Genomic DNA, 53,513 nt, shown 5'->3' with positions numbered 1-53,513 from the left:
CGCTCCGCGCCGATCTCGGCCTCCGCCTTGTCCCTGTTGGCGTTGAGCCTTTCCCACCACAGCCGCGTCGTGCGCTGATAGTGCTCGCGCCAGCCCTCGACATCGTGCACCTCGAAGCCGTGGCGCTCGAGATTGGCGATCGACATGCCGAGATGGTCGAGCTCGCCGCCCGGAAAGATGTAGCGCACCAGCGCGCGGTACTCCGCCGGCATCTTGTTGAAGGCCTTCTCGGTCTTCTTGGCGCGGCGCGAGATGGTGTGGTGCAGGTAGAGGCCCCGCGGCCGGAGCAGCCGGTTCACCGTCGAGAAATAGGCGGGATAGTTGCGGATGCCGACCTGCTCGAACATGCCGATCGAGGAGATCTTGTCGAATTCGCCTTCCATCTGCGTGTAGTCGCGCAGGTGCAGCGTGACCTTGTCTTGGAGGCCCCAGCGCTCGACCTTCTCCTGCGCGTATTTGAGCTGCTCTTCGGCCAGCGTCACGCCATGGGCCTCGACGCCGTAATAGCGGGCGGCATGGCAGACCAGCGCGCCCCAGCCGCAGCCGATATCGAGGAAGCGGTCGCCCGGCTTCAGGCGCAGCTTCCTGCAGATCATGTCCAGCTTGTCCTGCTGGGCGCGGCCGATATCGCCGTGATCCTCGGTGAAATAGGCGCAGGTATAGACCATCTCCTCGTCGAGGAAGAGCCGGTAGAAATCGTTCGAGACGTCGTAGTGATAGGCGACGTTGGCCTTGTTGGTGGCCGGGTCGCCGTCGCGGGCGATCTCGTCGCCGCGCCGGTGCTGCACCGCGTCCGGAGCCTTGCCCGGCGCGAGGATGAAGCGGCGCACCACGTCGAACACCGCGCTTTTCGGGATGCCGCGCGCCAGCTTGCCGATCTTGCCCTCCGGCCGGGCGGCGGCGAGGTCGAAGATCGAGCCGTTGATGATCGCGAGGCGGTCGGAGATGTGCAGGTTGAGCAGCGTGTCGAGCTTGGGCCGGCGCAGCAGCGCCGCCAGCACGCCGGGATCGGCGATGGCGATGCCGAGCCCGTCCTGCGGCCACGCCTCCGGGACCATGCTGCCGTCCCAGAGCCGGAAGCCGAGCTTCAGGCCGAGCTTCTCATGCGCCTCCGCCAGAAGCCGGCGCAGCGCCGCCAGGCGCTTGTCGTTGCTGTCCATGACCCAAGATCCGAAATTGGCTGGCTGCTCTTTGGACGCAACGCCGCCCGTTGGCAATGATTCGGGCGGCTTTGCCCGTCATGGCGAGCGCAGCTTCGCCGCATCGCTCCTGGCGATGAGGCAGAGCCTTGAGCGCAGGGCGATCTAGAAATCGCTGGCGATGCCCTTCACTTCCCAGTCGTCATAGCGCACCGGCTCGAGCCCGCCGCGCCCGTTGACCTCGGGCTGGCCGGCGACCTCCGCGGCATGGGCGTCGATCGCGGCCCGGCGCGCCTCGGCCTCCGCCAGAGCGCGCCTGGCGGCCGGGGAGAGAACCTTCCGCGTTTCGGCTGGTGCGGGCGGGGTATCCCTGGTTTCGTCCGGCATCGCGACCTGTCTCTGTTGCGGGCCGGCCTTGCAGGACCGGGCTCCCATCCACCACATAAGGCAGGAAACCGGCCTTCGCGAGGGCAAGCTGCTCAATTTCCGGCCGGTCCGAGAAGGAGACAGGATGAACTACGTCAGGACCGGCATGCTGATGGCGGGTCTGACCGCGCTGTTTCTCGCGGTCGGCTACCTGCTCGGCGGCAGCAGCGGCATGCTGATCGCGCTGATCTTCGCCGCCGGCACCAATCTCTTCAGCTACTGGAATTCCGACCGGCTCGCCCTCGCCGCCCACAACGCGCAGGAGGTCGACGAACGCACGGCGCCGGAGCTCTACGGCATGGTGCGCGAGCTCGCCGCCCGCGCCAACATCCCGATGCCGCGCGTCTATCTGATCCATGACGACCAGCCCAACGCCTTCGCCACCGGCCGCAACCCGCAGAACGCCGCCGTCGCCGCGACGACGGGCATCCTGCGCACCCTGACCTATGAGGAACTGGCCGGGGTGATGGCGCATGAGCTCGCGCACATCAAGAACCACGACACGCTGACCATGACGATCACCGCGACCTTCGCCGGCGCGATCTCCTCGCTGGTCACCTTCGGCATGTTCTTCGGCTCGCGCGACAACCGTCCGAACCTGATCGTCCAGCTCCTGCTCTCGATCCTCGCGCCGATGGCGGCGGCGCTGATCCAGATGGCGATCTCGCGCTCGCGCGAATACGAGGCCGACCGGCTCGGCGGCCGGATCTGCGGCAATCCGGTCTGGCTCGCCGATGCGCTCGCCAAGATCGCCGCCGGCGTGCAGCACAATCCCAGCGAGACAGCCGAGGCGCATCCTGCTACGGCGCATCTGTTCATCATCAATCCCTTGACCGGCGGCGGCATGGATAACCTGTTCTCGACCCATCCCGACACCGGCAACCGCATCGCGGCGCTGATGGAGCAGGCGCGCGCCATGGGCCTCGGCCGTGCCCCGGCCGCGCCGGGCTTCACGCAGCAGGCTCCCGGCAGCCCCTGGGGCAAGACCGGCTTCGGCGGCGAGCCGCCCCGCCAGCCCGGCCCCTGGGGCTGAGATGACCGACCGCGCCCCTTCCCGCCGCGGGCCGCAGCCGCCCGCGGCCGCCCCGCAATCCGACGCTCCCGGCCTGCCGGCCCGCCGGCTCGCCGCCACCGTGATCGACGAGGTGCTGCGCGCCCGCGTCGCGCTCGACGAGACGCTCGACCGCCTCATCCCGCCCTCCGGCCTCGACGCCGCCGATGCCGGGCTCGCCCGCGCCATCGCTGTCACCGCCTTCCGCCGGCTCGGCACCATCCGCCAGGCGCTCGACGAACGGCTCGACCGCGGCAGCCCGCGCCATTCCGGCCTGCTCGAGCCGATCCTCACGGCTGCGGCGGCCCAGATCCTGTTTCTCGACGTGCCGGACCATGCCGCCGTCGACCTCGCCATCCGCCATCTGCACGAGGATCCGCGCTCGGCCCGCTACGCCGCGCTCGGCAATGCGCTGCTGCGCCGCGTCGTGCGCGAGCGGGACGCCATCCTCGCCGAGGCGGAAGCGGACCCCTTCCGCGACACGCCCGACTGGCTCGCCGAAAGCTGGCGCGCCGCCTATGGCGAGGAAGCCGCCACCGCGATCGCGCTGAGCCATCGCGAGGAGCCGCCGCTCGACATCACCGCCAAGGCCGATCCCGCCCTATGGGCCGAACGGCTCGGCGGCATCCTGCTGCCGACGGGCTCGATCCGCCTGCGCGAAAGGCAGGCCATCGCGACGCTGCCCGGCTTCGCGGACGGCGCCTGGTGGGTGCAGGACGCAGCCGCCGCGCTGCCGGTCAGGCTGATCTCGCCGGCGCCGGGCGAGCGCGTCGCCGATCTCTGCGCCGCGCCGGGCGGCAAGACCGCCCAGATCGCGGCGGCCGGCGCCAGCGTCACCGCGCTCGACCGCTCGGCACCGCGCCTGCGCCGCCTCAAGGCCAATCTCCAGCGTCTCGGCCTCGCGGCGGAGGTGGTCACGGCCGATGCCGCGAGCTGGCAGGCCGAGCCCTTCGATGCCGTGCTGCTCGACGCGCCGTGCAGCGCCACCGGCACGATCCGCCGCCATCCCGATGTCGCCTGGACCAAGACGGAGGAAGATCGCGACCGCCTCGCCGCCCTGCAGGCGAAGCTGCTCGACGCCGCGGCCGGGCTGACGAAACCCGGCGGCCGGCTCGTCTACTGCACCTGCTCGCTGGAGCCGCAGGAGGGCGAGGCGCAGATCGAGGCTTTCCTCGCCCGCCATCCCCAGTTTCGTCGCGCCGGGGCGAGCGCCGCCGAAATCGGCGGTTTGGGCGCCGCCATCGACGCGAAGGGCGATATCCGCACCCTGCCGCAGCATTTGCCCGGCGGAACCCCGCGCCTCTCGGGATGGGCGGGATTTTACGCAAGTCGCCTGATCAGGCTATGACGGATAAGGGATTCGCGCGGCGCCGGAACGCCGCGCCGCTTCCCGACAGGGTCCGCGCGGGCCGATACCGCGCCCAAGACGGAGCTTTCAGGGATTTGAGCGCCTGGTCTGAGCGTCGGGGACTGGCCCAGGCCGCGATCGGACGGGCGGCGCGGCGCAGCCGTGGCCAACTGGTCGGCGCAGCCCGCAGCCTCTGGCCCTTCGGCCGCCGCTCCGCCTCGCGCCTGCTCTTCGCCCCGCACGACCTGCGCACCGCCGACCCGACCACGGCCGGCGATTTCTACGCCGGCTACTACGCTTTCGCCGGCCGCACCGTCCGCACCCATGGCGAATCGCCCTTCGATGTCGCGCCGCCGAGCGAAGCCTGGGCCGAGGCGCTCTACGGCTTCGGCTGGCTGCGCCATATGCGCGCCGCCGACACCGCCATCGCGCGCGCCAATGCCCGCAGCCTGGTCGAGGACTTCATCGCCAAGCGCCGCGACCGCCACGAGATCGCCCGGCGGCCGGCCGTCGCGGCGCGGCGGCTGATCTCCTTGCTCTCCCATTCGCCGCTGCTGCTGGAGGGCGCCGACCACGCCTTCTACGAGCGCTTCCTGCGCCATGTCTCGCGCCTGGCCGACCGGGTCGGGCTGGGGCTCGCCGGCGCGGTGGAGGGGGCCGACCGGATCAACGGCCTGATCGCCATCGCCCTCGCCGCGATCTGCCTGGACGGGCAGGATGCGCGCCGCAAGCGGGCGGAGATCCTGCTCTCCGACGAGCTCGACGACCAGATCCTGCCCGATGGCGGGCATCTTTCCCGCAATCCGCGCCTGCTGATCGACTTCCTGCTCGATCTCCTGCCGCTGCGCGAGACCTTCGCCGCCCGCGGGCTCGAGCCGCCGCGCGGCGTGCTGACCGCGATCGAGCGGATGATGCCGCATCTGCGCCTGTTCCGGCACGGCGACGGCGCGCTCGCCCTGTTCAACGGCATGGGCACGACCCCGCCGGACCTGATGGCGACGCTCGCGGCCTATGACGACGCGCGCGGCCGCCCGACCGAACATGCCGCCTATTCCGGCTACAGCCGGCTCGCCGCCGAGCGCAGCGTCGTCGTCATCGATGCCGGCGCGCCGCCGCGCGGCGCCTATTCCACCGAGGCCCATGCCGGCTGCCTCGCCTTCGAATTCTCCAGCGGCCCGCAGCGCATCGTCGTCAATTGCGGCGCCAGCCGCTTCGGCCCGCCCGATCTCCAGCTCGCGGCGCGCAGCACCGCCGCCCATTCCACCCTGGTGCTCGACGACCGCTCGAGCGCCAATTTCGGCATGGTTCTCGGCGAGATGCGGCTGGTCTCGGGCCCCGTCGATGTCCGCGTCGCGCGGCGGGACGGCGAGGACGGTCCGGAATGGGTCGCCAGCCATGACGGCTATCGCCGCCTCGGCGCGACCCATACCCGCCGGCTGCTGCTCGCCCGCGACGGCTCCTGGCTGGCCGGCGAGGACGAGGTGACCCTGACCGGCGGGCAGGCGCGCCTGGACGCCGCGGCCCGCTTCCACCTGCATCCGCATGTCCGCGTCAGTCTGGTGCGCGAGAATACCGGCGCCCTGCTCGCGCTCGCGTCGGGCGAGGTCTGGAGCTTCGAGGCCGGCGGCCTGCCCCTGGCGATCGAGGAAAGCCTTTTTCTCGCCGCCGCCGATGGCCGCCGCAAGACCGAGCAGCTCGTGATCGCCTTCGATGCCGTCGCGACGCCGCGCATCGCCTGGCGGTTCAGCCGGATCAGCGCCGCCAATCCCCGCGCCGGGCAGACGCTCGCCGCCGCGCTGGCCGAGCGGCAGGCCCCTCCGACGGAGCCCGACCCCACGCCTTCGGATTGAACCGTCCGCGCGAGAAGCGAAGCGACGAAGCGCTCCGGGAAGGCCGGGTGAGAGGCGCCGGCAACTCCCCCTGGATTGCCGCGCTGCGCTCGCAACGACGCGCGAACGCGTGACGGTTCTGCGACGGCGGCTTTTGCCTTTCGCGCCGCAGCATGATAGCTCGCGCGCGACTGCCTGCTCCCGCAATCGCAAGCCGGATCCGATCCCGATGCCGAATGAGCTTCGCCGCGTCGAACGCGCGCTTCTTTCCGTTTCCGACAAGACGGGCCTGATCGATTTCGCGCGCGCCCTGCACAAGCTCGGCATCGCGCTCGTCTCGACCGGCGGCACCGCCAGGGCGATCGCCGAGGCCGGCCTGCCGGTCAGCGACGTCTCCGACCTCACCGGCTTCCCCGAGATGATGGACGGCCGGGTCAAGACGCTGCATCCGAAGGTCCATGGCGGGCTGCTCGCCATCCGCTCGCATCCCGAGCACCAGGCCTCGATGATCGGCCACGGCATCCAGCCGATCGACCTGCTCGTCGTGAACCTCTACCCCTTCGAGGCGACGGTCGCCGCCGGCAAGGCCTATGACGACTGCATCGAGAACATCGATATCGGCGGCCCGGCGATGATCCGCGCCGCCGCCAAGAACCACCACGACGTCGCCGTCGTGGTCGAGCCGGCTGACTACCCCTCGGTCCTCGCCGATCTCGAGGCCCAGAAGGGCGCGACCACGCTGACTTTGCGCCGCAAGCTCGCCCAGAAGGCCTATGCCCGCACCGCGGCTTACGACGCCGCGATCTCGAACTGGTTCGCCAACGAGCTCGGCGACACCGCCCCGGCCTTCCGGGCGCTGGGCGGCGCGCTCGCCGAGACGATGCGTTATGGCGAGAACCCGCATCAATGGGCCGCCTTCTACCGCACGCCGGAAAACCGCCCGGGCGTCTCGACCGCAAGGCAGGTCCAGGGCAAGCAGCTCTCCTACAACAACATCAACGACACCGACGCGGCCTTCGAATGCGTCGCGGAGTTCGCGCCCGAAGCCTCGGCCGCCTGCGTCATCGTCAAGCATGCCAACCCTTGCGGCGTCGCCGCCGGCGGCTCGCTGCTGGAAGCCTATGAGCTCGCCCTGCGCTGCGACCCGGTCTCGGCCTTCGGCGGCATCGTCGCGCTGAACCGCAGGCTCGACGCCGCCGCCGCGAAGAAGATCGTCGAGGTCTTCACCGAGGTCATCATCGCCCCCGACGCCGAGGAGGAGGCGATCGCCCTGATCGCCGCCAAGAAGAATTTGCGCCTGCTGCTCACCGGCGGCCTGCCGGACGTTCGCGCGCCGGGGCTTGTCCTGCGCACCGTCGCCGGCGGCTTCCTCGCCCAGTCGCGCGACAATGCCGTCGTCGACGAGATGGAGCTCAAGGTCGTGACGAAGCGCCAGCCGAGCGCGCGCGAGCTCGCCGATCTGCGCTTCGCCTTCCGCGTCGCCAAGCACGTCAAGTCGAACGCGATCGTCTACGCCCGGGACCTCGCCACGGTCGGCATCGGCGCCGGCCAGATGAGCCGGGTCGATTCCTCGCGCATCGCCGCCTGGAAGGCGGCCGAGGCCGCCAGGGCCGCGGGCCTGGCCGAAAGCCTCGCCAAGGGCTCGGTCGTCGCCTCAGACGCCTTCTTCCCCTTCGCCGACGGGCTGCTCGCCGCGGCCGAGGCCGGCGCGACCGCCGTGATCCAGCCCGGCGGCTCGATGCGCGACGACGAGGTGATCAAGGCCGCCGACGAAGCCGGCCTCGCCATGGTCTTCACCGGCCACCGCCATTTCCGCCATTGACGGCGGCGCGGGCGGCAGGACAGGCTGATCCGGGCCGCTTCCCCGGCGGCCTCGTTCCGTCGTTCGGATGAGCGGGGGCGTGCGCTGAAGCCCATGCCTGAGCCGCCAGCCGGCACGCTCCGGCACCGCTTCCGGACCGGCTGAAGGGCAGGGTCCCGCATCCAACCGCAGGAGGCCTGTGGCGATGCATACGATCAAGGTCATCGGGCTGGGCTTCGCCCTGCTCGGCCTGCTGCTCTTCCTGGCACCGCGGCTGTCGGCCGCGGCCGGGCGGCCGATCCCCTTCGCGATCAGGCTCTTCCTGCCGCTCTGGTTCATGGGCGCGCTCGTCAACCTCTGGATCGGCGTCGCCCGAGCAGGCTATACGGTGAGGGAGGAAGCGCCGATCTTCCTCCTCGTCTTCGGCATCCCGGCCGCGGCCGGCCTGCTGATCCTGTGGCTGACTTCACGAATCGTCCGATGAGCCTCGAATCCGTCCGCAATTTCTTCGCAGAACACGCTCCCGACATCGCCGTCATCGTCACCGAGCAGAGCAGCGCCACCGTACCGCTCGCGGCGGCGGCGCATGGCGTCGAGCCCGGCCAGATCGCGAAGACCCTGTCCTTGCGGATCGGCGAGGAGGTGGTGCTCGTCGTCGCCCGCGGCGATGCCCGGCTCGACAACAGGAAGGCCAAGGCGGCGCTGGGCGGCAAGCCGCGCATGCTCGGCCCCGAGGAGGTCGAGGCGCTGACCGGCCATCCGGTCGGCGGCGTCTGCCCGTTCGGGCTCGCCACGCCGCTGAAGGTCTATTGCGATGTCTCGCTGAAAGCCTTCGACATCGTGGTGCCGGCGGCAGGCTCGACCCATAGCGCGCTGCGCATCGCTCCCGACCGCATGGCCGAGCTGACCCGCGCCGCATGGGTCGACGTCTGTCAGGAAACGGCGCAGGAGGCCGTTCCGGCCGATTGAAGCTCAAGCCTCCGTCAGCGCGATCAGTTCCATCGCGGCCGCCGGATTGCGGAGCTTGGCGCCGCTGATGACATAGAGAAAGACGTCGCGCGGCTCGACTTTGGCCGGCGGCCCCACCGTCTCCAGCCCTTCCGGCACATGTCCTTCCGCCCAGCGCCGCGCGGCCGTGGCCCAGCGCTCGAGCCCGGATTCGGGATAACCCTTCGGCTCGGCCTCCTGGGTTCCCATGATCCGCGCATAGACGAAGGGCGCCGTCACATTGGCGATCTGCGTGTAGTCCGAATCGGCGGAGGTGATCGCCGCGACGCCGTATTCCCGCAGCAGAGCGACGAAATCCGGCGAGCGGAAGCTGCCATGCCGGACCTCGACGGCATGGCGCAGCCTGACGCCGTCCAACTCCTTGGGCAGCAGCTTGAGGAAGGCCTCGAAATCCGCGGGATCGAATGGCTTGGTCGGCATGAACTGCCAGTTGATCGGCCCGAGCTTGTGCCCGAGTTCGGTCAGCCCGCTGGTCAGGAACTTCTCGACCGAGGGCCCGGCCTCCGCCAGGACGCGCCGGTTGGTGCAGAAACGCGAGCCTTTCAGCGCGAAGACGAAATCCTCCGGCGTCTCCTCGCGCCAGCGGGCGAAGCTTTCGGGTTTCTGCGAACCGTAATAGGTGCCGTTGATTTCGATCGAGGTCAGCTTGCTCGCGGCATATTCGAGCTCGCGCTTCTGCGGCAGGCCGTCGGGGTAGAACACACCGCGCCAGGGTTCGAAGACCCAGCCGCCGATGCCGATATGGATCTTGCCTGTGGTAGCCACCGTACGCCTCCCGGCTCGAAGTGATGCAACGCTGTTGGATAAACGCTTGTGATGCTGACGACGCCCGTCAGCATCGCCCTTTCCATCCACTTGCTGAGCAACCGAAATCTGTTCGCTGCGTTTCCTATCCGGATGACGTGCAATAGCCGCATCATACAATCACAGATGCGTTGTAGCCCAGCGTGCCTCGCCACCTTCCTTCCCCTCGAAGAAGGAGCGCAGCGTGGCGAGAGGGGCACCAGGGAAACTGGACATCACGATCGGCGCGCATCTGCGCCGCTTGCGCGAAAGCGCGAGGATACGGCAAAACGACGCTCTGCGCCGTCCTGCGCTCCCTGCAAACTGGCGATCCGGCCCATGTACTCGGGCGCAAGACCCTTGGTGCGACCGACGCGCCGACGATCGAGGTGCTGCTGGACGGCGGGCAAGTCCGCTTCGATGGCACGGCATGGAGTGCGACCAAGCCGGAAATCGCCATCTTCGACGGCGTGTTCGTCGCGGAGAACGTGCATTCCGGCGAAGTCGTGGACATCGAGCACAAGCGCAACCTTTATCGCGTCATTGTAGGCGATACCGGCGTAAAGCTAGCAGCGCAGGATGCAGATTTGGCCGCTGAAAGCCGCGCCAAGACTGGCGAGATCAGCACGGCCAGCAAGGCGGTTCAGCCGCATGTACCGGTTGGCATGAAGCTGGACGCCTTCATTGCTCTTCCGGAGACAGCCGACATTGCCGCGCAAATTGAGGCGCAGGCGCGCAACGTGGACGCGCTGCGGCAGGCCGGGGCGCTACGCGCCCGCCCTGTCCTGTCAGAGTTTACCATTCCGGCGCTTCCAGAGAATTTCGCCGACCTGTTGGCCCGCACCATCGACGACGTTGCACAGGACGCGGAGCACCGATTGTCGGAACACCTGGCCGCGCATGGCATGACGGCCAGCGGCGGCAACTGGATCGCGGATGGCCTTGGCCATGCTGGCGATACCTGTCCTTTCTGCGGGCAAGACATTCGGGAGCTTCCGCTGATCGCTGCGTTCCGGGCCGTGTTCAGCGAGCGCTACAAGGCGCTGGTCGAAGAGATCGCCGCCATGAAAGCGGTTGTCATGCGGGACATGGGCGATGCCGCCTTGGCCCGGCTTGGCACCGTCGAGGAGCGGAACAAGGGCGGCGTCGAGTTTTGGCAGAAATACTGCGCGATTGAGGCCCCTGCCCTCACATTGCCGACCGAGGCCGTTGAGGCGATCCGCGCGCTGGCCGTCGCAGCGATCGGACTTCTTGACCGCAAGGCGACCGCGCCGCTTGAACCGATCATGCCGGATGAAGGTTTCAACGCCGTGTGCGCCGTCTATGACAGTGCAGTCGCTGCCGTTGCGGAGGCGAATACCGCGATCCGCGCGGCGAATGTCGCCATAGCCGAAAAGAAGGCGGCCGCCGATGGTGGCGACCTTAAGGTAGCCGAGGCCGAGCTGGCCCGCCTAACGGCGATCCAGACTCGTCACCGTGCTGACGTGTCCGACCTTTGCGCCACCTATACGAAGCTCTCCGACGAAAAGGACGCCATCGAGGCGCGAAAGGAGGCGGTCCGGAAGCAGCTCGACGCGCACACAAAGACTGTGGTGAAGCCCTACGAGCGGCGCATCAATGAATATCTGGTCGCTTTCAACGCCGGCTTTACTATCACCGAGACCAAACACGCCTATCCCGGGGGCGTTGCGACATCGAGCTACCAGCTCGTTATCAACGACACGGCCGTTGACCTTGGCGACAGCAAGACGCCTGGAGATCGACCGAGCTTCAAGAACACCCTTAGCGCCGGCGACCGCACCACCCTCGCCCTTGCGTTCTTCCTCGCGCACCTGGAGCGTGATCCGGCGGCGGCCGGAAAGTTGGTCGTGTTCGACGATCCCTTTAATAGTCAGGACGCTTTCCGCCGCCGGCAAACCGTCCATGAGATTATGAAGGTTGCCGGTAAGTGCGCCCAGGTCATCGTGCTGTCGCACGATGCCACTTTTCTCAAGCAAGTTTGGGATAAATCGCCTGCGGCCGAGCGTGTCGCGCTAACTATTGCCGATCACCGTGCACAAGGCTCGAAGATCATGCCGGTGGACTTGGATCAGGCCTGTCGGGGCCGGACAGCCACTGACATTGACGACCTGCAAACCTATTTGACGACCGGTGCAGGCGGCTTGCTCGACATCATCCGCAAGATGCGCGTCGTTCTCGAAACCCATTGCCGCACGACCTATCCTGGCAGCTTCTTAGCCGATGACTGGTTGGGCGAAATGGTACGGAAGATTCGCGAAGGCGGTGATACCCACCCCGCACAGGCTCTCTATGACGAGTTGGATCAGATAAACGACTATACGAGCCAATATCACCACGGTGAGAACATAGCCGACGCCACGCCGGATCAGATTGATCCGAGCGAGCTAACGGGCTTCACTCGGCGCACATTAAAAATCGTTAATGCTCTTCAAGCGTGAGCTACCTCAAGCAACTATGACACCCCTGTACTAGCCATGGCGACCTGAGGCGTTTCGTGCTTTGGCAAACCCTCTGTCCGTTGCGATGAACCGCTCCAGCATGGGCACGATGAGCCTGAGGGGATCGCTGACCGGCTGGCCGGTTTCGCGGGCCAGCACCTCGGCATAGGTGACCAGATTGCGGTGAAGCGATCCCGGCAGTTCCACTGTCACTTTTACGGGCTTGTCTTCGATGATAGGACCGAGTTTTAGTTTCGTCATGGTCAACCTCCGGCATTCTGGAATATGAGGTCGCGAGTGACGATGATCCTGACCGGGAAACCGGGACGAATGGTCAGCGTCGGCGCAACCTGTAACTGGCGCTGGATGATCTGCTGACCCGCCTGATTGATGGTGTCCTGCGCGCCGTCGCGGATGGCGCGGATCAGGCGGTCCTCGTCGTCGGTCGCCAGTTCCGCGCCGACCGCGAGCAACGTGGACAGGCCGGCGGCCTTCATCAGATCCCACCAGTGGTAGTCCACCCCGTCCTCAAGTCCGGCATAGCCGGAAGCGTCCGCTCCGGGCAGACGTTCGAGGACGATGGAACGGCCGCCAGGCAGGATCAGGCGATTCCACACCAGGAGTACGCGGCGCTGACCGAAAATCACGCTGTCGTCATATTGGCCGATGATCCGGGTGCCCTGCGGGATCAGGAGAAGCGAACCCGTCGGACTGTCATAAACGTTCTCGGTGACTTGCGCGGTGATCTGGCCGGGCAGATCGGAACGGATGCCGGTGATGAGCGCCGCCGGGATGACAGACCCTGCCTGTAGGATCCAAGGCGATGCCGGCGGCGTGACGCGATCCGGAGCGACGGTCTGGCGGTCCACCGGACCGCCCAGGAAAGCGGCATGCCGGTTCTGTCCGGTCCCGCTGACTTGCGCACCAGGACCGCCAGGGACGGGAATGGTCGCATCGGCTGATGCACCTGTGCGCAGCCCTGACTGGAAGAACACATTGCTCAGGCGCGCCGCTTCCTCCTCGGCGCGGCGGCGTTCTTCCTCGGGGTCGACGGCAGGTGTCGTGATGACAGGCGGCGCAACCGGCTGGCCGCTGTTCTGCGCGTCAAGGATCGGACGGCCGAGGTCGCCGGGCAGTGGCGGCCCGAGGACCGGGCCGGTGTAGTCGGAAGGCAATTCTCTCAGGCCATCGGCTGTCGGTCGGTTCTCGGTCGAATAGAGTTCTTCGCCGCTCGGACCTGTATCGCGGGTCTGGAGGGCGTAAATGAGCGCGCCGCCAATGCCGAGCAGCGCGACGGCTCCGACACCTGCCAGCATCTTGCGGGACAGGCGGGTCACGCGGGGCGGATCGGCGCGCAACCGCATGGGTTTGGTGGTGTCCGCGATGGTGGTATCGGTCATGATTGGGAATCTCCGATGGCAGCAGCGCGGGCGGCGGCCTGTCTTTGCTCGACGCGGACAATCCTGACGACCTGCTGGCGATTGCCGCTGCCGAGGCGCAACTCGGCGGCGCCGAACAGGCGGTCCACGATCAGGACATTCTGATGGACGCGGCTGTTGACGATCTGCGGTTCGCCATCGTTACCGAGTACGAAGATCGGCGGCATTTCGCCCTGGACGATCCCGCGCGGGAACACCACGTAAACACGCCTTCCATCGTCAAAGACCGAGACGGGCCGCCACGGCGGATTGTCGCCGGCGAGGCCATAGCGATAGTTGCGTGCAGCCTCCGCCGGAATGATCGGTGCAGCCGGAACGGTCTGGCGCTGGCCTGCCGGTGGCGCAGGATAGGCCCATGCCACCGCCGGCATGTAGAGCGATTCTTGTGCGCGCAGTTCAATCAGGTATATGCGCCGGTCAGTGGTGATGACGAGGTTGGTGGAAATGTCCGGGCGCGTCGGCTTCACGAGGATATGGACACGGCGGTTTGCACCGCTGCCGCTCTCGGTGTCGCCGATGATCCAGCGGGCGGTGTCGCCCGCCGCAATCGGCCCTGCGCCTGTCAGGCTCTCGCCCGGCTCCAACGCAATGGTGGTGATCTGTCCGACTGCGGCATAGACCTGATAGAGCGCGCCTTCGCTCCACGGATAGATCTGGATGGCGTTGTAGTAGCCTTCGCGGCGCGGCTCGACGCGGGCGGCTGCATTGGCGTTCTCGACACGGCCGGCCGGCGTGGCGGCAGCCTGTCCGCCTCGCGCCACAGTCCAGGCCGGCGGCACATGCAGCGGCCGGGGTGTGTCGTCGGTCGCGGCCTCCTGCGCCACGGGTAACGGCGGCACCTCGGCGTCGTAGCTCCATTGCGGCGTCCGGTTGGTGGCGCAGCCGGCCAGCATGGTGGCGGACAGGAGCAATGCGGAAACGGCCGGTTTGCTGATGACGCGCGTCATTGGCTCATCTCCCGCGACCAGTTGATTGCGTTGACATAGATGCCGAGCGGGTTTGCGCGCAGGCGCTCGGCGTCGCGCGGCGTCTGGATGACGATGGTCAGGATCGCGGTCCATCGCTCGGTGGTGGAAAGCTGGCCGTTCTCGTAGTGCCGTTCGGTCCAGGCGACGCGGAAGCTGTTCGGGGACGCCCGGATGACGCTCGACACCTCGACGGCGACCTGGCTCCGGCCGACGCGGGTGAAGGGGTCGTTGGCCCGCGCATAATCGTTCAAGGCCGCCGCGCCCCGGTCGGTGGTGAACTCATAGGCGCGAAGCCAGTTCTGGCGGACGATGATGGCGTCGGCCGGAATCGACCGGACCTGCTCGATGAAGCGGCCGAGATGCCATGCGATCTGCGGATCGGTGGGGCGGTAGTCGGCGACGGCCGGTGCGACGGTCTGCGCCTGCCCGAGATTATCGACCTGCACCACCCAGGGCACCACGGTCCCGCGTGCGGACTGCCACACCAGCGCCGAGGCGAAACCCGCCGAAAGAATCAGAGAGCCGAAGGCCATGAGACGCCAGTTCCTCGCCTGCACGCGGGCCGAGCCCATGCGCTCGTCCCAGACTTGAGCGGCCTTCTGATAGGGCGTCTCGGGTTCCGGCGATTTGCCGTAGTGGGTTGCTGGTCGTTTGAAGATGTTCATGAGCGGTCGCTTTCGGAAAGGTTGATGGAGGAACCGCCGCCATGGCTGTCGCCGGAACGCACTGCATGGGCGGCCATGGTGGCGCCGTGGTTGAGGGCCTGCCGGCGCTGCATCCGCTGCGCCCAGGCGGGAGGACCGCCGGCCGGGCCGGACGGCGCGGCGGGGGGATCGGCGCTTACGCCGCCCACCGTTCCCATGGACGATGTGCCGCCACCGGCGGCAAAGCCCGCGCGTGCGCCAGCGGTGAAGCTGGATTTGATGCTTTCGCTGGCGCGCGCGGCGGCGCGTTTCAGGGGCGAGATGGCCGCCGATCCTGCGGCGCGCGCAACGCCGCCGAGGCCGGAGGCGACGCCTGCCGCGCCGGACTGGCCGAGCGAGCCGACGCTGTAGGCTGCGCTCGCCGCGCCTGCGGCGGTCGCGCCGCCCCGAACGGCGGCGGCTCCACCGGACATGGCGGCAGCGCCGCTCTTGATGGCGAGACCGGCCGCACCGCCTGCGGCAAGGGCGCCCCCCCCTACGGCAAGCCCGGTACCGACGGCTGATCCCGCGCCGAGTTGCGGACCGCCGCTCAAGAGACCGGAGGCGATACCGGGACCGAAGATGCCGAGGCCGAGCAGCGAGAGGGCGGCGAGCACGATCGCCATGGCATCGTCGATGGTCGGGGTCTGCCCGCCGAAGCCGGCCGTGAATTGCGAAAACAGCGTCGAGCCGATGCCGATGATGACGGCAAGGACCATCACCTTGATGCCGGACGAGACGACATTGCCAAGCACGCGCTCGGCCATGAAGGCGGTCTTGCCGAACAGGCCGAAGGGGATCAGCACGAAGCCGGCGAGCGTGGTCAGTTTGAACTCGATGAGCGTCACAAAAAGCTGGACGGCAAGAATGAAGAAGGCAAGCAGCACGAGCGCCCATGCGAAGAGAAGGCAGGCGATCTGGATGAAGTTCTCGAAGAAGGACCAATAGCCCATGAGGTCGGAAATCGATTCGAGCAGCGGCCTGCCGGCGTCGAGACCGGTCTGCGCGACGCGGCCGGGGCGCATGAAATCTGCGGCCGAAAAGCCGGTTCCCGAGGCTTGCAGCCCGAGACCGGCGAAGCTCTCGAAGACGATCCTCGCTAGACTGTTCCAGTTACCGATGAGATAGGCGAAGACGGCGACGAACAGGGTCTTCCTGACGAGGCGCGCAACAATATCGTCGTCCGCCCCCCAGCTCCAGAATAGGGCGGCGAGCGTCACGTCGATGACGATGAGCGTCGTGGCGATGAAGGCGACTTCGCCTCCGAGCAGACCGAAGCCGGAATCTATGTAGCTGGTGAAGACCCCGAGAAAGGAATTTATGACGCCGGTTCCGCCCATGGGCTACGGTCCTTCGTTTTGCCGGGCAGCGACTGATGCGGGTGTGCGGCCCAGGAAGCGGTCGCGGGACTGAGCCCAGGTGGCGAGGCATTCGGGATCGCTCACGGCCGCCTCACCAAGTCGCTGGCACCGGCGCAGGCTCTGGCGCAGCGGATCGTCCGGGGGCTGGAGCGCCGGAGCCAAACGGGATGGCGCGGAATCGTCCCTGCGCGTCATCTCGACCACCGTTGCGGTGATGGCGACGGCAACGAATATGACCGCGCCGAGCCGGACGAGCATCCCGGTGTCCATAAGCGCTCCCCCGTCGCTCAGTTGTTGCCGTTGTTGAACATCCGGGCATTACCGGGCTGGTAGCCGCTGCCTGGTGTCAGAAACCGCTCGCGCTGGATGCGGCCCTGTTCGGCAGCCGTCGCGCGCTCGGCCCCGATCAGCGCTTCCGCCCGACCGTTGGCGGACATCAGCGCGATCAGGTCGGAAAGCTGCTGCGACTGGAGGGCGAGAAGCTGGTTGCCGGCCTGCGTGGCTTGCAGCGCCCCGGCAGCATTCTGGCTTTGGCCGATGAGCGCAGCCATTTCCGCGCGGTTGGTGTCGATGTTGCCAACAACGCCGGCCTGTACGCGCAAGGCGTCTTGCAAGCCGCCCACGGTGTTTTGCCAGCGGGCGCGTGCATCGGCGACGAGTTGCTGGTCGGTGGCCGACAGCGAAACGTTGCCATATTGGCTCTGGAACGCCTGATCGATGCCCTGCACCTCGAAGGCGATGTTCTGCGCCTGATTGAGAAGCTGCTGGGTGCGGCTGACGTTCTGCTGAATCTGCTGAAGGGCGCTGTAGGGCAGGCTCGCCAGGTTGCGGGCCTGATTGATGAGCATCTGCGCCTCGTTCTGGAGGCTGCGGATCTGATTGTTGATCTGCTCCAGAGTGCGTGCGGCTGTGAGAACGTTCTGCGCGTAGTTGGACGGGTCATAAACAATGCGGCCTAAGCCAAAGAGCGCCAGCGCTGGACTTGCCAGCATGGGCGACAGGGCTACCGGCATGGCAAGCGCCAGCGCGATCATGGATACCCCGGCGATACGGGGAACGGGAACACGGATCATAAAAGAGGCTCCTTTCCTGCGGTGGTCTCTGGCGCGGCCGGTGCGGTGATTTCCGGCCGGCCGCCAAGGTTGGTGAGGCTGGGAATGAGGTCGGCCGCCCAGTCGACGCCGCGATGGCGCAGCCAGGCGTCAAGGAACCCGTCACGTCCGTGCTCCTTGAAGATGCGCGCGATCTCGGACTGATCGGATTTGGTGGAGGCGGCACAGAGCGCGAGGCCGACTTCGGACAGGCCCAGCTCGAACAGCCGGTTGCCGCGGCGGCTCTGGCAGTAGTAGTCCCGCTTCGGGATTGCCCGCGCCAGAATCTCGATCTGGCGGTCATTGAGGCCGAACCGCCTGTAGATGGCCGTGATCTGCGGCTCGATGGCGCGCTCGTTGGGCAGCATGATCCGCGTTGGGCAGCTCTCGATGATGGCGGGGGCGATGGTGCTCTGTTCGAGCTGCGCCAGCGATTGGGTGGCGAAGATGACGCTGGCGTTCTTCTTTCTGAGCGTAACCAGCCATTCGCCCAATTGCCTTGAGAAGGCCGGATCGCCGAGCGCCAGCCAACCCTCGTCCACCACGATCATCGTGGGGCGGCCGTCGAGGCGGTCGGCGATCCTGTGGAACAGGTAGGCGAGGACGGCGGGCGCCGCGCCAGTCTCAAGCAAACCTTCGGTCTCGAAGGCGGCAACCGGAGCATCGCCGAGATTTTCGGTCTCCGCGTCGAGCAGCCGCCCGTAGGGGCCGCCGACGCAATAGGGTTGCAGGGTGAGCTTGAGTTCACTGGACTGGAGCAGGACGGACAGGCCGGTCAGGGTGCGTTCCTCGACCGGCGCGGAGGCGAGCGAGGAAAGCGCGGTCCAGATATGCTCCTTGGCCTCGGGCGTGACCGTCAGCCCCTCGCGCGTGAGGATCGCCGCGATCCAGTCGGCGGCCCAGGCGCGATCCTCCGTGTGCCCGATACGGGCGAGCGGCTGGAGCAGGACCGGAGCGTCCGCGCCTTCGGTCAGGCGTCCGCCGAGGTCGTGCCAGTCGCCGCCCATCGCCAGCGTGGCGGCGCGGATCGAGCCGCCGAAGTCGAAGGCGAAGACCTGCGCTCCGGCATAGCGCCGGAACTGCAGGGCCATGAGGGCGAGCAGCACGGACTTGCCCGCGCCGGTTGGGCCGACGACAAGCGTGTGGCCCACATCCCCGACATGAAGGGAAAACCGGAACGGGGTCGAGCCTTCGGTCTTGGCGTAGAGCAAAGGGGGCGCACCGAAATGCTCGTCCCGTTCCGGCCCTGCCCATACGGCGTTCAGCGGAATCATGTGGGCAAGGTTGAGCGTCGAGACCGGCGGCTGGCGGACATTGGCATAAGCGTGTCCAGGCAGGCTGCCAAGCCATGCGTCAACCGCGTTGACGGTCTCGGCCATGGCGGTGAAGTCACGGCCCTGAACGATCTTCTCGACCAGGCGCAGCTTCTCTTGCGCCACGCGCGGGTCGGCATCCCAAACGGTGACGGTGGCCGTAACATAGGCCATGCCTGCCACGTCCGCCCCAAGCTCCTGCAACGCCATGTCGGCGTCGAGCGCCTTGTTGGCGGCGTCGGTGTCAACGAGAGCGGACGCCTCATTGGTCATCACCTCTTTCAGAATCGCGGCGATGGACTTGCGCTTTGCAAACCATTGGCGGCGGATGCGGGTCAGCAGCCGGGTCGCATCCGACTTGTCCATGAGGATGGCGCGGGTAGACCAGCGATAGGGAAAGGCAAGCCGGTTCAGTTCATCCAGAATCCCCGGCGTCGTCGCGGCCGGGAATCCCACGATGGACAGGACGCGCAGATGCTGATCGCCCAGGCGCGGCTCCAGCCCGCCGGTCAGCGGCTGGTCGGCCAGAAGCGCGTCGAGGTACATCGGCACTTCCGGCGCGCGCACGCGATGCCGGTTGGTCGAAATGGTGGAATGCAAATAGGTCAGCGTCTGGCCGTCATCGAGCCAACGGCACTCCGGCATGAAGCCGTCGAGCAGCGCCAGCACGCGATCGGTGCGATCGATGAAGCCGCGCAGCATCTCCCTTGGGTCCACGCCTGCGTTCTCCCTGCCCTCATAGAGCCAGGACTCTGTTCGGGCAGCTTCCTCGGCAGGCGGCAGCCAGAGAAAAGTCAGGAAATATTCCGAGACGAAATGCGTGCCGGCTTCCTCGAACTCAGCCTTGCGCTCGGCATCAACCAGCGCGGACGCCGGATCGGGAAAGATGCTGTCGGGGTAGGTCCCAGCTTCATTACGCTGTGCCTCGACAAAGATCGCCCAGCCGGAACCGAGACGGCGCAGGGCGTTGTTGATGCGCCCGGCGACGGCAACCAGTTCGGCGGCGACGGCGGAATCCAGATCGGGGCCGCGGAATCTCGCAGTGCGCTGGAACGAACCGTCCTTGTTGAGCACGACGCCGGGGCTGACGAGCGCGGCCCATGGCAGATAATCTGCCAGCCGGGTGGCGGTGCGGCGATACTCCGCAAGGTTCATCATGGCCGCAACCCTCACACCGCCAGATGACCGGGGATGCGCAGGTGCCGCCGCCCGGCCTCTACGAACTGCGGATCGCGCTTGGCCGCCCACACGGCCGCGAAATGGCCGATGGCCCATATGGCGATGCCGACCAGCCAGAGGCGCAGGCCCAGGCCCACGGCCCCGGCAAGCGTCCCGTTCATGATGGCGATGGAGCGCGGTGCGCCGCCGAGCAGGATATGCTCGGTCAGCGCACGGTGGACCGGGATCGAAAAACCCGGCACCGCGTCGAGCTGCTCGAAACCACCCGCCATCAGACGAGCGCCCCGCCGCCGAAAGAGAAGAACGACAGGAAGAAGCTCGACGCCGCGAATGCGATGCTGAGGCCGAACACGATCTGAATCAGGCGCCTGAACCCTCCGCTCGTATCGCCGAAGGCCAGCGTCAGTCCGGTCACGATGATGATGATGACGGCGATGATCTTGGCGACCGGCCCCTCGATGGACTGAAGGATTTGCTGAAGTGGTTGCTCCCACGGCATCGAGGAGCCGGAGGCATGGGCCGCCGGAGCCATGAACATGGCGAGCGCGGCGATGGTGGCGGCCGTGGTGAGCTGGCGGCGCAGACGGGATGCGTGATGGATCATTCGGGGTCTCCTTTTTGGCTGGTCGCGGGGGTGATGCGGTAGTCGCCATCCGGCCCCAGCCCGTCGACGCGGGCGAGTTCGGCCAGCCGGCGCGCGGAACCGCGCCCGGAAAGGACGGCAACAAGGTCGATGGTCTCGGCGATCAGCGCGCGCGGGACGGTGACGACAGCTTCCTGGATGAGCTGCTCAAGGCGGCGTAGCGCACCGATGCCGGAACCGGCATGGATGGTGCCGATGCCGCCGGGGTGTCCCGTGCCCCACGCCTTGAGCAGGTCCAGGGCTTCCGATCCGCGCACCTCGCCGATGGGGATGCGGTCGGGGCGCAGGCGCAGCGAGGATCGGACCAGATCGGAAAGCGTCGCCACGCCGTCTTTCGTCCGCATGGCGACAAGATTGGGCGCGGCGCATTGCAGCTCGCGCGTGTCCTCGATGATGACGACGCGATCGGCCGTCTTCGCCACCTCGGCGAGCAGCGCATTGGTCAGCGTCGTCTTGCCGGTGCTGGTGCCGCCCGCCACGAGGATGTTGGCGCGGGAAGAAACGGCTGCCCGTAGGGTCGCGGCCTGATCGGCGGTCATGATGCCGGTGGCCACATAATCGTCGAGGCTGAACACCGCGACGGCGGGCTTGCGGATGGCGAAGGCCGGCGCGACGACTACGGGCGGCAACAGCCCCTCGAACCGCTCGCCGGTCTCGGGAAGCTCGGCCGAGACACGCGGGCTGCGGGCATGAACCTCCGCACCGACATGATGGGCGACCAGACGCACGATGCGTTCGCCATCGACAGCCGATAGTAGTTCCCCGGTATCGGCCAGCCCTTCCGACAGCCGGTCCACCCAGATGCGGCCATCCGGGTTCAGCATCACCTCGATGATTGCAGGGTCTTCGAGAAACCGGGCAATGGACGGCCCGAGCGCGGTGCGCAACATGCGCGCGCCGCGCTGGATGGCTTCCGGTCTGTGGTGGTTGGCGGTCATGTCGGCCCCTTTCCTTCGGGGTGCGCGACAGACGGTCCCCCGATCGGGGTCGATTAAAAGAACCTGATTTTTGTCTGCCTCAACAAGTATTTACGCGCGTGCGGCGGGATACGATGATCGACGGCAAAAAGGACAGGTTCGGCCCGGAACTATTGAGCGGGTCAAACTGCATAGATATGAGGACAGGAAACGATGACGGGATCGCACCGAATGAACATCAGCCCGAAAATATACATAATGGGGGCGTCCTGTTCGGGCGTCTCGACACTCGGTGCGGTATTGTCAGAGTGGACTGGCACACCGCATATAGATGTCGACGATTTCTACTGGATGCCGACCGATCCGCCGTTCAGTATCAAGCGCCCACCCGGGGAGCGCGTGCGGCTGATCGCCGAACGGCAAAAAGCGTCTGACGGATGGATTTTGACCGGCTCCTTCATGGGATGGGGAGACGCCCTGATCCATGACATCGACCTGATCGTGTTCCTTTACACTCCTGCAGCCATCAGGTTGCAACGGCTCGACCAGCGCGAGGCGGCGCGCCACGGGGATCGCATCCTGCCTGGCGGCGATATGTATGAAGCGCATCTGGCCTTCCGGGAATGGGCATCGGGCTATGATGATCCGCTGTTCTCCGGACGGAGCCTTACCCAGCATGAACGCTGGCTCGGCCAGCAATCGGTTCCGGTTCTCAGGCTGAAAGGCGAGAGGCCGACGGATGAGCTGGCGGATGCGGTAGTCAGCGAGATCCAGCTCATTGCCCAGAGGGCTGGGCGTTAGCCGGGTTCAATTGCGGTTCTGACGCCGGGGCTTTGGGTTCTTCGCCGGGGACATCCCGAGACAATTCCCTGAGGAACCTGTCACCCGCCGCCAGCCGTCGGCCGAGCGTCTGCATGAAGCCCTCGAACCGCTCGGTGCCCTTGGCACGCGCCGACTGTCGCGCGCTTTCCGGCAAAGGCGGTGTAACCGTCATCCAGTAATGGATAAAGAGCGCCAGGGTCTCGCCGAGGATGGCGACATCCATATCGAGCGCGTCGATCTGGCGGCTGATCCTGTCCAGGCGGCGGGACATGGCCGCTTCCAGATGCTCGGCGGTATCACCAGAGAGAAAAGAGGCAACAGCAGCCTCAATGACGGCGGATTGCGACACCCTGCGGCGCAGAGACAGCGCCTTGACCCGCCCGAGCAGTTCCGGGTCGAAATAGACATTCATGCGAGTGCGTTTCGCCATGGCGCTGCCTCAAAGTTCAATTCCGTCATCTGGGTTCATGGCAACCTGCCGCGCCACCATCCGCATGCGCTGGCGCATTGCCCGGGCTTTCGCCGTATCAATATCCGGTTCGTCGTCGAGCAGTTCGAATGCCTGTGCGGGTGCTGCCTGTGGAGGAAGTATTTCCTCATGGTCCGGCAATTCCGGCTCGCGGCGGATGCCCGCATTGGTGGGATCGCCGCCTGCGCTATCCGCGAGTTTCGCGGCGGACTGGTGCACTGGCGCGACAATGCGGCTCGTCCAATCATCTGTTGGAGTGGAGAGTGCGTCTCTCGAAGCCATGGCCATATCAGGCGGCGGCAGGATGCGCTCCATGAACCGCGCATCCTCGAAATACCGCGCCTTCTTCGCGCGGATCGGCGGTGTTCCTGCGACCATGACGATTTCGTCGGTGGGTGGAAGCTGCATGATCTCGCCCGGCGTGAGCAGCGGCCGGGCCGTCTCCTGCCGCGACACCATCAAATGCCCGAGCCATGGGGCCAGTCTGTGCCCGGCATAGTTGGTTGAATCCCGCAGTTCGGTCGCGGTGCCGAGCGCGTCGCTCACCCGCCTGGCGGTACGCTCGTCGTTGGTCGCAAAGCTGACACGGACATGACAATTGTCGAGGATCGCGTTGTTCGGCCCGTAGGCACGCTCGATCTGGTTGAGGCTCTGGGCGATCAGGAAGGATTTGAGGCCGTAGCCCGCCATGAAGGCGAGCGCCGATTCAAAAAAGTCGAGCCGGCCAAGTGCTGGAAACTCGTCCAGCATCAGCAGCAACCGGTGACGCTTGGCCGAAGTGTTCAAATCCTCGGTCAACCGCCTGCCGATCTGATTGAGGATCAGACGGATAAGCGGCTTGGTGCGGTTGATGTCGGACGGCGGCACGACGAGATAGAGCGTTACAGGCTCCCTGTTCCCGACCAGATCGGCAACCCGTGGGCAATCATCGACAGCAAAGCGTCGCGCCCAACATTGAACTGGCGAATGGTCGGAACTTGCCATTCGCCGGCAAAGCGTATCACGATCAGATCGTGCACCTGCGGACCGGTTCCTCCCTCGCGCACGAGGAAGGTTTCGTTTGACAGGTCGCTCCATTCGACGTGCGTCTTTGCTGCCAGGGGATGGGTGCCCGAGAAGACCGCCATAAGCGCATCACGCCAGATCACACCGGAGTGGAGATCAGGAGCTCTGCACTCCCCAGCCATGAAGGCCAGGTCAAGTCCTGCTTCGCGCACCATGACCTGCGTGTCGCGTGCGGTACCCTCGGTTATGTGCAGGGATACGCCCGGATTCCGCTGATGGAACAGTTCCAGCAGTCGGTCGAGAAATCCGCCTGATATGAGGGCATGAACACCAATACGGAGTTCCCCCTCTTCGCCCCGCGCGAGAATCCCGGCCATCTTTACGGCACGATCAAGGATCTGCAGCGCCTGCTCAACCTCCGCCACAAAACGACGACCGGCCTCCGTCAGCCGGACCCCACGCGTGTTCCGCTCGAACAGGAGAACACCGAGGGCTTCCTCAAGCGCCTTGATACGGGCGCTGACGCTCGATTGCGTTACGCCGAGCGCGCTGGCAGCGTGACGGAAGCTAAGATACTCGGCGACCGCAAGTGCCTGGCGCAGGGAAACGAGAGGAATTCTGGTGTTGATAGTATACTTGGTTTCGCCCCTCTGAGACGTCCTGCCGGATGTGCGTTTCATCGACTGCACCCGCACTCATAAAACCGGGCGAAACCTGGGAAAGAAGACAGAGCATGGCTTGAGGAAAACAAGCTGCGTGGCTGGATCTGCCACATTGCCAAGCTCCTTAAGCTGGCGTTTGGCATCGAGACCCTCCGTACACCCATGAGCGGAGATAAAGTCTGCTGGACGCAACGCAATTAGGCGCATTACCACAGTCGCAATCCGAAAGCGCCGGAGAATAACTTGTTTCATCTATGATAAATACGGACAAGGTCAGAAATGACGGATAGTGCCCCCTGATTTCCGGCGTTGAAATACCCAGGTTTGTTTGTATTCCCTGTTTTCTGCCACCCTTTTGGAATCATTTTCGCCCTGCCCCAGCACCAGCAAAAATAATGGACTGATGAGCGCTCCCGGCCGCGATGACGCCTGCAGCTGCTGCGAGTGTCGCCTGCGGCATGGGGCTAGCTGCGTCTCCAGCCGCGAAAACACCGGGTACGGACGTCTGACGCCGGTCATCAGTACTGATGATTGGTCCAGTCGGCCCGTCCTCAAAGAGGCACCCCAGCCTCTCTGCCAGATCGCTGGCCGGGACCGTTTGCGGAAGGGTGAAAAGTGCGGACAATTCTATTGTTCTGCCGTCAGCGAGGCGAACCCCGTCAAGCGTTGGTGCATTGCCGACGAGCCCTACAATCGGGGTATGCTCGACCTTCACGCCACGACTGGACAGCGCTACCACTTGCTCTGACGTCGGGCTAAACAGACCCTGAGTGAAAAGGGTCGTTGTTCCCCAATCCTGCACAAGCATTGCCTGATGAAACGCCATTTGATCGCGGGCCAGCACCCCCAAAGGCCGTTGGTTCAACTCATAGCCGTGACAATAGGGGCAGTGGAGAACACTGACGCCCCAACGCTCTTCGACACCCGCCAGATCAGGAAGAATGTCGCGGACACCGATTGCGAGGATTAGACGCTTCGCCCTCTCTTCCCTCCCATCAGCCAACGACACACGAAAGCCCATTTCGGTAATGGCTGCGTCCACAACCTCTCCCTCACGGACTTCCACTGTCGCGTAGGTTGCCAGTTGACGGCGCGCAGTCGAGATGATGACCGATGGCGGCACGCCATCCTGCCCAAGAAAGCCATGGGAAGTGCGTGCGAAACGGTTGCGGGGACTGCCGGCGTCAACGAGCAAGGTACGCAGTCTGGCGCGCCCCAGTTGCAGCGCAGCTGCCTGCCCTGCGAAGCTGCCGCCGACTACGATGACATCAAACTCCATAAGCGCCTCCTTTATGTATCTTTTAGAGATACATGACTTGCCTGTGTTCGTCAACTCTGAAAGATGTTCGCATCCCCTCGGACCGACCGTAGGGAATTCAACGCAGGGCGACAGAGAAGGCCCCACCAGGTATGGTCAAGTAGGAGATTCTGAAAGGAGATGGAGCACCGTTGAGAACAGACAGTCGATTGTCAAGAATGCTGCATGTGCTCTTGCACATGGCACGGCACGACGCCCCGCTTACCTCTGAGCAGATCGCTAAAATGCTCGATACTAACTCTGTGTTGGTTCGACGGACGATGGGCGGCTTGCGGCGTGCGGGTTATGTGCGTTCGGAAAAAGGGCACGGTGGCGGTTGGTCGCTTGCGCGAAACCTGACTGAAATCACCTTGCTCGACATACACAACGCTATCGGCCGCCCAAAGATCTTCGCCATAGGAAACATGGGCGACAACCCGCACTGTGCGGTCGAAAGGGTCGTCAACGCCGCGATTGATGATGCCCTTCAGAGCGCGGAAGCCCTCCTGCTTAAGCGCTTCGGTTCCGTGCGGCTATCCGACCTCGCAAATGAATTTGAACGCATTTGCTCGGATACCGGATGGGACGAGGACCATTTGCCAACAGGTCTCTAACTGACAAAAGGCGTTGCCCGGCAGCCCTAGTGCATGGAGAATGATCGAGTGCAGCACACACCATGCGAACCAATAAACCCACGCTCATGTAAAGCCGGCAATGTAGCCGTCCGGTCGAACGAGCATGCTTGTCGCATCGCGTACCAGATCGTCGGAAGACTGACAGCGAACCCGCCGCACCGCCGCTTCTGGCAACCACGCCGGCGCCCTGGCCGATTTGCCCTCCGCGAAACTTAACGAGAGCCATTTGCCCTCCTTGAGAAGGGCGTGAACAGTCGTCTCAGCGCCGTCTTCCAGCACAAGGCGGCTGTCGGGCGACCGGCAGCCCGCTGCGGGATCGTCGCTGCCGGGCAGTGCATCGTGCGCATATGTGATGTCGAATCCCGACAACTCGCCAGCGAGGCGCCGGTTAAGCTCGCCGACCTTGAGCAGATCCGACATCAATGCGCGCAGCGCGAGGTGGGCTGGATCGAAGCTGGTCATCATTGCGATCTGCGCCAGCGTGTTGCGGGCGAGCTGAGCGCCAACTGGCCGTCTTTCCGTCTCGTAACTGTCGAGCAGCGCGTCAGGCGCCTCGCCCTTGATGACTGCCGCCAGCTTCCAACCGAGGTTCATTGCATCCTGCAGCCCGACATTCATGCCCTGGCCACCAGCTGGCGCGTGGATATGCGCAGCGTCCCCCGCGACGAAGAGATTGCCGCGGCGGTAGGCGGCAGCCAGCCGTGTTTCATCACCGAAGCGCGTGAGCCAGGAAGGATCGCGCATGCCGAGATCCTCACCAAGAACACGGCGGGCTGACGCGGAGAGTTCCTCCAGCGATAGAGGTTCGCGCGTGTCGACGTGAGAGCGCTCCGGGTCGATGAGGATGATCCTTACCCGCCCGGTGGCGTCGATGGGCGCGAGCATGCCGCCGCCGCGTGCATTGCAGAAGGCACGCACGGGTGGCCCCTCCCTTGCATCGATGCGGACGTCGCCCATCATTACGCTGTGGGAGGTATCACTGCCTTCAAACGCGATGTTGGCCGCCGCACGCACGACGCTCCGACGCCCATCAGCGCCGACAACGGCGCGGCAGTCGAAGCGGAATGCGCCATGGGCGGCCGTGCCTTTTACCGTATAGCCGCGCTCGCTGTCCCCAGCGATGCTTTCCACATGATGGCCGCGATGGATCCCCGCCATTGACGATGACAGTCCGAAGCGCCGCGCGGCGCCCACGAGACTGCCTTCCTCTACTGCCGCGACAAACACTGCCATACTGGTCAACCGATCCAACCGTCACTCCATTCGATAATCCAGGTATCAGGTGATAATAAAATAATGGAAATTATATATCAATGCGATCAGACATAGATCTGCCTGCACCTGCCGCAAATGCTCTGGTGAAAGGCGAATTAAACATGAACATCACCTCGAACGGAATCTCGTTGTTCGTCGATCAGCAAGGAAAAGGCGAATTAGCTTTAATCTTCTTGCATTACTGGGGCGGCTCGTCACAAACTTGGAAGTATGTTACGGCGGAGCTTGCAACGAGCTACCAAACCATCGCGATTGATCTTCGTGGATGGGGTCAATCCGAAGCGCCTAACGTGGGCTATACGTTGGCGAATATGTGCTCAGACATCGAGGGAGTCATTAAGACACTTAATCTGCGCCGCTACGTGTTGGTCGGTCATTCCATGGGAGGTAAGATCGCCCAGTTAATGGCATCACTCCGACCGGTCGGCTTGGCGGGTCTCGTACTGGTAGCACCATCCCCGCCCACGCCGATGAATCTTCCCGCTGCGGCACGAGAGTCGATGGCCAGCGCTTATAGCAGCCGGGAAGCGGTTGAGGCGACTATCGACAATGCGCTTACCGCCAAGCCCCTTTCTGCCGAAATTCGCGAGCAAGTTATAAAAGATAGCCTAAAAGGGGCACCGGCCGCAAAATTTTCCTGGCCGCAACACATGAGCCAAGAGGATATTTCGGGGCATATCGCGAGGATTGCCGTCCCCACTGTTGTGATCGCAGGTGAACAGGATAAAGTTGATACACTGGACGTGTTAAGAACCGAACTAATGGTCCGCATGCCAAGGGCCGAAATGCATGTATTGGCCGGCACTGGGCATCTCTCGATACTGGAATCGCCCCGGGAAGTAGCGGCGCTCATTCGAGACTTCTGCGAAAATCTCACTCGCCGGAATGTGTAACCTGCCTGCATTCTGCAATGGGGCGTTGCCCCCCCCGAATAATTATCTCGCCGCCGGGATATGCTCCTGGCGGTGGTCAGTACGGAGACTGCTACCCGATGCTATCAGACTGCCCCTGCCGGCCGTTCGGAATAGCGAACGAATAGACACGTATTGCACGCCGCGGTCGGAGGGATGAATGAGCCCGCCGCGATGGACCGGCGCCGGTTATGAAGTGCCTGATCGAGGACATTGAAGATGGTACCGGACCGGCATGGGCGGTCCGGCTCGGCCGCCAGCCGACGATGCGGCGAGCGAAGGCATCGATCACAAAGGCCACGTAGACGAGCCCCCGCCAGGTCGCACATAGGTGGCAGACCTGTCCGCTTGCCGGCATCGATCTCGACCTTCTTTACCCAATCCAACAGCGTATGTGCCGAGCTGCCGATCTTGGCCGAGATCGAGTGGCAGGCAGTCCAGTGGGAAGAATGATCCCCCTCGTTGTCAAACACCAATCGAACCGAACGTTCTCGCAGCTCGAGGGAAATTTATTCGTCGTTTTGCTCGTCATGGCTCCATCCTAATTGGAAGTCGGAGTCTTCGGCAAAACCGGCGCGGTTCACCCCGTTACTTTTGTCGGGGCCGGAGTTCCGCATGTCACAAGGAGGGATTGCTCTCTTTGCACTCGCAGGCGTTGCGGGCGCGGTCGCGGCGCCCGTTGCCGGTCGGATCGCTGATCGTGGCTGGATACATCTCGCCACCGTTTTTGCGATGCTGTCGGTAGCAGGCTCATTCTTGCTTACCCATATCGCGCCAGTTGGTTCAACACTTTCGCTCGGATTGCTCGTCATAGCGGCGATTCTTCTGGACTTCGGCGTCTCTGCAAACATGACACTGGGCCAACGGGCCATCTTCGCCCTTGGCGCGGAGTTCCGCAGCCGCCTTAACGGACTTTACATGGCGACTTTCTTTGTTGGCGGCGCTGCTGGTTCGGCAGTTGGAGGGTGGGCTTATGCCCGAGGTGGCTGGACGTTCACTTCGTGGATCGGATTCGCTCTGCCCGTTGTCGCACTACTCTATTCACTATCCGAACGCGCGGCTAACGAGCCCGTACAGAGGCTATGAATCGCGCTGACGTTGGCACGCTCCGAGGAGCGCCAGCAAACGGCAACTGTTGCTCCAAAGTTGCGATGAAGATCATCGCCATCTTCCCGAGTCACTCGCAACCTTGGCTCTCGGCCGGGAACCGTCATTGACTGTAACCACATCGCAGGACGCGACACGGGTCCACCAGCTGCGGACCTTATGCGGTAACAGCCGACAGCGCAGGGCCACAAGCGAAACGAGGACACCATTCCTACCCCGCCGGCCGAGTTAGTAATGAACTTGGTCCCGACCATCTGCAATTTGCGTTCTTGCGGGGCGGAATGCAGCGCGCACCACTATCCGCGGTGGTATCGCGGCACTAGCGGATGTCGCAAGCACCACCCGCGGTCACTGAGCCGGAACCCGGTCACACGACGTTCAAATTATAATCTGCCCAAGTCAGTGCGGGCAAGCCCTGCGTCGCGGCCCGAAGATCGGCCGGAAACGGCACGCTCGTCGCGCTCGGACGGGCTGCGAACCGATGGAACCAATCCATGAGACGCGGCGCATCTTCGGGATAGGGTACATCATACAGGTCGTGAGCGAACTGAACCGTCGAGTAGGTGATGCAATCTGCGATAGTAGGAGAATTTCCAACGAGGAATTCACCATCCTTCTCAGACATCAGCATATCGATTTCGCGGAGCCGGCGATAATACCATTCTGCGCCAAGCCGAGCCGCATCGCGATTGAGCTCCTCCCGGCCAGTGAAGAGCGGGCTGGCCTTGCGAACCCAGAAGCTGAACATGGTGGTCGCCTCGTCTGCGAGGGCGACGAATTCCCGCGTGCGTGCCTTTTCGGCCAACGTGCTCCCGATCATGGGAGGCGTCGGATAGCGTTCCTCGAGATACTCGAGGATCGCAATTGATGATCGGATGATGATGTCCTGATCGACCTGCAGGATCGGAACAGTGCCCAGCGGCGACAGTTTCAGCATGTCTTTCGGCGGCCAGCCCTGGCTCAGGTCGAAGGGCGAACGTTCGACATCTGTTATGCCTTTCTCGGCAAGGTAAATGCTGACACGACGTGGATAGACTCCGAATTCCATCTCGTAGAGTTTCATAGAAGCATTCTCCAAGTATCGCGCCTCTTGACAGAGTATCGCGTTTCTCGACAGGTCGCCATCATGTAACTTTATAAGTTTCGTATTTCAAGCCCCAGGCGATCGTTGTTGTTCGAATCAGCCTCAGGGCTGAATGACCCCGTCCCATGATCCTTTAGGTATCATCTTCAAGATCGGTCCTACCGGGGTCGGAGAGCCCTGTGGTTTACCGCAGCGCCATCCCGAACAGCACTTTCATCGTCAGGCAGGTCTGTATGGCCGCGCCGTCGTAGTCCCGCGGCGGCCCGCGCTTGCCGGTAGGTGCGGCTTCCCAGGTCATGACGGGATCGAACCAGATAGTCAGCGAGCCTCGGCGCTTCAGTGCTTCGTTATAGGCTCGCAAGTTCCTGGCCCTGAAGGTGGCGGTATCGCTCTGCTCATGCCATCCAGCTATCACACTGGATTCACGAGAAGAATTCATCACCCGATTTGTGCAACACAGCCTTGAGGGCTAATCATCAGGCCTGGACCTCACCTCGCATGCGATAACGTGCCCCTCCTGCCTGAGCGCTCATTGCCGCTGCTCAGAGGTGGCGAAGGATGCGCACAACAAGAGGAAATTCCACCCATTGCGTAAACATTTTCTTTCGTGTAAGTTTTTCTTGACTCAAAGGAGATCGGCTTGACCGGCAACGAGACCACATTGCTCACACGACTCCAGGCTTTGGCACATCCAGTCCGACTTTGGATTATTTCCAACCTCGCGGACGGTCGTCGCGCCTTCGTCAGCCAGTTGGCAAAAGAAGCAGGCATCAGTCGCCCGCTGATGAAGATGCATCTCCTGAAGCTTGAACGGGCAGGATTGGTACGCAGCGCTTTTGAGGCGGCAGAAAGCGGCAAGCTCGCCAATTTTTATGAGATCAGCCCGTTTTCACTGGCAATCAGTCCTCAGAGCATTGCCGAGGCAGGACCGCACCCAAGGCCGAGCGATTACCACAACTCAGGAGCCAACAATGACTAACGCGCCCGCATTCATCATTCTGTCTGTTCTGACGCTCTTGGTGATCGTCATCGTGTTTGCCATGAAGTATCTGACTGCCGCTCGCCGAGGCCGCGCGCTGGAAATGAAGGAAAAAGAAACAGTAGCGGCCATCGAAGGCTTGCGACAGGAGATCGCGCAACTGACGAACCGGCTTAATGTGGTGGAAAAACTTCTGAAAGACGTCGAATGACCACGGGTAGTTGTCATGGATATCCGACGCTGAAGAGGCTCTGCCACCCCCGGCGCGACTTCCCGTTGCTGGTAGCCTCCAGAGCGGGCCTGTCACAGTCATAATCGTGCGGAATGGCGGTCTGATGCTCTATGAACTGATAAAGTCTGTCCATATCATAGCGATGGTGATCTGGTTCGGTGGGACCATGACGGCAGCGCTCGCCCTTCTATACGCAATGCCTGAGACCATCGCCCGATTCGTGCGGTTCGATCGCAGCGTAACAACGCCTGCCATGGTCGTGATGTGGGCGGCCGGGCTGACGATGGCATTCTGGCACGGATGGTTTGCGAGCATATGGCTCGCAGTCAAGCTCGTAATTGTCATCGCCCTGTCTGGGGTCCACGGCATGGTCTCTAGCAGTTTACGGCGGGTGCAATGTGGGCCACCGAAACAGCCCGACATTATGCGCCTCGTGCTTCCGGTGATGTTTATCTGCATCAGCGCAATCGTGTTGCTGGTGATCATCAAACCATTCTGAGATCAGAGCACCCAGCAACAGAAAGCAACATCCGCAAAAACCACGGTGAAGTCCGGAGTAGCAGCTTCGGCGATGGGGAACTGCTGCCTCGGCGGATGTCAGCCTGAGGCCTGCGCGTCGAGAACATGCGCTTAGCAGCACTAAACGATGACGTTCCCAAAACCATGCGTGGAACAGCAAACAAAGAGAGGTTCTCGCGATGAACAGTATCATAAACGGAGCAGCTTGGGTCAGCTATCCCGTACTTTTCCTCCACGTTGCTTCTGGCTTCATCGGCATGTATGGCGGCTTCGTCCCCCTCTTTACCCGGAAAGGTGGGATTTCGCACCGTAGATGGGGCCTCGTATTCGTCTGGGGTATGGCTATTGCCGCAGTTACGGCCTTTCCCTTAGCTTTCTGGAGCCGTGACATTTTTCAGGCCACGATCGGCCTGCTGAGCGGGTATCTCGTACTCATGTCGGTGCGCAGTTTGCACATTAACAAGGCTCCGCGCCCCTCGCTGGACTGGAGCGTCGCATTTGCGGGAACGTTCGCCTTCATGGCCATGATCGGCGCAGGTATTGTGCAATTTAATACTGCACCGTCCCCGCAGGCGCGCGCCTCCATCGTTTTCGGGGCACTCGGTCTTATTGTATGCGCGCGCCAATTCATGGCGCTGACCACCGCCGTCACCACGTTTCGGCAACGGGTGCTTGATCACATGCTTGCAAGCTGTTTGGCTCTGACTTGTGGCGTTGCCTCATTCCTCAACACTCAACTCGGCAACCTCACCGGCCTCGACTGGCCATTGGACTGGCGGATGCTGTTTCCGGTCATCTGCGCTATCCCGATCTTAACCTATTTCCTTATCCGTTGGTCACGAAAGCTACGGGGCGTTGAATCGGTCGCAGGGATCGTTCAGGCGCCGGAAAGCTCTGAAACAACACGGTTTCGCTTCTTTGCGCGAGCTGAAGGCATATCGTTGCTTGTGCTAATGGGGATCGCAGTTCCTCTTAAACATTTTGGAGGGCACCCCGAACTCGTTCGGCTGATGGGTCCGGTCCACGGCGCGCTGTTTGTCTTGTATGTCATAGCTGTAATGCTGGCGCGGCGCCCAAACAGATGGACCACATCAGTTGTGATATGGGCAATTCTCGCGAGTATCGTACCCGGTGGCACGTTTATTTTCGACGCATTGCTTCGTCGGAGAGACAATCGGGAGATCAACCCCGCGTCAGTAGGCCAAACCTTGAGTTAGGGCATCACGATCTCCCCTCTCGGCATTCCATTGCGGTAGAGCAGAAAGCGAGGATTTCGCAGTGGCTATCCGTCTCTGAAAGCTAGTTTCCCGCTTATCCCTTGACCGCGATGAGAATGATGCATATACGATTTATATATGAATCATGCGTCTGGGGATTGCGATGGGCATCGTAAAAATTGACGAAGCGCTGCACGATGAGGTTCGAAAGGCCAGTTCGGTCATGTGCCGCTCCATCAACGCGCAGGCTGAATTCTGGATGAAGATCGGCATGCTGGCCGAGGCCAATCCAACCCTGTCCTTCAATGACATTGTCAAAATGCAACTGGAGGCGGCGGAACGACAACCAAAGGACCTAGAAGCCGCCTGACATGGTCAAGACTCCTGATGAGCTGGCGCTCATGCGCATATCGGGCAAGATGTTGGCGTCCGTCTTCGAAATGCTCGATCGGCAAGATTTGGTCGGCATGTCAACGTTGCAGATCAACGATCTGGTGGAACGCTTCATCAGCGTGGACCTCGCCGCCCGTCCTGCCAGCAAAGGCCAGTATGGTTTCAAGTATGTGCTGAACTGCTCAATCAACGACGTTGTCTGCCACGGCGTTCCCGACAGAAATGAGATCATTCGTGATGGCGACATCGTCAATTTTGATATCACGCTCGAAAAGAACGGCTACATTGCAGATTCGAGCAAGACCTATCTTGTCGGCAATGTTCGCCCTGCTGCGCGACGGCTTGTACGCATCGCACAGGAGGCGATGTGGAAAGGCATAATGCAGGTCCGTCCCGGTGCTCATCTGGGCGATATCGGCTTCGCTATCGAGCGTCACGCCAAAAGGAACGGCTGTTCTGTAGTGCGTGAATATTGCGGACATGGCATCGGCCGCGAGATGCACGAAGAACCGCAGGTATTGAATTTTGGCCGACCGGGAACAGGGATCGAACTGCGAGAGGGTATGGTATTCACCGTCGAGCCGATGATTAATCAGGGCTCTCGTAAGGTCACCACGGCTGAAGACGGATGGACCGTCTTGACAAGTGACGGAAAGCTATCCGCCCAGTTTGAGCACACAGTCGCAGTCACAAGAAACGGCGTAGAAGTCCTGACCCTGCGTCGAGATGAAAGAGCGGCGGTGGCAAGTTGACCGCCCACCAATGCTAACGGTGTTTTCCTCTCCCTATAACGAAGGGCGCCGAACGCGCGAAAACGCCTGCAACCGTCCAGGTTGATCGGTCGGCCGGGAGTTCTTCGGAGAAGAAAGTACCCACTACCGTATAATGGACGCCGTCGGGTGGACCTGTTCCGATTTTGTCCCGGTCCGGTGCTCATGCCCGGCGGCCCTGCGTTCGAAGTCCGTAGCTGATTTCCAGTCGAGGACTTCACCTGCCAAGAGACCGGCCCCGTCAAAAGTGAAGCCCGACTGGATGTGATGCTCCCTCCTGGCGTCGATGATGGTGATCGTCGCGCCGGGCATGGCCCTTCTGAACCGCGAAGCCAGTGAGAGACCAGTCGCACCCGCCGCGGCGATAACGATTCGCGGGCGGGCATGCGAGGTCTGTGCCTACCCGTTGTGCTGGCAGAGCACCAAGAGCAAATGCATCGCCGTTACAGCGCGCGACCGGGTTCGGGATAAAGCCGCAGAGCGAGTGAGGGTCAGGGATTTGCGCTACGGATCGCACTTATGGCCTCGAACTGGCTGAGGAAGACCCTGCCGGTCAGGTGGTCAAGGAAGTCGGCCCGCTCCAGCCGGTCCATTACCGGGCCTTTCACTTCGGTCAGATGGAAGGTGACATCGGCATCCCTGAGTCGGTGGTTGATCTCCTCCAGGCTTTCCAGCGCGCTGGCGTCGATGGCGTTGACGGCGGAACACATCAGCACGACGTGGCGGACGTCCGGCCTTTGCGCAACGAGTTCGGCAATACGATCCTCGAGATAGCGGCTGTTGGCGAAATAAAGGCTTTCGTCGACGCGAATCGACAGGATCTGCGGATCGGTCAGAACCTGGTGTCGCTCGACGTTGCGAAAGTGCTCGGTGCCCGGCACCTGGCCGATAATCGCCATATGCGGTTTGCTGGTGCGGTAGAGGTGCAGAAACAGCGAGAGCGCCACGCCGGCAACGACACCCGGCTCCACCCCCCAGAGCAGCGTGACGATGATCGTCGCGGCCATGGCGGAGAAGTCGGCCTTCGAATAGTGGAAGACATGGCGGATCGCCTTGAAGTCGACGAGCGACAGCACCGCGACGATGATGGTTGCGGCCAGCGTCGCCTGCGGGAGGCTGGTGAGCAGCGGGGTGAGGAAGAGTGTGGCGAAGGCGATGCCGACAGCCGTGAAGACGCCGGCCGCGGGGGTCTCGGCGCCGGCATCGAAATTGACGACGGAGCGGGCGAAGCCGCCGGTCACCGGATAGCCAGAGGAGAGGCCGGCGGCGATATTCGCCGCGCCGAGGCCGATGAGCTCCTGGTCCGGGACGATCCGCTGCCGGCGCTTCGAGGCGAGCGTCTGGGCAACGGAGACGGATTCGACGAAGCCGATGATGCTGATCAGAAAGGCCGGCGCGGCAAGCGTCATGATCAGCTCGACAGAAACCTGCGGGAAGCTGAGCGCCGGCAGACCCTGCGGGATCGAACCGACAAGCGCCACGCCCTTCGCGGCAAGGTCGAGGGCGACGGCGAGCAGGATCGTGACGGCCACGGCCAGGATCGGCGCCGTCTTGGTCGCAAGGTCGGCTGCGCGCTTCGCGACGCCGATGCCGATCAGCAGAGGCTTCAGGCGGGTGCGCGCGAAATAGAGAAAGGCCAGTGCGCCGCCGCCAATGGCGACGGTGTAGGGATTGATCTCGGCGGCCAGGCGGGCAAGCGCGATGATCATCTCGAGGAGCGTGTCGCCGCCGGCCGTAACGCCGAGGATGTGTTTCAGCTGACTGGCGGCGATCAGGATGCCGGACGCGGTGATGAAGCCGGAAATCACCGGATGGCTGAGGAAATTGGCGAGGAAGCCGAGCCGCAGCAGGCCCATCAGCACGAGCATGACGCCTGACAGCAGCGCCAGCACGATCGCCGCCGTGAGATAGTCGGCCGTACCCTGCGCGGCGACCTGGCCGACGGCAGAGGCCGTCATCAGGGAAACGACGGCGACGGGGCCGACTGCGAGCGTGCGGCTGGTGCCGAACAGGGCATAGGCCACAAGCGGCAGGATCGAGGCGTAAAGGCCGACTTCAGGCGGCAGGCCGGCGAGCATCGCATAGGCCAGCGATTGCGGGATCAGCATGATCGTCACGATGATCGCGGCAACGACATCATTGGTGAGTGTCGTGCGGTCATAGGCCCGTGCCCAGTCGAGCATCGGGAGGAAGCGCTGGATCCTGATGGCGGGAAGACGCATGTTCCTGTAGCTCTCCCGCTGCTCAGGCGACGCGCGATTGCGTGCGTGCGGCAACCGAACGGCGGACGAAGCGTGCCAGCGCAATGCCCGCGAGCATCGAGCCGACGAAGATCAGCGCGCTCGACTCTCCGAGACCGAGAGCCGGAACGGCACCGCCCGGACAGAAGCCGGTGATGCCCCAGCCGATGCCGAACACGGCCGAGCCGGCAACAAGCGGAAGATCGAGCTTGCGTGCCGTCGGCAGATGGAACGTCTTGTCGAAGAGCGGCGCCGGGCGCTTCAGGATGAAACTGTAGCCGATGGCGGTGACCACGAGCGCGCCGCCCATCACGAAGGCCAGCGACGGGTCCCAGGTTCCGGCGAAGTCGAAGAAGTTGAGCACCTTGGCGGGATTGATCATGCCGGAAATGGCGATGCCGGCGCCGAAAATGAGCCCGGCAATCAGGGCGGAAAGGATTCGGGCCATCAGAAGCCTCCGAGAAGGTGACGGACAACGAAGACGGTGAGCGCCGTCGAAGCCATGAAGATCAGGGCGGCGGCGATCGAGCGCGGCGAGAGGCGTGCAAGCCCGCAGACGCCATGGCCCGACGTGCAGCCTCCGCCAAAATGGACGCCGATGCCGACGATGAGACCGCCGACGATGAGCCAGGGCGTGGGAACCGGGCTTTCGAACGGCACGGCTGAAGCCCCGGCTACGATAATCAAAGCGGGAGCCGCGACTGCCCCTGCGATGAAAGCAGCGCGCCAGGCCCAGTCATTCGACAAGGGCGGAAGGAGCCCGGAGAGAATGCCGGTCATGCCGGCGATGCGGCCGTGAAAGGCCATGAGGAGGATGGCGGCAAGGCCGATCAAAGCGCCCCCGAGAAGGGAGGCAAGCGGTGTGAACTCGGTCATCGATCAGTCTCGTGGTTGTGTGTTGGTCGTGCCGGTTTGGCAGAACAACCGATGCATGGTGTGGATGAAGGCGGCGACGCGGGCGTCGGCGAGCCGATAGAAGACGTGCTTACCCTCCTTGCGGCCGGCGATCAGTCCTGCCTCGCGAAGACCGGCGAGCTGCTGCGAGAGGCCCGGCTGGCGGATGCCAAGCAGATCCTCGAGCTCGCGCACGGAGCGCTCGCCCTCCACGAGAGCGCAACAGACCAGCAGGCGGTCCGGATTGGACAGCTTCTTCAGGAAGGCCGATGCCTCATCGACATTGGCCTTCAGATCGGCGGCTTCGCAGGAGAGCTTTTCGATCACCGGTTCAGTCCCAGGATGCGCCTGTCAACAGATCGAGCGGGATCTTGAGATAGCGCCGGCCGTTCGCTTCCGGTTCGGGCAGACGGCCACCCCTGGTGTTGATCTGCAGCGAATGCAGGATCAGCTTCGGCATGGGCAGAGTTCTGTCGCGGGCCTCGCGCGCGGCGACGAACTCCTCTTCCGTCTTGTACTTGGCCATGTGGATGTTCTTCGCCTTCTGCTCGGCGACCGTCGACTCCCACAGCGGTTCCCGGCCGCCGGGCTGATAGTCATGACCGGTGAAGATGCGGGTCTCGTCGGGAAGCGCCAGAATGTCCTGGATCGACTTCCACAGCACCTTGGCGCTGCCGCCGGGAAAGTCGGCGCGCGCCGTTCCGCTGTCGGGCATGAACAGCGTGTCATGGACGAAGGCGGCATCGCCGATGACATAGGTGATCGAGGCGAGCGTATGGCCGGGCGAGAACATCACCTTGGCATCGATATTGCCGACCCGGAAGGTGTCTCCGTCGGCGAAGAGCCGGTCCCACTGGGAGCCGTCGGCCGGGAAATCCGGCCAGTTATAGAAGTCCTTCCACAGCTTCTGGACCTCGGTGACCTTCTCGCCGATGGCGGTCTGTGCGCCTGTCTTCTGTTTCAGGTAGGCAGCAGCCGAGAAATGATCGGCATGCGGATGGGTGTCGAGGATCCACTCGACCTCGTAACCCTTGTCCCGCACGAATTCGAGGATGCGGTCGGCATTCGTCGAAGCCGTCTGGCCTGACTTCTCGTCGAAGTCATAGACGGGATCGACGATCGCGCATTTCTTCGTCTCGGGATCGGCGACGACATATTGGATCGACCACGTGCGACGGTCGAAGAAGCCGGTCACTTCCGGTTTCGGGGCCATAGGAACTGCCTTTCTGAAGGTTCGTGTGCTGAAAATGGATTTGCGGTGCTAGTGGCCATGGGCTCCCAGCCAGGCAACGGCTCCTGACAGATCGAAGCCGCGTTCCCGCCCGAAGGGGATGACGTCGTCTTTCGCCATGCGGCCGTCGAGAACCTCGCCGAGGGTCCAGAGCGTCAGGGAACGGGTGCCGGACCGGCAGAAGGCAAGAACCTGGCCGTCGCTATCAGCGAGCGCGCGTTGAAACGCCCGCACGGTATCTTCGCTGATCTCGGCCGCGCGCACGGGAATATGCGTACTGGCGAGTCCGGCCTGCGCGGCGGCCTCGGCAATTTCGCTGGCACGCGGCTGGTCGAAATCCTCGCCATCCGGCCGATTGTTGATCAGGGCCCGAATGCCGGACCCGGCGGCCGTGCTGACATCGCTGGTGCTGAGCTGTTCGCAGATCGACAGCCGGTCGTTGATCCGGACAGGCTTCATTGCCGCCCCCCCCTTTGAGAGGGCACGTGTTGAAGCCGAAGAGCGGATAGACCGGGCAAGTCGAGAACAGGCCCGTCAGCAGCGGAACGAGCCCGATCAACCCCCACCAGCGTGCGTTGCCGTCAAGCAGAAAGATGAGCGACAGCAGCGCGAGACCGACGATGATCCTGAGGATGCGATCGATGCCTCCGACATTTTTGGTCATGGTCCATTCCTTTCGTTTGAAGGTCGCGCACCGATTATTTCGCGACAACGATTGCAAAAAATTGCAACTATCAGCGTGCACAAGTTCAACAACGGCTCGGCCTCCATTCCCGATCAGTCCTGCGTGACTTTCCTGCGCCCGGAAGCGCGATTTCCCGCAGAAGGACCGTCGGCGAGCGTGGCCGTTCCCTTTGCTGCCCGCGGCTCGCAAAAGGACTTGTAGAGCACGCTCAGGACGCTGCGGGCCGGCTCGCTTTCGATCCGATACCAGATGGTCTGGCCGTCCCGTCGGCCTGCGATGAGTCGATCACGGCGCAGCAAGGCCAGGTGCTGGGACACGGTCGAGTCGCGAATGCCGAGGAACTCCGCGAGTTGCCCGACTGATTTTTCGCCCTCGATGAGCTGGCACAGGATCAGGAGGCGGTGCCGATTAGCGAGCGCCTTCAGCAATTCGCTGGCATCGTCGGCGGCGGTCTGCATGGATTCGAGATCGATTTTCATTACTGCGAATCTACGATGATTTGAATATATAGGTCAATGGGAAAATTTGGCGTGCTCGGTGCGGCGCAGGATCGACCTTTGTCCAAGGAGAGCTACACCATGGCGAATGCCCGACCGAGCCCCTGGCTGACAGCATTGCGCAACGGCAACCAGATCCTAGCCCGTCCCGATGCACTGGAAGTGCGTCGCGCTTATGCAAACTGCAATTGTTCTTCGGCGGTCTTACCGAAACCAAAGCGCTGATAGAGATGCGTCAGCGCAAGCAATTGTTCGCGCAGCCTATGGCGGTTTGGCGGTCGGGATCGCGTGACATGTTCCGTTCGCCGAAGAGCTTGAGCCGGTTCATTTGGCCTCGGTACGACTTCGTGCATGATAGCCTGTCCATTTCTTCCAGAGAGCCCGGTCAGACATCAGGTTGTCCACAGCATCTCATTGCGCGAGATCGCGGCGGGGCAATCGGGTTTCCAGGCCCGGCTGTTCCCTCGGATCGGAATGATCGGCTCCGCGCCGCACTCAAGGATCGCGGCATGACAGCGGCGTTTGTCGGAGGCTCCGTCCGCTATAATTGTCATGATATCCTCGGTGACCTGGATCTGCGACATCAGCTCCGGCAGGATCGGGCTGTCGCCTTGTCGGCTGGAGGTGAACTCGACAGCACGGATTTCACCTGTCGTGGTGCCGTCACCAGGTCAACATTCCGCCACTTCCGCCCGTGCGTTGCACCATGCTTACGGGCCCGCCACTCGCCATCACCGCGAAAACGGATGTCCATGTCTGCAAAGCGGCTGTTCCGAACCTTCGCGAACAAGGGTGCGGCCATATCTTTCAAATTGCCTCGATTGGTGCGCGTATCGCTTCGGCGGGGCTGAGCGCCTATGACCTGCCCCCCCACGAAGTCCCGCACCATGATGTAGAGTCTGCTCAACCCTGAAGGAGCAGACGAATGAGAAAGAGCCGTTTCATCGAGGCGCAGATGCGGTTGATTACGTTCGACGTGCCGACAAGGCAACAGCAGAAAACGATCAAAAGTGGCGACATCTCTCAGTCACTACAGGAGAGAATTGAGGTTCTGACTATACTGGAGCCATCCAGCTATACTAAAGACTCACCCCTCTCTGCCGCCCAACTTGCCAAGACACCGATCCGCCCTGCACGACGCCCATGACCTCGCGGCCGAGCTGGCGGTCGATGACCGGCCGCCACGGGACAAGGGTGAACTCGTGGGATTTCTCGACCACGGCGAACTTGCCGCTGGATAACTGCACCGTGCCGGTGAACCTGCCGCTGACATTCTCGCCGTCCATGGCGGCGCGGAACGGCAGGCCCTTGCCCTCGGCTATCTCCGCGCCGACACGAGCAACCTCGCGCTCGCGCAGCGTGGCGAGAAGATTGCGCCGATAGAAGATGCGACCGTTCTGCGCTCGGGTCGCGTCGCCCTGTTCGATATGATGCTCGCGGCGCCGGTCCATGGCCTCGCGCACCTGCTGGCCGAAGCCGGTCGGGGCAAGGTCGGCCGTCTCGCCCTGGATCAGCCGCCGGTCCAGCCAGGTCGCGCCGTCCGATCCGATCTGCTTTTCCAGACCGACCGGGGAAAGGACGCGAACGCTGGCCTGCCGGTCGCGGCCGGCGTCATAGGCGGCGGCGCGGCTGACCAGATCATCGGGGATGCGCCATTGGTCGGCGTCGATCCGCTCGACGATCCCGGCGCGGCGCAACGCCTCCAGCCGGCGGACATGGGCATCGACATAGCCCTCATAGTCGCCGCCCGGAACGCGGCCCTCGAACTTCGCCTGCTCCAGATGGCGGCTCGGCCGATAGATGCCATCCTCGGCGATAGCCGTGATGGTGCGGTCGGACGGCCGGGCTGCCGCCTCGGCCGGGCCGATCTGGACGACGCTGCCGATGCGGGCATCCTCCAGCCTTTCGGGCGCGATGCCCGCGATGTGGTGTGTGCGGCCGTCGATCCCGTCCACCACAACGGTCAGGTTCTCGCCCAACTCGTCGGACAGATGCTTGTCCACGACACGGCCGATAATAGGCGTCTCGGGCGCTCCGTCATGGATTTGGAAGCTCATGGGATCGCGTTCGCCGCCCTGCGGGCCGAGCGCCTTCTGCATGGTGCGGATAATGTCGCCACGCTCGCCAAGCTCGCGCAGGGCCGGTTCCATGTCCTTGCTCAATTCCCAAACGCCGGGCGCGTGCTCGGTCGCCAGCCCCATCTTCTCCAGCTTGGCGAGGCGGCGCAGGCGTAGCGTTCGCTCGAACTGCCGCTTCGGCTCTGCCGGTTCATGACGCAGGTCGAGGAAACGGGCATCGGCTTCCTCGGCCATGGCGCGGTCGATGCGGGTGAAACGGTCCTGGTCGATCTCGGCCGACAGCTTGCGGGTCTGCTCGATCTCGGTCACGGGGCCGAGGTCGAGGCTTGCAAGCTCGCTGGCCCGTTCGCGCAGGCCGGCGGAAAGGTAGTCGCCGTTGATGACCAGATCCCCGCCCATATCGTCGCGGCCGTTGACGATGACATGCACATGGGGATGGCCGGTGTTGTAGTGGTTGACCGCTACCCAATCGAGTTTCGTGCCGAGGTCGGCTTCCACCTGTTTCATGAGGTCGCGGGTGTAGGCCGTGAGGTCAGACAGCTCCGCGCTGTCCTCGGGCGAGACGATGAACCGGAACTGGTGGCGGTCGTCCTTGCCGCGCTCAAGGAAGTCGTCAGCGTCGGCCCGGTCCTCGGTCCCCGAATAGAGCCGGCCACGCTCGCCGTCGCGCGAGGTTCCGTCACGCTGGACATAGCGCAGATGCGCGCGGGCGCGGCCGTCCTTCCATGCGGCCCGGACGCTGCGCTGCTTGACGATCACGCGGCGGCTGCCCGGCTGGCGATGATGCCATTGGCCGGAGATGTTGCGGGCGCGCACGAAGCTCGCGCCCCGGCCGCGCTTCACACCCTTGCCGCTGGCGACCACGGCACGGGACCGGCCCGGCGATGACGGGCGGGCGGATGACGACATGCAAGGGGCGCGGGAGGCCGCCGCCTGATGCTGCCGAGTAATCTTCCTGACCTGCGTGAGAAAGCTCTTGGTCTTGCCGGTCTTCGGCGTGTCGGATCGGATGCGGCCGGGCTTCGGGCGGAAACAGTTTTCGTCGTCGGCGCTCACGGGCGCGACTCCAGCCAAAACCGCCGAAAAGAGGCCGATATGGGCCTATGGTGCCGCTCGAAACCCTGCAAAGCCAAGGCTTTGCGCAAAATCGCAGCACGCGGCCCCTCAAAACCATGGTGCCGGAATTGGCCGCCTAACCAGTGTGCAGACAACCATAATTTCCAGAAGCGGCCCGACATGGTGCCGTCTTCTTTAATCTTGCCCTCCGCCTTCCCTGTCGTCTTCGCCTTTCCTGCCGACAATTCAGCCAGGCACAATCCTGCCTGTCTGGACGCCGGAACGGATTGCGCGGAGTGCGGGAACGCCGCCTTCATGGTGTTCCCCCGTCGTCCGTGCGGGCGACGAAAATGCTGCCGTCCTGAGGTTTGGTGCGAACAGGATCGCGCACCGGAACGGTTGCGCGAACGTCATCGGGTCGCGCTTCGGATGACGATGCTACGGCAGTCCGTGCGTCCGCCGAGCGCATGACGAACAGCCCGGCCTCGCGCCAGTCGGGTGGTGGCGGCGGTGCCAGCGCAGGCACTTCTGACGCGGCCGCGCCGCCGAGGATCGGCGCAAGGGTGGCGACATAGGCGCGGGTTTCTGCAGGTAATACCCGCCCGGTCGCAAGGTATTCGTCGTAACGGCCGGGACCGGCATTGTAGGCCGCCAGCATCGCGCCGACATTGCCGTAGCGATCCCACATTTCGCGCAGATAGGCCGCGCCCGCCATGATGTTGTCGCGCGGATCGTAGGGATCACGACCAAGGCCGTGACGGACCCGTAGGCCCGCCCAGGTGTCGGGCATGACCTGCATCAATCCCATCGCCCCGGCCGGGGACACCGCCAGCGTATCGCCGGCACTTTCGGCGTGCAGAACGGCGCAAATCCAGTCTTCGGGAATTCCGAAGCGCCGCGCCGCTTCGGCGATATAAGCGGTATAGGGCTCAATGACGGCAGGCCGAACGATCAGTGTCGATTGTGCAACAGCAATCGCCGATCCGCTGCCAAGCGACAACAGACCGGTTGTCAAGACAACGGCATAGCGCCGCACCGCCCGGGATATGTCGGGGAGCCAAACTGCCAGCACTCTCATCGCTGCCAAAGCCAAGGTGTACGTGCCCGCGCAAAGCCGCCACTGACCTCCGCTGTGCGCGCCAACCGTCTTTTGCCTGAGCAGGACGACGGCATGAGACGACCTTTCCCCGATCAACGGGATGTGAGTTCTGAGCAAGGGGATGGCGCGGAAATGCATGGCCTTAGTCCCGCTCGTCACGCGGTCTTGGGCGACTCCAGTGCAGCGACCACGACGCGCCCGCGTCATCGTCGCGGAACAGGTTGGCGCGGATGGGATGCGGGAATGTTGGATCGTCCAGCAGCACCGAAAGGTATTCGCCAGCCTTTTCGCCGGTGCGTTTCCAGGCTGCACCGATCTCCGGTCCTTCAACGGCACCGTGATGGACGCGGTAGTTGGGGACATTCTCTGCGTCCGCCTCCTCCACCGGAACGATGAAGAGTTCGCGATCGAGGGTGAGTGTGTGGATGCGACCTAGATAGCCGTTTTTCTCGCGCGTGAACTGACCGATCTGAGGCATGACAATCTCCTTGGCGGTGAGGTTGGAAAGACCGTCGGCGGGCACCGCTCCCGCTGATGGGGAAGCAGTCAATGCGTCTGTGCGCTCCACTCGTAGCGGCTGTCGCCTTCCTCATTGGTCCAGAGCGGGATGGCGCGGCCGATGACGGAACTTGCGGGGATGGGTCCGAAATAACGACCGTCCAGGCTGTCTCGGATTTCCCAATTCATGAGGAAAAGCTGGCCGTCACCGATGACGCGGCAGCCCTGCCAGATGGGCAGATCGCGGCCGAGGCTGTCGCGCTCCAACGCCTCGCCCATCTCGATTCCGTCAACCGTGATCGTGCGGCCGGCGCGGCAAACCCGCTGTCCCGGCAGGCCCAAGACGCGCTTCAAGAGCGGGACGCCTCGCGCGATATAGCCGCGCTCGACCATGTAGGCGGCGAGCGGTTCGGGCGGCATGATGGCGACCAGTTCGGACACGTCGATTCGCTCGGCCGGCACGACTGTGTAGAAGCCGATGGGCGCGCTGGCGGTGGCATTCCAGATCAACCTTGCCGGCATATCGACGACACTCATGGCAGCGATGACGCTGACAGCCAGCACCGTCACCGTGAGGACGCGGCGGCGCGTCATGGCTCGATCCTCCGTCGCCCAATCCAGGCGGCGTGCCGCTCAGGCGTGTAGGCGCTCGGTTCCAGGTTAGCTGTCAGGCGGTTGTGGACGTGCCGCCAGTAATCCGGGGACACGTTGGCCGGATCGAAACCGAGGGCTTCCAACGCGTCGATGACGGCAAGCGCCCGCTGCACCTTCTCCCAGCCATTGAGGCGCAGAAGGATGTCGCCACCGGGCCGGACGAAGGGCAAGGTCTGGAACGGTTCGCCGCGACCGATGGCGCGCACGATGTCGATGCGCGAGACTACGGTGCCAAAGTCGTTTGCTGCCCATCGCACGAAGGCGAAGATGCTGCCGGGCGGAAAGCCGACGATGCTGCGGCGACGGTCGATGATCTGTTCGTAGCTCTTGCGGCCGAAGCGTATCCAGTGCTCGACCCTCTGCTTCTGAAAGGTCAGCTCGACAAATGTAGTGAACGGCGCGGGTTCGTCCGGCAGCGATCGACCGTGCGCCTTCCTGTGGGAACGACGGATCATGGTTCGTCTCCGGTAATGTCGGTGGATGTGCGGGCGAGCACCGCGTCGAGCGCAGCTTCGGTGCGCAGGATAGCGCGACCAATGGCTTCGGGAATTTGCGGAAGAACGGCGTCGCCGAAAGCTTCGACGATCAGACTGGCCGCAGAAGTCCCTTTGCGACTGCCGAGTGCAATGCGCGTGTCAGCCACCCAGGTGGAAAGCCCATCATCCAGCCGTAGGTGATGGGCAAGGCCGCCGTTCCAGTCAGCCCATGGCTCCGCAGCATCGTCGCCAGCGCCCGCGCTCCCGCCCATTTGTCCGGCGCGCGATCCGTCATCGCCCCGTTCATCACCGCGTCCATGGTCGGAGATTTCCGGCGGTCGTAGGCCGGACTCCAGCCGTCCATCCTGCTGTCTCTCTTCGTCGGCGTCGGCAGGATTTCCGCCGCATGGCGCAACAGGTTCGGTGTGTCGATCTGCGCCTTCGCGCCGCTCAATCGCCTTCCTGTCTCGATCTCCTGCGCGCTCAACCTGCGCCCGCCGTTCGGCTTTACCGGCGTCGGCATCAGGCTGCAGGAGCGTTCCAGACTGTCGAAATGCAGCGCCTCGCTGATCGTCGGTGTCCGGTCGAAATCGTCCTGGTCCGATGTCATCCGGCCCTTGTGCTTGCGCAGAACGCTCTCCCGCGGTGCGGGGTTCGCAGTCGGCGTTCCCATCATCCCCGCGTGTCGACTGGCATGGCCCTGCAATTGGCTGAGAACGTCGCCCCGGCCACCCCGATCCGCATCCGACTTCCTCGGCGTCGCAAGGATCATTCGCAGCGGATATGTCGATCCCGCTCCGCCGCCCGCGCCATCCTTCATCCCGTCCGATGCCATCGGCGTCGGCAGTGGGCGGTTGCGGAACAGCTCGTAGAGGCCCGATTCCCTCATCGCCCGGCGCGCGCCCGAACCACCCTCCAGACGGATGCCGCCCTGCTGGGACTGCGATACCGGCGTGGGCAAGCTGTTCGGGGTCGTAGCCGATAAGCCAGGACCGCTTGCGGACGTGGTTGGCGCCAACGCTGTCAGCACCCACCACGCACGGTTCGACGGCGTAGCCGAGCGCTTCCAGTTCAGCGAGCAGCCGGTCAGCGCCGCGAGTTCTGAGATTAGCGCTGTTCTCAAAAGCGAACCAGCGAGGGCGGCAATCTCCGACAAGCCGGACGGCTTCGAGGTAGAGGCCCGACCGCTCGCCGTCGATCCCTTTGCCCTTGGTGTTGGCGCTGCTGATGTCCTGGCAGGGCGGGCTGCCGACGACGATGTCGGGCAGGACTCCAAGGTCGGAAACAAGGTGAGCTGCCGTGAGTCCGCGCACGTCCTCGTAGAGTCTGACATGGGGATTGTTCTCTGCATAAAGGATGCGCCGCCATTCGACGATTTGGCAGGCGGCGATGGTAACGAAGCCGGCGCGGTGCAGGCCGAGCGACCAGCCGCCCGCGGCGGCGCTGAACAGGTCGAGTGCGCGCGTCAAAGAATAGAAGTTAGATTCTTTGTTAGATTCTTCTATAAAGTGCGCGGCGCGATTTGCGCCTAATGTGCCGATACTGTTTGCGCCTAATCTGCCGATAGGTTCCACATGGTTATCCACAGGCACTGTGGATAAGTTTCCGGGGTAAAAACGCACCAATTCGCGCCGATCCTCCCACTCGATTTCGAGACGGTATCCGGGCAGCGGCTGGCGGGCGGCGATCCGGCGCAGGTCGAGCGCGAAGTCGGACGACCGCGCGAGACTGCCGGACTTTTCGTGAAGGTGGCTGATCTCGAAAGCCCAGCCGTCAGGTTGGTGGCCGGCATGCTTGCGGGCAACGCGATAGAGCCATCGCTCGATGCCGCCAGTCAGCCGGAAATAGGCCGGGTCTATGGTCAGGATCAGAGAGCGGTCGATAACGCTCTGGTAGAACCATTCGGGCAGGACGAACTCCATGCCCTCCACGCGGCCGGAGCGCGTTGTCATTTCCTCCCACTCGTTGATCCATGAGAATTGCCGCCGGCGCCAGTTCGGGCCGTTACGGATCGTCGTGGCGACAACGGTGGATTGCAGGCGACCAAGCGCCGCCTTCAGAAGCTGATACTGATGGTTCCCGGTCGGGCGTCCGATCGCACGCAGCAACTGATAGGGCGTGAAACGGAAGAAACGTGAAGTCGGGATGCCGCTGTTTTCGGCTGCGACGATCTGCGACGCGGCCCAGATCAGGACATCAGCATCCCAGATGGTCGCCATGCCATGTTCGGGCATGGCGAAGACCTGCACCTCGACATCTGCGCCCTTGTAGAGAATCGGTTTCATGCGTGGGCGCTTGCCGAGCGAAAAGAACGGCCGTTCCATCAGGTCGCGCTGGTCACGCGGCGCAGCGTCCCCGGTCGCCACCACGAACGGGTCGAGATGGCTGCGCTCGCTGACCACTTCCGTCTGCGCTGGTCTATGATCGTCGTCACGCAGCATTCAGAGTTCTTCCCGCTCCGCAGGTGTCAGCGGTCGCGCGGGAAAGACCGTGCGGGCGTTCGCGTCGCGAGTGGACTTGCGTGCGCCGATTGCACTCCAGGCTTCCAGATCCTGCACGGCATAGACGACCCGTCCCCCGATCTTTCGGTAGACGGGGCCGGTGCCGTAGGTTCGGTGCTTTTCGAGAGTGCGCAGCGATATGCCGAGGAAGCGCGCAGCCTCCTGCGTGCGAAGCAGCCGTGGCGGCAGGTCGGCATTGCGGCCGTGGATCATGGTATCGCCTCCGGTTGGTCAGACAAACGGCCGCCGAGAGGGCGGCAGGCTGTGGCGAACCATGGCGAACGACGTGCGGCATGTAGCGTGCCGCATTTGCGCCCCTGCGCTGGCGGCACCCCTCAAGGCGGAAGTGAAATGGGAGTATTTCCGTGAGAAGAAGTCAGCCGGGCTCAAACGGTAAAGACAACCGTGCCCGGCTCGGCTATGAATGAAAGCGGAGCAGACGCGCTGCTCCGGGGCGTCGAAACCCCTGACTAGCGGTTGGTGTCGGCCGTGACGGCACCACACTCCTTGACCCTATGGTCGGGGAGCCTGTGGCGTATGTCCAGGGCTACCCGCCTAAAGGCCATGGGGCCGTCTAGTCACGGTTTCGAACTCCCCGATCACCAGGTCTGAGGGGCCATTTGCGGGGGCGCACCGCAAGCAAGGCTCTCCGGGAAGAAGGGGATTGACAATGGGAACGCCCGTCGAACTCGACCCCGATGTGGATGATGAGGCACCGACAGGCAACGAGATCACCAGCTATGACGAGCGGCATTTCGTGACCTATCTGAGGCTTCTCGACGCCAGGGCCGAAGGGGCGGACTGGAAGGAAGTCGCGCAGATTGTCCTGCACCGCGACCCGGTCGCCGACGAGACGCGTACTTATCGGTGCTGGCAAAGCCACCTGGAGCGCGCACAATGGCTTTCGCGCGAGGGATATCGCAATCTTCTGAGGCAATCACCGACCAGCAAGTCCTGAAGCGGTCAACGCTTGCCAGGTTTGATCGGATAATGCAGCAACAGGCGATACCCGCCTCGCATCATCCTGGTGCCATGTGCCACAAGGCGACGCGCTTTGCTCTTGCGCGGGTCGCCCTCGAAGTCCTCCTTGGTCCCGCGAAAGCCGAGCAGGACTTTTGCGATGGTGCGATAACTCTCTCCACACAGCCTTGCGTCGAGCGCCCGTAAAGACAGGATGTACCATTGCCGGCGCTGTGCAGGAAACGCCCGAAAATCGGGACCTGACGCCCGGCCATTGAGAGAGCGCCAGAAACGACGGGCCGCATGTGCACGAAGTTCCAGATAGACGTCCATGGGCAGGGTGAGCGCATAAAATGCCGCTGCGTCCGGTATCGCCCCGGGCAGCCAGAACTGATGCGCAACACCGTTGGCTCGCCAGATACCATGCCAGCCATCGGCGGCGCGGCGCAAATCGAGATCGTCAAGCTGGGCCAGCGTAACGATCGGTTCCGTGTCGCCGTTCCTGCGTTCTACAGGTGACAGCATCACGGCTTCAGGATAGAGGCTCGGATTCCAGAACGGTGTCTGGCAATCAGGCGGCACGTCGGGGTCGCAGGGGAAATCGCAACCCCCAACGGTTGGCAAATACGTCAAGGTCACGGTCAGCCGGTTGGTCCGTCAGCACGGCCGCGTTGTAATCCTGACGGTAATCCTCGTTCCGGCGGAGATATTCCCAGGCGAACCCGGCGGCCGGAAGGTGCATCGTATGCCTGTACGCCGCCGGTGAACGCCAGTCGATGCTGAGCATGGCGTCACCTCCCAAAACCGGGGCGCGCAGGGCGACGCCCCGGCAGAGGATTTTATGCAATCAAAGCAAGACGAAGAAGCCGCGCGTCCCAGATATGTTGATCGCGGAAGGTGATCACTCTGCGTCGGATTGCCCTGACGTCTCCTGTCGCGAGCCGGGCGTAGCCCGGCGAGCGTTTGCTCGGTCGAAGATATGACTTTCCGCGCGTACAGGAGGTGCCCGCACATGGCAGGCACTTTGGCCAGAGAAAAAGGGGCGGCCTATGCGGCCGCCCTGTCGCCCTTCTGCTGCATCCATGCAAGCCGCCTGCTGGCCGTCTGGTGGTGGCCGCTGTCCAGCTCGATGCCGATCCAGTCGCGGCCGATCTGCTGCGCCGCCGCCAGGGTGGAGCCGCTGCCGCTGAACGGGTCCAGCACAAGCTCGCCGGGCTTCGTGAAAGCCTCGATCAACGGCGCCAAGGCTTCGACCGGCTTTTGCGTCGGGTGCAGCTTGTTGCCCGCATAGGGGAAGTCGATCACGTCCGGGATGGGATTTTCAGGCAGACAAACATTGCCCTTCGCCAGCAAGTAAGCCTGTTCATGCTGATAGCGCAGGAACTTCGCCGACGACGCATAACGCTTGCGGAACACGATATGTCCGACAATGCGGAAACCTGCCGCCTTCCATGCGTCCATGAACAGATCGACCTTGTTCCAGCCATAGAAGGAAACGGCGAAACCGCCATCCTTCAAAACGCGGTGCATCTGGTTGAAGGCGGGGCGGAGCCAGCGAGCATTGTCGTCGTTCGCCACCTTCCTGCCGTTGCGATCCCGATAGTTCACGAGATAGGGCGGATCGGTCAGAATGAAGTCCACCGATCCCCTTTCAAAAGAACGCATCGCCTGGATGCAATCGGCATTGACGATCACGTTGCGCGGGGTGTTGAAGGTGCGGGTCATGGGTCTTCCTTTCCGGTTGCAGGGTTCAGAGGAAGCGAAGCGCTCGCTCCTGAACCCTTGCCCGTCGGCGAGACCGGGGTAGCAAGGTGCAAGGAAAGTCTTTGGCACCGTGGAATAAATGGAGGGGACCCGCTTGCGGGGGGCGAGCCGTTTATGCCGCGAAAGGCCAGAGAGTTTTCTTGGGCCGCGCGAGGGCAGCGCCCTTAGCTCTTGCTTCAGAAACCGGGTTATTTCGGCTTTCGTACGGATGAGCTTGCGTGCAAGGCAGACGCCCGGCGGCTCACTTCAGATTTCTGCTGCCATACGCTAAAGCTGGCAACTTAATACTTTCGCACTTTCCGGAGAGCGATCCGGGGGGCTCATCTTTGGACCATGAACATCTCACGAAAAAGCTGTTCCGATCTGACGATCCCCTTGTCCGTAAGCCAGACGGATTTCGCTTTGTTGACCGGATTGCCGATGAAGCCCTTCTCGTGCAGTCGGTTCATCGCGCTCCAGTCGAATCCCTTCCATGCTCGGCCGTCCCCGTCGAGCGTCAGGTAGAGCAGCGCGAGAATCGCATCGTCGATCCTGTCCTTGTCGATCTCCATTGCGCGATGTTCTCCCGATTCCAGAGCATCCTGATTATACGCTACAGTATCCCATATGCCGCACGGGTGCGACGCGGGGCTTTCCTTTCATGCACGAGCGGTTCTTCGATGGTCCCTGCCCCCTCCGGGCAATGGGATTTTTGGAGACGATGGCGCTCAAACGCAGCAGGATCAACATTGAGGTCTTTGGACCTCCGGCCTCGTCGGAACCGGCGCGGAACGGCGGCAGTCGCGCCGACGAAGCGGTCATGATCCTCACCCGGCTGCTCGGCCGCCAGATCGCCCGCGAGCAGTTCGAGCGCAAGCTGGCGCTGGAACGCAGGGTACAGAAGAAGCGCCCAGCAGGCGAGGATGCGTGATGCCTGTGGTTTCAGGCACCGGGTTTGTTCAGGATGCAGTCATGACCACTGTTGATTCCATTTCTTTCCAGCCCAGTCCCGAAGAACTTTTGCATCAGGCGCGACAAGCGCCGGTGGAGATCACCCGGCACGGTCGCCGCGAATTCGTGCTGATGCGCGCCGACCACTATGACTGGCTCCGGGCTGCCGCGCAGCGACGTCACCGCACGGCGGAAGCTGCCGATATCGTCATCGACGCGGTTGAGCGCGCAGAGATGAACGCCGGGCTCATGCCGCTGGACGCCCCGCTCGGATAGGCGATCAGAGCGCCCCGCACATCGGTCATCGCCTCGTCGCGACACCCGCGCCGGGGCATTCGCATATTCTTCTTGTGACCGTTTTGGTCCCGTGATATAGGTACGCTATGAGGATCATTGCCCGCCGCACCTTGCGGCAGTTCGTCGACAGCCTCGCGGGGCAGAAGGACCAGCCGGCGGTCAAGGCCGCGCTCGACGCCTGGTTCGACGAAGTCAGCAAGGCGGACTGGACCAGTTCGGCGGATGTGAAGCGGCTCTACGCGACGGCCAGCATCGTCAGCGCCGAACGCATCGTCTTCAACATCAAGGGCAACGATTATCGCCTCGTGGTGGCGGTCGATTTCGAGAAGGGCATCGTCTGGATCAAGTGGATCGGCACCCACAAGGCATATGACAGGATCGACGTGACGGAGGTCAGACATGGCGACTGAGCTGAAGCCCATCCGCACCGAGGCGGATTACGATGCGGCGCTTGCCGAAGTGGAACGGCTGTGGGGTGCGAAGAGCGGCACGCCGGATGGCGACCGGCTCGACGTGCTGGCGACGCTGATCGAGGCTTATGAAGCGAAGAACTATCCGATGGATCCGCCCGACCCGATCGAGGCGATCCGGTTCCGCATGGAGCAGCAGGGACTGACCCGCAGGGACCTGGAGCCGATGATCGGCCCGCGCAACCGGGTGGCCGATGTCCTGAACCGCAAGCGGGGACTGTCCATCGAGATGATCCGGCAGTTGCACAACCACCTGGGCATTTCGGCCGAAGTGCTGATCCGGCCGAGCCGCTTCGACAAGGTTGCCTGAAGGAGTCTATGCCATGACGCGCGTCGCCCTTTATGCCCGCTATTCCTCCGATAACCAG

At 63.6% G+C, this 53,513-nt stretch carries 60 protein-coding genes and 6 pseudogenes (2 of these 66 only partly in view); 23 read left to right on the top strand and 43 right to left on the bottom strand.

Annotated elements, in window-relative coordinates; all coding sequences use genetic code 11:
- Both ACWH43_RS00360 and ACWH43_RS00355 read right to left on the bottom strand, forming a co-directional pair.
- Window positions 1-1,160 carry the 5' portion of a class I SAM-dependent methyltransferase gene (locus tag ACWH43_RS00360; protein ID WP_158446642.1) on the bottom strand. Its footprint begins 145 nt before the window's first position, so 1,160 of the gene's 1,305 nt are visible here — the first part of the coding sequence; its start codon is at window positions 1,158-1,160; its stop codon lies off the left edge, out of view.
- A gap of 144 nt (window positions 1,161-1,304) precedes the next feature.
- Window positions 1,305-1,526, bottom strand: coding sequence for a DUF1674 domain-containing protein (locus ACWH43_RS00355; protein ID WP_158446641.1), 222 nt, complete (start codon window positions 1,524-1,526; stop codon window positions 1,305-1,307).
- 124 nt (window positions 1,527-1,650) lie between these two features.
- Here ACWH43_RS00355 and htpX point away from each other — a divergent pair, with 124 nt between their 5' ends.
- From htpX to ACWH43_RS00325, 6 genes are all read left to right on the top strand, one after another.
- Window positions 1,651-2,598 carry a zinc metalloprotease HtpX gene (gene htpX / locus ACWH43_RS00350; RefSeq protein ID WP_158446640.1) on the top strand — a complete coding sequence of 316 codons (948 nt, stop codon included), beginning with the start codon at window positions 1,651-1,653 and terminating at the stop codon, window positions 2,596-2,598.
- A gap of 1 nt (window position 2,599) precedes the next feature.
- Window positions 2,600-3,964 carry an RsmB/NOP family class I SAM-dependent RNA methyltransferase gene (locus ACWH43_RS00345; protein ID WP_158448380.1) on the top strand — a complete coding sequence of 455 codons (1,365 nt, stop codon included), beginning with the start codon at window positions 2,600-2,602 and terminating at the stop codon, window positions 3,962-3,964.
- Window positions 3,965-4,059: 95 nt separating this feature from the next.
- Window positions 4,060-5,814: a heparinase II/III family protein gene (locus tag ACWH43_RS00340; protein WP_158446638.1), complete on the top strand. Its 1,755-nt coding sequence runs from the start codon at window positions 4,060-4,062 to the stop codon at window positions 5,812-5,814.
- A gap of 208 nt (window positions 5,815-6,022) precedes the next feature.
- Entirely contained in the window at window positions 6,023-7,615 is a 1,593-nt protein-coding gene (gene purH / locus ACWH43_RS00335; protein ID WP_158446637.1) for a bifunctional phosphoribosylaminoimidazolecarboxamide formyltransferase/IMP cyclohydrolase, read from the top strand.
- A 184-nt stretch (window positions 7,616-7,799) separates the two neighbouring features.
- On the top strand, window positions 7,800-8,078 hold the full coding sequence (locus tag ACWH43_RS00330; protein WP_158446636.1) for a hypothetical protein: 279 nt from the start codon (window positions 7,800-7,802) through the stop codon (window positions 8,076-8,078).
- On the top strand, window positions 8,075-8,563 hold the full coding sequence (locus ACWH43_RS00325; RefSeq protein WP_158446635.1) for a YbaK/EbsC family protein: 489 nt from the start codon (window positions 8,075-8,077) through the stop codon (window positions 8,561-8,563). Before ACWH43_RS00330 ends, ACWH43_RS00325 begins: the two co-directional genes overlap by 4 nt.
- Window positions 8,564-8,566: 3 nt before the next feature.
- Here the strand turns inward: ACWH43_RS00325 and ACWH43_RS00320 are convergent, their stop codons facing one another.
- The gene (locus tag ACWH43_RS00320) at window positions 8,567-9,367 is read right to left on the bottom strand and encodes a DUF72 domain-containing protein (RefSeq protein WP_448153387.1); all 801 of its coding nucleotides are present in this window, start codon (window positions 9,365-9,367) and stop codon (window positions 8,567-8,569) included.
- 407 nt (window positions 9,368-9,774) lie between these two features.
- On the opposite strand from ACWH43_RS00320, the gene ACWH43_RS00315 reads away from it, so the two are divergent.
- Complete coding sequence (locus ACWH43_RS00315) at window positions 9,775-11,844, top strand: AAA family ATPase (protein WP_260348256.1); 2,070 nt, start codon at window positions 9,775-9,777, stop codon at window positions 11,842-11,844.
- A 30-nt stretch (window positions 11,845-11,874) separates the two neighbouring features.
- On the opposite strand, the gene ACWH43_RS00310 is transcribed toward ACWH43_RS00315, so the two are convergent.
- The 11 genes from ACWH43_RS00310 to trbB are packed head-to-tail and all read right to left on the bottom strand — an operon-like array spanning window position 11,875 to window position 21,459.
- The gene (locus ACWH43_RS00310; protein WP_158446865.1) at window positions 11,875-12,105 is read right to left on the bottom strand and encodes a DUF2274 domain-containing protein; all 231 of its coding nucleotides are present in this window, start codon (window positions 12,103-12,105) and stop codon (window positions 11,875-11,877) included.
- A 2-nt stretch (window positions 12,106-12,107) separates the two neighbouring features.
- Entirely contained in the window at window positions 12,108-13,244 is a 1,137-nt protein-coding gene (locus ACWH43_RS00305; RefSeq protein ID WP_158446866.1) for a TrbI/VirB10 family protein, read from the bottom strand.
- Window positions 13,241-14,230 carry a P-type conjugative transfer protein TrbG gene (gene trbG / locus ACWH43_RS00300; RefSeq protein ID WP_260348258.1) on the bottom strand — a complete coding sequence of 330 codons (990 nt, stop codon included), beginning with the start codon at window positions 14,228-14,230 and terminating at the stop codon, window positions 13,241-13,243. Before trbG ends, ACWH43_RS00305 begins: the two co-directional genes overlap by 4 nt.
- Complete coding sequence (gene trbF, locus ACWH43_RS00295; protein ID WP_260348259.1) at window positions 14,227-14,916, bottom strand: conjugal transfer protein TrbF; 690 nt, start codon at window positions 14,914-14,916, stop codon at window positions 14,227-14,229. The genes trbG and trbF overlap by 4 nt, the downstream gene beginning before the upstream one ends.
- Entirely contained in the window at window positions 14,913-16,274 is a 1,362-nt protein-coding gene (trbL, locus tag ACWH43_RS00290; protein WP_448153386.1) for a P-type conjugative transfer protein TrbL, read from the bottom strand. Before trbL ends, trbF begins: the two co-directional genes overlap by 4 nt.
- 3 nt (window positions 16,275-16,277) lie before the next feature.
- Window positions 16,278-16,565, bottom strand: coding sequence for a putative entry exclusion protein TrbK-alt (trbK-alt, locus tag ACWH43_RS00285; protein WP_260348261.1), 288 nt, complete (start codon window positions 16,563-16,565; stop codon window positions 16,278-16,280).
- Between the two features lie 17 nt (window positions 16,566-16,582).
- On the bottom strand, window positions 16,583-17,368 hold the full coding sequence (gene trbJ / locus ACWH43_RS00280; protein ID WP_260348262.1) for a P-type conjugative transfer protein TrbJ: 786 nt from the start codon (window positions 17,366-17,368) through the stop codon (window positions 16,583-16,585).
- Window positions 17,365-19,857 carry a conjugal transfer protein TrbE gene (gene trbE, locus ACWH43_RS00275; protein ID WP_260348263.1) on the bottom strand — a complete coding sequence of 831 codons (2,493 nt, stop codon included), beginning with the start codon at window positions 19,855-19,857 and terminating at the stop codon, window positions 17,365-17,367. Before trbE ends, trbJ begins: the two co-directional genes overlap by 4 nt.
- Before the next feature lie 11 nt (window positions 19,858-19,868).
- Window positions 19,869-20,150 (bottom strand): VirB3 family type IV secretion system protein, encoded by a 282-nt coding sequence (locus tag ACWH43_RS00270; protein WP_158446867.1) that lies wholly within the window; start codon window positions 20,148-20,150, stop codon window positions 19,869-19,871.
- Window positions 20,150-20,482, bottom strand: a complete 333-nt coding sequence (locus ACWH43_RS00265) for a TrbC/VirB2 family protein (RefSeq protein ID WP_158446868.1) — start codon at window positions 20,480-20,482, stop codon at window positions 20,150-20,152. The genes ACWH43_RS00270 and ACWH43_RS00265 overlap by 1 nt, the downstream gene beginning before the upstream one ends.
- On the bottom strand, window positions 20,479-21,459 hold the full coding sequence (gene trbB / locus ACWH43_RS00260) for a P-type conjugative transfer ATPase TrbB (RefSeq protein ID WP_158446869.1): 981 nt from the start codon (window positions 21,457-21,459) through the stop codon (window positions 20,479-20,481). The genes ACWH43_RS00265 and trbB overlap by 4 nt, the downstream gene beginning before the upstream one ends.
- A 210-nt stretch (window positions 21,460-21,669) precedes the next feature.
- On the opposite strand from trbB, the gene ACWH43_RS00255 reads away from it, so the two are divergent.
- Entirely contained in the window at window positions 21,670-22,239 is a 570-nt protein-coding gene (locus tag ACWH43_RS00255) for an ATP-binding protein (protein WP_158446870.1), read from the top strand.
- Here the strand turns inward: ACWH43_RS00255 and ACWH43_RS00250 are convergent.
- The 4 genes and pseudogenes from ACWH43_RS00250 to ACWH43_RS00235 all read right to left on the bottom strand — a co-directional run bounded on the left by ACWH43_RS00250 (window position 22,214) and on the right by ACWH43_RS00235 (window position 25,675).
- A complete protein-coding gene (locus ACWH43_RS00250) occupies window positions 22,214-22,690 on the bottom strand; it encodes a ribbon-helix-helix domain-containing protein (protein ID WP_158446871.1) in 477 nt (158 codons plus the stop codon). The two genes, ACWH43_RS00255 and ACWH43_RS00250, sit on opposite strands and share 26 nt — an antisense overlap.
- Window positions 22,691-22,699: 9 nt before the next feature.
- Window positions 22,700-23,647: pseudogene (locus ACWH43_RS00245) on the bottom strand (type IV secretory system conjugative DNA transfer family protein); the annotation flags it as partial.
- Window positions 23,611-24,414, bottom strand: coding sequence for a LysR family transcriptional regulator (locus ACWH43_RS00240; RefSeq protein WP_260348264.1), 804 nt, complete (start codon window positions 24,412-24,414; stop codon window positions 23,611-23,613). The pseudogene ACWH43_RS00245 and the gene ACWH43_RS00240, both read right to left, overlap by 37 nt.
- Window positions 24,415-24,757: 343 nt before the next feature.
- On the bottom strand, window positions 24,758-25,675 hold the full coding sequence (locus tag ACWH43_RS00235) for an NAD(P)/FAD-dependent oxidoreductase (protein ID WP_260348265.1): 918 nt from the start codon (window positions 25,673-25,675) through the stop codon (window positions 24,758-24,760).
- Window positions 25,676-25,845: 170 nt separating this feature from the next.
- Here ACWH43_RS00235 and ACWH43_RS00230 point away from each other — a divergent pair, with 170 nt between their 5' ends.
- On the top strand, window positions 25,846-26,307 hold the full coding sequence (locus ACWH43_RS00230) for an RrF2 family transcriptional regulator (protein ID WP_176025079.1): 462 nt from the start codon (window positions 25,846-25,848) through the stop codon (window positions 26,305-26,307).
- An 84-nt stretch (window positions 26,308-26,391) separates the two neighbouring features.
- Here ACWH43_RS00230 and ACWH43_RS00225 read toward each other — a convergent pair whose 3' ends face one another.
- A complete protein-coding gene (locus ACWH43_RS00225; RefSeq protein WP_260348268.1) occupies window positions 26,392-27,579 on the bottom strand; it encodes an FAD-dependent monooxygenase in 1,188 nt (395 codons plus the stop codon).
- A gap of 125 nt (window positions 27,580-27,704) precedes the next feature.
- On the opposite strand from ACWH43_RS00225, the gene ACWH43_RS00220 reads away from it, so the two are divergent.
- Complete coding sequence (locus tag ACWH43_RS00220; protein WP_158444751.1) at window positions 27,705-28,496, top strand: alpha/beta fold hydrolase; 792 nt, start codon at window positions 27,705-27,707, stop codon at window positions 28,494-28,496.
- Between the two features lie 90 nt (window positions 28,497-28,586).
- Here ACWH43_RS00220 and ACWH43_RS00215 read toward each other — a convergent pair.
- Window positions 28,587-28,839: pseudogene (locus tag ACWH43_RS00215) on the bottom strand (DDE-type integrase/transposase/recombinase); the annotation flags it as partial.
- 257 nt (window positions 28,840-29,096) lie between these two features.
- On the opposite strand from ACWH43_RS00215, the pseudogene ACWH43_RS00210 reads away from it, so the two are divergent.
- Window positions 29,097-29,600: pseudogene (locus ACWH43_RS00210) on the top strand (MFS transporter); the annotation flags it as partial.
- A gap of 388 nt (window positions 29,601-29,988) precedes the next feature.
- On the opposite strand, the gene ACWH43_RS00205 reads toward ACWH43_RS00210, so the two are convergent.
- Window positions 29,989-30,684 carry a glutathione S-transferase family protein gene (locus tag ACWH43_RS00205; protein WP_260348271.1) on the bottom strand — a complete coding sequence of 232 codons (696 nt, stop codon included), beginning with the start codon at window positions 30,682-30,684 and terminating at the stop codon, window positions 29,989-29,991.
- 208 nt (window positions 30,685-30,892) lie between these two features.
- Window positions 30,893-31,104 (bottom strand): annotated as a pseudogene (locus ACWH43_RS00200) (transposase); the annotation flags it as partial.
- Between the two features lie 241 nt (window positions 31,105-31,345).
- Here ACWH43_RS00200 and ACWH43_RS00195 point away from each other — a divergent pair.
- The 6 genes from ACWH43_RS00195 (at window position 31,346) to map (ending at window position 34,797) form a co-directional block, all read left to right on the top strand.
- Entirely contained in the window at window positions 31,346-31,684 is a 339-nt protein-coding gene (locus tag ACWH43_RS00195) for an ArsR/SmtB family transcription factor (RefSeq protein WP_174813370.1), read from the top strand.
- Window positions 31,677-31,895, top strand: coding sequence for a hypothetical protein (locus ACWH43_RS00190; RefSeq protein WP_035211836.1), 219 nt, complete (start codon window positions 31,677-31,679; stop codon window positions 31,893-31,895). Before ACWH43_RS00195 ends, ACWH43_RS00190 begins: the two co-directional genes overlap by 8 nt.
- Window positions 31,896-32,019: 124 nt before the next feature.
- On the top strand, window positions 32,020-32,415 hold the full coding sequence (locus ACWH43_RS00185) for a CopD family protein (RefSeq protein WP_113501315.1): 396 nt from the start codon (window positions 32,020-32,022) through the stop codon (window positions 32,413-32,415).
- A gap of 199 nt (window positions 32,416-32,614) precedes the next feature.
- The gene (locus ACWH43_RS00180) at window positions 32,615-33,652 is read left to right on the top strand and encodes a DUF3817 domain-containing protein (RefSeq protein ID WP_260348272.1); all 1,038 of its coding nucleotides are present in this window, start codon (window positions 32,615-32,617) and stop codon (window positions 33,650-33,652) included.
- A 163-nt stretch (window positions 33,653-33,815) separates the two neighbouring features.
- Complete coding sequence (locus ACWH43_RS00175) at window positions 33,816-34,022, top strand: ParD-like family protein (protein WP_035211856.1); 207 nt, start codon at window positions 33,816-33,818, stop codon at window positions 34,020-34,022.
- Window position 34,023: 1 nt separating this feature from the next.
- Window positions 34,024-34,797, top strand: a complete 774-nt coding sequence (gene map, locus ACWH43_RS00170) for a type I methionyl aminopeptidase (RefSeq protein ID WP_113501314.1) — start codon at window positions 34,024-34,026, stop codon at window positions 34,795-34,797.
- Between the two features lie 509 nt (window positions 34,798-35,306).
- Here map and ACWH43_RS00165 read toward each other — a convergent pair.
- The 17 genes and pseudogenes from ACWH43_RS00165 to ACWH43_RS00085 form a co-directional block, all read right to left on the bottom strand.
- Window positions 35,307-37,037: a SulP family inorganic anion transporter gene (locus tag ACWH43_RS00165; protein ID WP_113501312.1), complete on the bottom strand. Its 1,731-nt coding sequence runs from the start codon at window positions 37,035-37,037 to the stop codon at window positions 35,307-35,309.
- 22 nt (window positions 37,038-37,059) lie between these two features.
- Window positions 37,060-37,503: a DUF6691 family protein gene (locus tag ACWH43_RS00160; RefSeq protein WP_113501311.1), complete on the bottom strand. Its 444-nt coding sequence runs from the start codon at window positions 37,501-37,503 to the stop codon at window positions 37,060-37,062.
- Window positions 37,503-37,931: a YeeE/YedE family protein gene (locus tag ACWH43_RS00155; protein ID WP_121984111.1), complete on the bottom strand. Its 429-nt coding sequence runs from the start codon at window positions 37,929-37,931 to the stop codon at window positions 37,503-37,505. The genes ACWH43_RS00160 and ACWH43_RS00155 overlap by 1 nt, the downstream gene beginning before the upstream one ends.
- A gap of 3 nt (window positions 37,932-37,934) precedes the next feature.
- Window positions 37,935-38,276, bottom strand: a complete 342-nt coding sequence (locus tag ACWH43_RS00150) for an ArsR/SmtB family transcription factor (RefSeq protein WP_113501309.1) — start codon at window positions 38,274-38,276, stop codon at window positions 37,935-37,937.
- Window positions 38,277-38,280: 4 nt separating this feature from the next.
- Entirely contained in the window at window positions 38,281-39,162 is an 882-nt protein-coding gene (locus tag ACWH43_RS00145) for an MBL fold metallo-hydrolase (RefSeq protein WP_121984110.1), read from the bottom strand.
- Between the two features lie 48 nt (window positions 39,163-39,210).
- Window positions 39,211-39,639, bottom strand: a complete 429-nt coding sequence (locus ACWH43_RS00140; RefSeq protein ID WP_121984109.1) for a TIGR01244 family sulfur transferase — start codon at window positions 39,637-39,639, stop codon at window positions 39,211-39,213.
- 28 nt (window positions 39,640-39,667) lie between these two features.
- Window positions 39,668-39,844, bottom strand: a pseudogene (locus tag ACWH43_RS00135) (YgaP family membrane protein); the annotation flags it as partial.
- 113 nt (window positions 39,845-39,957) lie between these two features.
- Window positions 39,958-40,344 carry an ArsR/SmtB family transcription factor gene (locus tag ACWH43_RS00130; protein WP_158444758.1) on the bottom strand — a complete coding sequence of 129 codons (387 nt, stop codon included), beginning with the start codon at window positions 40,342-40,344 and terminating at the stop codon, window positions 39,958-39,960.
- A 283-nt stretch (window positions 40,345-40,627) separates the two neighbouring features.
- Window positions 40,628-41,110 (bottom strand): annotated as a pseudogene (locus tag ACWH43_RS00125) (transposase); the annotation flags it as partial.
- A gap of 331 nt (window positions 41,111-41,441) precedes the next feature.
- Complete coding sequence (locus tag ACWH43_RS00120) at window positions 41,442-42,674, bottom strand: DUF3363 domain-containing protein (RefSeq protein WP_448153654.1); 1,233 nt, start codon at window positions 42,672-42,674, stop codon at window positions 41,442-41,444.
- Between the two features lie 818 nt (window positions 42,675-43,492).
- A complete protein-coding gene (locus ACWH43_RS00115) occupies window positions 43,493-43,813 on the bottom strand; it encodes a hypothetical protein (RefSeq protein ID WP_448153385.1) in 321 nt (106 codons plus the stop codon).
- Window positions 43,810-44,733: a lytic transglycosylase domain-containing protein gene (locus tag ACWH43_RS00110; RefSeq protein WP_158444766.1), complete on the bottom strand. Its 924-nt coding sequence runs from the start codon at window positions 44,731-44,733 to the stop codon at window positions 43,810-43,812. The genes ACWH43_RS00115 and ACWH43_RS00110 overlap by 4 nt, the downstream gene beginning before the upstream one ends.
- A gap of 4 nt (window positions 44,734-44,737) precedes the next feature.
- On the bottom strand, window positions 44,738-45,073 hold the full coding sequence (locus tag ACWH43_RS00105) for a DUF736 domain-containing protein (RefSeq protein WP_158444768.1): 336 nt from the start codon (window positions 45,071-45,073) through the stop codon (window positions 44,738-44,740).
- Between the two features lie 68 nt (window positions 45,074-45,141).
- Complete coding sequence (locus ACWH43_RS00100) at window positions 45,142-45,687, bottom strand: S26 family signal peptidase (RefSeq protein ID WP_158444770.1); 546 nt, start codon at window positions 45,685-45,687, stop codon at window positions 45,142-45,144.
- Window positions 45,684-46,202: a DUF2840 domain-containing protein gene (locus ACWH43_RS00095; protein WP_448153384.1), complete on the bottom strand. Its 519-nt coding sequence runs from the start codon at window positions 46,200-46,202 to the stop codon at window positions 45,684-45,686. The genes ACWH43_RS00100 and ACWH43_RS00095 overlap by 4 nt, the downstream gene beginning before the upstream one ends.
- Window positions 46,199-48,664 (bottom strand): replication initiator protein A, encoded by a 2,466-nt coding sequence (locus ACWH43_RS00090; protein WP_158444773.1) that lies wholly within the window; start codon window positions 48,662-48,664, stop codon window positions 46,199-46,201. Before ACWH43_RS00090 ends, ACWH43_RS00095 begins: the two co-directional genes overlap by 4 nt.
- A complete protein-coding gene (locus tag ACWH43_RS00085; RefSeq protein WP_113334130.1) occupies window positions 48,665-48,937 on the bottom strand; it encodes a helix-turn-helix transcriptional regulator in 273 nt (90 codons plus the stop codon).
- 457 nt (window positions 48,938-49,394) lie between these two features.
- Here ACWH43_RS00085 and ACWH43_RS00080 point away from each other — a divergent pair, with 457 nt between their 5' ends.
- Window positions 49,395-49,682 carry a DNA -binding domain-containing protein gene (locus tag ACWH43_RS00080; RefSeq protein WP_113501296.1) on the top strand — a complete coding sequence of 96 codons (288 nt, stop codon included), beginning with the start codon at window positions 49,395-49,397 and terminating at the stop codon, window positions 49,680-49,682.
- A gap of 5 nt (window positions 49,683-49,687) precedes the next feature.
- On the opposite strand, the gene ACWH43_RS00075 is transcribed toward ACWH43_RS00080, so the two are convergent.
- From ACWH43_RS00075 to ACWH43_RS00060, 4 genes are all read right to left on the bottom strand, one after another.
- Window positions 49,688-50,323: a DUF2285 domain-containing protein gene (locus ACWH43_RS00075; RefSeq protein ID WP_446325284.1), complete on the bottom strand. Its 636-nt coding sequence runs from the start codon at window positions 50,321-50,323 to the stop codon at window positions 49,688-49,690.
- Window positions 50,256-50,426 carry a transcriptional regulator domain-containing protein gene (locus ACWH43_RS00070; RefSeq protein WP_260348280.1) on the bottom strand — a complete coding sequence of 57 codons (171 nt, stop codon included), beginning with the start codon at window positions 50,424-50,426 and terminating at the stop codon, window positions 50,256-50,258. Before ACWH43_RS00070 ends, ACWH43_RS00075 begins: the two co-directional genes overlap by 68 nt.
- Window positions 50,427-50,731: 305 nt before the next feature.
- Entirely contained in the window at window positions 50,732-51,409 is a 678-nt protein-coding gene (locus ACWH43_RS00065) for a DNA methyltransferase (protein ID WP_158444774.1), read from the bottom strand.
- A 359-nt stretch (window positions 51,410-51,768) separates the two neighbouring features.
- Window positions 51,769-51,999 carry a DUF6429 family protein gene (locus ACWH43_RS00060; protein ID WP_024850028.1) on the bottom strand — a complete coding sequence of 77 codons (231 nt, stop codon included), beginning with the start codon at window positions 51,997-51,999 and terminating at the stop codon, window positions 51,769-51,771.
- Between the two features lie 89 nt (window positions 52,000-52,088).
- Here ACWH43_RS00060 and ACWH43_RS00055 point away from each other — a divergent pair, with 89 nt between their 5' ends.
- The 5 genes from ACWH43_RS00055 to ACWH43_RS00035 all read left to right on the top strand — a co-directional run.
- Window positions 52,089-52,358, top strand: coding sequence for a hypothetical protein (locus ACWH43_RS00055; protein WP_158444775.1), 270 nt, complete (start codon window positions 52,089-52,091; stop codon window positions 52,356-52,358).
- A 41-nt stretch (window positions 52,359-52,399) separates the two neighbouring features.
- Entirely contained in the window at window positions 52,400-52,654 is a 255-nt protein-coding gene (locus ACWH43_RS00050; RefSeq protein WP_158444776.1) for a type II toxin-antitoxin system prevent-host-death family antitoxin, read from the top strand.
- Between the two features lie 107 nt (window positions 52,655-52,761).
- Window positions 52,762-53,085 carry a type II toxin-antitoxin system HigB family toxin gene (locus tag ACWH43_RS00045; protein WP_151659453.1) on the top strand — a complete coding sequence of 108 codons (324 nt, stop codon included), beginning with the start codon at window positions 52,762-52,764 and terminating at the stop codon, window positions 53,083-53,085.
- Window positions 53,075-53,455 carry a helix-turn-helix domain-containing protein gene (locus ACWH43_RS00040; protein ID WP_151659454.1) on the top strand — a complete coding sequence of 127 codons (381 nt, stop codon included), beginning with the start codon at window positions 53,075-53,077 and terminating at the stop codon, window positions 53,453-53,455. Before ACWH43_RS00045 ends, ACWH43_RS00040 begins: the two co-directional genes overlap by 11 nt.
- A 13-nt stretch (window positions 53,456-53,468) precedes the next feature.
- Window positions 53,469-53,513 carry the start of a recombinase family protein gene (locus tag ACWH43_RS00035; RefSeq protein ID WP_260348281.1) on the top strand. 1,653 nt of this gene lie beyond the right edge of the window, so only the first 45 of its 1,698 coding nucleotides appear in the window; it begins with the start codon at window positions 53,469-53,471; its stop codon lies off the right edge, out of view.

It is taken from the genome of Allobosea minatitlanensis (assembly GCF_964020775.1).
Note: the sequence above shows the minus strand (reverse complement) of the source record. Positions and strands in the feature narration are given on the sequence as shown.

What these genes read in the sequence shown, in the direction of transcription:
- trbJ (WP_260348262.1), bottom strand. Translation starts at nt 17,368, where the DNA reads ATGATCCGTGTTCCCGTTCCCCGTATCGCCGGGGTATCCATGATCGCG.
- ACWH43_RS00205 (WP_260348271.1), bottom strand. Translation starts at nt 30,684, where the DNA reads ATGAAACTCTACGAGATGGAATTCGGAGTCTATCCACGTCGTGTCAGC.
- ACWH43_RS00325 (WP_158446635.1), top strand. Translation starts at nt 8,075, where the DNA reads ATGAGCCTCGAATCCGTCCGCAATTTCTTCGCAGAACACGCTCCCGAC.
- ACWH43_RS00165 (WP_113501312.1), bottom strand. Translation starts at nt 37,037, where the DNA reads ATGCGTCTTCCCGCCATCAGGATCCAGCGCTTCCTCCCGATGCTCGAC.
- ACWH43_RS00235 (WP_260348265.1), bottom strand. Translation starts at nt 25,675, where the DNA reads ATGGAGTTTGATGTCATCGTAGTCGGCGGCAGCTTCGCAGGGCAGGCA.
- ACWH43_RS00240 (WP_260348264.1), bottom strand. Translation starts at nt 24,414, where the DNA reads ATGAAACGCACATCCGGCAGGACGTCTCAGAGGGGCGAAACCAAGTAT.
- ACWH43_RS00190 (WP_035211836.1), top strand. Translation starts at nt 31,677, where the DNA reads ATGACTAACGCGCCCGCATTCATCATTCTGTCTGTTCTGACGCTCTTG.
- purH (WP_158446637.1), top strand. Translation starts at nt 6,023, where the DNA reads ATGCCGAATGAGCTTCGCCGCGTCGAACGCGCGCTTCTTTCCGTTTCC.
- ACWH43_RS00080 (WP_113501296.1), top strand. Translation starts at nt 49,395, where the DNA reads ATGGGAACGCCCGTCGAACTCGACCCCGATGTGGATGATGAGGCACCG.
- ACWH43_RS00130 (WP_158444758.1), bottom strand. Translation starts at nt 40,344, where the DNA reads ATGAAAATCGATCTCGAATCCATGCAGACCGCCGCCGACGATGCCAGC.
- trbF (WP_260348259.1), bottom strand. Translation starts at nt 14,916, where the DNA reads ATGAACATCTTCAAACGACCAGCAACCCACTACGGCAAATCGCCGGAA.
- ACWH43_RS00310 (WP_158446865.1), bottom strand. Translation starts at nt 12,105, where the DNA reads ATGACGAAACTAAAACTCGGTCCTATCATCGAAGACAAGCCCGTAAAA.
- ACWH43_RS00160 (WP_113501311.1), bottom strand. Translation starts at nt 37,503, where the DNA reads ATGGCCCGAATCCTTTCCGCCCTGATTGCCGGGCTCATTTTCGGCGCC.
- trbE (WP_260348263.1), bottom strand. Translation starts at nt 19,857, where the DNA reads ATGATGAACCTTGCGGAGTATCGCCGCACCGCCACCCGGCTGGCAGAT.
- ACWH43_RS00100 (WP_158444770.1), bottom strand. Translation starts at nt 45,687, where the DNA reads ATGACGCGCCGCCGCGTCCTCACGGTGACGGTGCTGGCTGTCAGCGTC.
- ACWH43_RS00270 (WP_158446867.1), bottom strand. Translation starts at nt 20,150, where the DNA reads ATGGCGGGTGGTTTCGAGCAGCTCGACGCGGTGCCGGGTTTTTCGATC.
- ACWH43_RS00045 (WP_151659453.1), top strand. Translation starts at nt 52,762, where the DNA reads ATGAGGATCATTGCCCGCCGCACCTTGCGGCAGTTCGTCGACAGCCTC.
- ACWH43_RS00050 (WP_158444776.1), top strand. Translation starts at nt 52,400, where the DNA reads ATGACCACTGTTGATTCCATTTCTTTCCAGCCCAGTCCCGAAGAACTT.
- ACWH43_RS00055 (WP_158444775.1), top strand. Translation starts at nt 52,089, where the DNA reads ATGCACGAGCGGTTCTTCGATGGTCCCTGCCCCCTCCGGGCAATGGGA.
- ACWH43_RS00095 (WP_448153384.1), bottom strand. Translation starts at nt 46,202, where the DNA reads ATGATCCGTCGTTCCCACAGGAAGGCGCACGGTCGATCGCTGCCGGAC.
- ACWH43_RS00090 (WP_158444773.1), bottom strand. Translation starts at nt 48,664, where the DNA reads ATGCTGCGTGACGACGATCATAGACCAGCGCAGACGGAAGTGGTCAGC.
- trbK-alt (WP_260348261.1), bottom strand. Translation starts at nt 16,565, where the DNA reads ATGGACACCGGGATGCTCGTCCGGCTCGGCGCGGTCATATTCGTTGCC.
- ACWH43_RS00220 (WP_158444751.1), top strand. Translation starts at nt 27,705, where the DNA reads ATGAACATCACCTCGAACGGAATCTCGTTGTTCGTCGATCAGCAAGGA.
- ACWH43_RS00330 (WP_158446636.1), top strand. Translation starts at nt 7,800, where the DNA reads ATGCATACGATCAAGGTCATCGGGCTGGGCTTCGCCCTGCTCGGCCTG.
- ACWH43_RS00250 (WP_158446871.1), bottom strand. Translation starts at nt 22,690, where the DNA reads ATGGCGAAACGCACTCGCATGAATGTCTATTTCGACCCGGAACTGCTC.
- ACWH43_RS00060 (WP_024850028.1), bottom strand. Translation starts at nt 51,999, where the DNA reads ATGGAGATCGACAAGGACAGGATCGACGATGCGATTCTCGCGCTGCTC.
- ACWH43_RS00185 (WP_113501315.1), top strand. Translation starts at nt 32,020, where the DNA reads ATGCTCTATGAACTGATAAAGTCTGTCCATATCATAGCGATGGTGATC.
- trbB (WP_158446869.1), bottom strand. Translation starts at nt 21,459, where the DNA reads ATGACCGCCAACCACCACAGACCGGAAGCCATCCAGCGCGGCGCGCGC.
- ACWH43_RS00265 (WP_158446868.1), bottom strand. Translation starts at nt 20,482, where the DNA reads ATGATCCATCACGCATCCCGTCTGCGCCGCCAGCTCACCACGGCCGCC.
- ACWH43_RS00140 (WP_121984109.1), bottom strand. Translation starts at nt 39,639, where the DNA reads ATGAAGCCTGTCCGGATCAACGACCGGCTGTCGATCTGCGAACAGCTC.
- htpX (WP_158446640.1), top strand. Translation starts at nt 1,651, where the DNA reads ATGAACTACGTCAGGACCGGCATGCTGATGGCGGGTCTGACCGCGCTG.
- ACWH43_RS00115 (WP_448153385.1), bottom strand. Translation starts at nt 43,813, where the DNA reads ATGAAGGCGGCGTTCCCGCACTCCGCGCAATCCGTTCCGGCGTCCAGA.
- ACWH43_RS00145 (WP_121984110.1), bottom strand. Translation starts at nt 39,162, where the DNA reads ATGGCCCCGAAACCGGAAGTGACCGGCTTCTTCGACCGTCGCACGTGG.
- ACWH43_RS00085 (WP_113334130.1), bottom strand. Translation starts at nt 48,937, where the DNA reads ATGATCCACGGCCGCAATGCCGACCTGCCGCCACGGCTGCTTCGCACG.
- ACWH43_RS00040 (WP_151659454.1), top strand. Translation starts at nt 53,075, where the DNA reads ATGGCGACTGAGCTGAAGCCCATCCGCACCGAGGCGGATTACGATGCG.
- ACWH43_RS00180 (WP_260348272.1), top strand. Translation starts at nt 32,615, where the DNA reads ATGAACAGTATCATAAACGGAGCAGCTTGGGTCAGCTATCCCGTACTT.
- ACWH43_RS00155 (WP_121984111.1), bottom strand. Translation starts at nt 37,931, where the DNA reads ATGACCGAGTTCACACCGCTTGCCTCCCTTCTCGGGGGCGCTTTGATC.
- trbG (WP_260348258.1), bottom strand. Translation starts at nt 14,230, where the DNA reads ATGACGCGCGTCATCAGCAAACCGGCCGTTTCCGCATTGCTCCTGTCC.
- ACWH43_RS00105 (WP_158444768.1), bottom strand. Translation starts at nt 45,073, where the DNA reads ATGCCTCAGATCGGTCAGTTCACGCGCGAGAAAAACGGCTATCTAGGT.
- ACWH43_RS00255 (WP_158446870.1), top strand. Translation starts at nt 21,670, where the DNA reads ATGAACATCAGCCCGAAAATATACATAATGGGGGCGTCCTGTTCGGGC.
- map (WP_113501314.1), top strand. Translation starts at nt 34,024, where the DNA reads ATGGTCAAGACTCCTGATGAGCTGGCGCTCATGCGCATATCGGGCAAG.
- trbL (WP_448153386.1), bottom strand. Translation starts at nt 16,274, where the DNA reads ATGGGCGGAACCGGCGTCATAAATTCCTTTCTCGGGGTCTTCACCAGC.
- ACWH43_RS00355 (WP_158446641.1), bottom strand. Translation starts at nt 1,526, where the DNA reads ATGCCGGACGAAACCAGGGATACCCCGCCCGCACCAGCCGAAACGCGG.
- ACWH43_RS00110 (WP_158444766.1), bottom strand. Translation starts at nt 44,733, where the DNA reads ATGCATTTCCGCGCCATCCCCTTGCTCAGAACTCACATCCCGTTGATC.
- ACWH43_RS00070 (WP_260348280.1), bottom strand. Translation starts at nt 50,426, where the DNA reads ATGCACCTTCCGGCCGCCGGGTTCGCCTGGGAATATCTCCGCCGGAAC.
- ACWH43_RS00305 (WP_158446866.1), bottom strand. Translation starts at nt 13,244, where the DNA reads ATGACCGATACCACCATCGCGGACACCACCAAACCCATGCGGTTGCGC.
- ACWH43_RS00065 (WP_158444774.1), bottom strand. Translation starts at nt 51,409, where the DNA reads ATGACCCGCACCTTCAACACCCCGCGCAACGTGATCGTCAATGCCGAT.
- ACWH43_RS00345 (WP_158448380.1), top strand. Translation starts at nt 2,600, where the DNA reads ATGACCGACCGCGCCCCTTCCCGCCGCGGGCCGCAGCCGCCCGCGGCC.
- ACWH43_RS00120 (WP_448153654.1), bottom strand. Translation starts at nt 42,674, where the DNA reads ATGGCCGAGGAAGCCGATGCCCGTTTCCTCGACCTGCGTCATGAACCG.
- ACWH43_RS00175 (WP_035211856.1), top strand. Translation starts at nt 33,816, where the DNA reads ATGGGCATCGTAAAAATTGACGAAGCGCTGCACGATGAGGTTCGAAAG.